Origin of the sequence: Microbacterium sp. MYb72 (assembly GCF_002979415.1) — a bacterium.
GTDB classification, from domain to species: domain Bacteria; phylum Actinomycetota; class Actinomycetes; order Actinomycetales; family Microbacteriaceae; genus Microbacterium; species Microbacterium natoriense.
The window spans coordinates 1-44,572 of sequence record NZ_PCOT01000033.1; the positions used below are offsets into that span (position 1 = coordinate 1).

47 protein-coding genes are annotated in these 44,572 nt (G+C 69.4%); 36 read left to right on the top strand and 11 right to left on the bottom strand.

Annotated elements, in window-relative coordinates; translation table 11 throughout:
- The first annotated feature begins 115 nt into the window (after nucleotides 1–115).
- The 3 genes from CQ047_RS15665 (at nucleotide 116) to CQ047_RS15675 (ending at nucleotide 3,544) form a co-directional block, all read left to right on the top strand.
- Nucleotides 116–1,447 (top strand): GAF domain-containing protein, encoded by a 1,332-nt coding sequence (locus tag CQ047_RS15665; RefSeq protein WP_105676737.1) that lies wholly within the window; start codon nucleotides 116–118, stop codon nucleotides 1,445–1,447.
- Nucleotides 1,448–1,595: 148 nt separating this feature from the next.
- Nucleotides 1,596–3,146 carry an aldehyde dehydrogenase family protein gene (locus tag CQ047_RS15670; RefSeq protein WP_105676738.1) on the top strand — a complete coding sequence of 517 codons (1,551 nt, stop codon included), beginning with the start codon at nucleotides 1,596–1,598 and terminating at the stop codon, nucleotides 3,144–3,146.
- Between the two features lie 5 nt (nucleotides 3,147–3,151).
- Entirely contained in the window at nucleotides 3,152–3,544 is a 393-nt protein-coding gene (locus tag CQ047_RS15675) for a DUF779 domain-containing protein (protein WP_219844635.1), read from the top strand.
- Nucleotides 3,545–3,750: 206 nt separating this feature from the next.
- Here the strand turns inward: CQ047_RS15675 and CQ047_RS15680 are convergent, their stop codons facing one another.
- Entirely contained in the window at nucleotides 3,751–4,863 is a 1,113-nt protein-coding gene (locus CQ047_RS15680) for a hypothetical protein (protein WP_105676741.1), read from the bottom strand.
- On the bottom strand, nucleotides 4,860–5,828 hold the full coding sequence (locus CQ047_RS15685) for a hypothetical protein (RefSeq protein WP_105676742.1): 969 nt from the start codon (nucleotides 5,826–5,828) through the stop codon (nucleotides 4,860–4,862). Before CQ047_RS15685 ends, CQ047_RS15680 begins: the two co-directional genes overlap by 4 nt.
- 64 nt (nucleotides 5,829–5,892) lie before the next feature.
- Between CQ047_RS15685 and CQ047_RS15690 the strand changes: the two genes are divergently transcribed.
- The 3 genes from CQ047_RS15690 to CQ047_RS15700 are packed head-to-tail and all read left to right on the top strand — an operon-like array spanning nucleotide 5,893 to nucleotide 7,831.
- The gene (locus CQ047_RS15690) at nucleotides 5,893–6,903 is read left to right on the top strand and encodes a hypothetical protein (protein WP_105676743.1); all 1,011 of its coding nucleotides are present in this window, start codon (nucleotides 5,893–5,895) and stop codon (nucleotides 6,901–6,903) included.
- A gap of 2 nt (nucleotides 6,904–6,905) precedes the next feature.
- Nucleotides 6,906–7,475, top strand: coding sequence for a GNAT family N-acetyltransferase (locus CQ047_RS15695; protein WP_105676745.1), 570 nt, complete (start codon nucleotides 6,906–6,908; stop codon nucleotides 7,473–7,475).
- Between the two features lie 8 nt (nucleotides 7,476–7,483).
- The gene (locus tag CQ047_RS15700; RefSeq protein WP_223585500.1) at nucleotides 7,484–7,831 is read left to right on the top strand and encodes a hypothetical protein; all 348 of its coding nucleotides are present in this window, start codon (nucleotides 7,484–7,486) and stop codon (nucleotides 7,829–7,831) included.
- Between the two features lie 122 nt (nucleotides 7,832–7,953).
- Here CQ047_RS15700 and CQ047_RS15705 read toward each other — a convergent pair whose 3' ends face one another.
- Nucleotides 7,954–8,493 (bottom strand): Lrp/AsnC family transcriptional regulator, encoded by a 540-nt coding sequence (locus tag CQ047_RS15705; RefSeq protein ID WP_105676746.1) that lies wholly within the window; start codon nucleotides 8,491–8,493, stop codon nucleotides 7,954–7,956.
- Between the two features lie 196 nt (nucleotides 8,494–8,689).
- On the opposite strand from CQ047_RS15705, the gene CQ047_RS15710 reads away from it, so the two are divergent.
- From CQ047_RS15710 to CQ047_RS15750, 8 genes are all read left to right on the top strand, one after another.
- Nucleotides 8,690–10,276, top strand: a complete 1,587-nt coding sequence (locus CQ047_RS15710) for an ABC transporter substrate-binding protein (protein WP_105676747.1) — start codon at nucleotides 8,690–8,692, stop codon at nucleotides 10,274–10,276.
- Nucleotides 10,277–10,283: 7 nt separating this feature from the next.
- A complete protein-coding gene (locus tag CQ047_RS15715; protein WP_105676749.1) occupies nucleotides 10,284–11,345 on the top strand; it encodes an ABC transporter permease in 1,062 nt (353 codons plus the stop codon).
- Entirely contained in the window at nucleotides 11,342–12,253 is a 912-nt protein-coding gene (locus tag CQ047_RS15720) for an ABC transporter permease (RefSeq protein ID WP_105676750.1), read from the top strand. The genes CQ047_RS15715 and CQ047_RS15720 overlap by 4 nt, the downstream gene beginning before the upstream one ends.
- Complete coding sequence (locus CQ047_RS15725; protein ID WP_105676751.1) at nucleotides 12,250–13,089, top strand: ABC transporter ATP-binding protein; 840 nt, start codon at nucleotides 12,250–12,252, stop codon at nucleotides 13,087–13,089. Before CQ047_RS15720 ends, CQ047_RS15725 begins: the two co-directional genes overlap by 4 nt.
- On the top strand, nucleotides 13,082–13,921 hold the full coding sequence (locus CQ047_RS15730) for an ABC transporter ATP-binding protein (protein ID WP_105676752.1): 840 nt from the start codon (nucleotides 13,082–13,084) through the stop codon (nucleotides 13,919–13,921). Before CQ047_RS15725 ends, CQ047_RS15730 begins: the two co-directional genes overlap by 8 nt.
- A 313-nt stretch (nucleotides 13,922–14,234) precedes the next feature.
- Nucleotides 14,235–15,275, top strand: coding sequence for an iron-siderophore ABC transporter substrate-binding protein (locus CQ047_RS15740; protein ID WP_105676755.1), 1,041 nt, complete (start codon nucleotides 14,235–14,237; stop codon nucleotides 15,273–15,275).
- Nucleotides 15,272–16,306: an iron ABC transporter permease gene (locus CQ047_RS15745; protein WP_219844633.1), complete on the top strand. Its 1,035-nt coding sequence runs from the start codon at nucleotides 15,272–15,274 to the stop codon at nucleotides 16,304–16,306. Before CQ047_RS15740 ends, CQ047_RS15745 begins: the two co-directional genes overlap by 4 nt.
- Nucleotides 16,303–17,316 carry an iron chelate uptake ABC transporter family permease subunit gene (locus CQ047_RS15750; protein ID WP_181155970.1) on the top strand — a complete coding sequence of 338 codons (1,014 nt, stop codon included), beginning with the start codon at nucleotides 16,303–16,305 and terminating at the stop codon, nucleotides 17,314–17,316. Before CQ047_RS15745 ends, CQ047_RS15750 begins: the two co-directional genes overlap by 4 nt.
- A 63-nt stretch (nucleotides 17,317–17,379) precedes the next feature.
- On the opposite strand, the gene CQ047_RS15755 is transcribed toward CQ047_RS15750, so the two are convergent.
- Together CQ047_RS15755 and CQ047_RS15760 are read right to left on the bottom strand one after the other, a co-directional pair.
- The gene (locus CQ047_RS15755; protein ID WP_105676757.1) at nucleotides 17,380–17,997 is read right to left on the bottom strand and encodes a hypothetical protein; all 618 of its coding nucleotides are present in this window, start codon (nucleotides 17,995–17,997) and stop codon (nucleotides 17,380–17,382) included.
- Nucleotides 17,991–18,464 (bottom strand): hypothetical protein, encoded by a 474-nt coding sequence (locus CQ047_RS15760; protein WP_146114362.1) that lies wholly within the window; start codon nucleotides 18,462–18,464, stop codon nucleotides 17,991–17,993. Before CQ047_RS15760 ends, CQ047_RS15755 begins: the two co-directional genes overlap by 7 nt.
- 655 nt (nucleotides 18,465–19,119) lie before the next feature.
- Between CQ047_RS15760 and CQ047_RS15765 the strand changes: the two genes are divergently transcribed.
- From CQ047_RS15765 to CQ047_RS15815, 11 genes are all read left to right on the top strand, one after another.
- Complete coding sequence (locus CQ047_RS15765) at nucleotides 19,120–20,337, top strand: CaiB/BaiF CoA-transferase family protein (protein ID WP_258132715.1); 1,218 nt, start codon at nucleotides 19,120–19,122, stop codon at nucleotides 20,335–20,337.
- Nucleotides 20,337–21,188, top strand: a complete 852-nt coding sequence (locus tag CQ047_RS15770) for a CoA ester lyase (RefSeq protein ID WP_105676762.1) — start codon at nucleotides 20,337–20,339, stop codon at nucleotides 21,186–21,188. The genes CQ047_RS15765 and CQ047_RS15770 overlap by 1 nt, the downstream gene beginning before the upstream one ends.
- 259 nt (nucleotides 21,189–21,447) lie before the next feature.
- Nucleotides 21,448–22,470, top strand: coding sequence for a LacI family DNA-binding transcriptional regulator (locus tag CQ047_RS15775; protein ID WP_219844634.1), 1,023 nt, complete (start codon nucleotides 21,448–21,450; stop codon nucleotides 22,468–22,470).
- Complete coding sequence (locus CQ047_RS15780) at nucleotides 22,467–23,408, top strand: carbohydrate ABC transporter permease (RefSeq protein ID WP_105676765.1); 942 nt, start codon at nucleotides 22,467–22,469, stop codon at nucleotides 23,406–23,408. Before CQ047_RS15775 ends, CQ047_RS15780 begins: the two co-directional genes overlap by 4 nt.
- Entirely contained in the window at nucleotides 23,405–24,313 is a 909-nt protein-coding gene (locus CQ047_RS15785; protein WP_223585508.1) for a carbohydrate ABC transporter permease, read from the top strand. Before CQ047_RS15780 ends, CQ047_RS15785 begins: the two co-directional genes overlap by 4 nt.
- 50 nt (nucleotides 24,314–24,363) lie before the next feature.
- Entirely contained in the window at nucleotides 24,364–25,659 is a 1,296-nt protein-coding gene (locus tag CQ047_RS15790; RefSeq protein ID WP_105676766.1) for an ABC transporter substrate-binding protein, read from the top strand.
- A 53-nt stretch (nucleotides 25,660–25,712) separates the two neighbouring features.
- The gene (locus tag CQ047_RS15795) at nucleotides 25,713–26,861 is read left to right on the top strand and encodes an ADP-ribosylglycohydrolase family protein (RefSeq protein WP_105676767.1); all 1,149 of its coding nucleotides are present in this window, start codon (nucleotides 25,713–25,715) and stop codon (nucleotides 26,859–26,861) included.
- Entirely contained in the window at nucleotides 26,858–28,204 is a 1,347-nt protein-coding gene (locus CQ047_RS15800; protein ID WP_258132716.1) for an ADP-ribosylglycohydrolase family protein, read from the top strand. Before CQ047_RS15795 ends, CQ047_RS15800 begins: the two co-directional genes overlap by 4 nt.
- A 26-nt stretch (nucleotides 28,205–28,230) precedes the next feature.
- On the top strand, nucleotides 28,231–29,226 hold the full coding sequence (locus CQ047_RS15805) for an ADP-ribosylglycohydrolase family protein (protein ID WP_105676770.1): 996 nt from the start codon (nucleotides 28,231–28,233) through the stop codon (nucleotides 29,224–29,226).
- Nucleotides 29,223–30,218, top strand: coding sequence for an ADP-ribosylglycohydrolase family protein (locus CQ047_RS15810; protein ID WP_105676771.1), 996 nt, complete (start codon nucleotides 29,223–29,225; stop codon nucleotides 30,216–30,218). Before CQ047_RS15805 ends, CQ047_RS15810 begins: the two co-directional genes overlap by 4 nt.
- A gap of 31 nt (nucleotides 30,219–30,249) precedes the next feature.
- A complete protein-coding gene (locus CQ047_RS15815; protein WP_105676796.1) occupies nucleotides 30,250–31,293 on the top strand; it encodes a ribokinase in 1,044 nt (347 codons plus the stop codon).
- Between the two features lie 251 nt (nucleotides 31,294–31,544).
- Here the strand turns inward: CQ047_RS15815 and CQ047_RS15820 are convergent, their stop codons facing one another.
- Nucleotides 31,545–32,249: a hypothetical protein gene (locus CQ047_RS15820; protein WP_105676798.1), complete on the bottom strand. Its 705-nt coding sequence runs from the start codon at nucleotides 32,247–32,249 to the stop codon at nucleotides 31,545–31,547.
- Between the two features lie 223 nt (nucleotides 32,250–32,472).
- On the opposite strand from CQ047_RS15820, the gene rpsF reads away from it, so the two are divergent.
- From rpsF to rplI, 4 genes are read left to right on the top strand one after another with little or no spacing between them, the layout of a single operon-like run.
- Entirely contained in the window at nucleotides 32,473–32,841 is a 369-nt protein-coding gene (rpsF, locus tag CQ047_RS15825; protein WP_105676772.1) for a 30S ribosomal protein S6, read from the top strand.
- Nucleotides 32,842–32,846: 5 nt separating this feature from the next.
- Nucleotides 32,847–33,362, top strand: a complete 516-nt coding sequence (locus tag CQ047_RS15830) for a single-stranded DNA-binding protein (RefSeq protein ID WP_105676774.1) — start codon at nucleotides 32,847–32,849, stop codon at nucleotides 33,360–33,362.
- Nucleotides 33,363–33,412: 50 nt separating this feature from the next.
- Entirely contained in the window at nucleotides 33,413–33,667 is a 255-nt protein-coding gene (rpsR, locus tag CQ047_RS15835) for a 30S ribosomal protein S18 (RefSeq protein WP_045257356.1), read from the top strand.
- An 11-nt stretch (nucleotides 33,668–33,678) separates the two neighbouring features.
- On the top strand, nucleotides 33,679–34,131 hold the full coding sequence (gene rplI, locus CQ047_RS15840) for a 50S ribosomal protein L9 (RefSeq protein ID WP_105676775.1): 453 nt from the start codon (nucleotides 33,679–33,681) through the stop codon (nucleotides 34,129–34,131).
- A gap of 283 nt (nucleotides 34,132–34,414) precedes the next feature.
- Here rplI and CQ047_RS15845 read toward each other — a convergent pair whose 3' ends face one another.
- Nucleotides 34,415–35,728 (bottom strand): chaplin family protein, encoded by a 1,314-nt coding sequence (locus tag CQ047_RS15845; RefSeq protein WP_105676776.1) that lies wholly within the window; start codon nucleotides 35,726–35,728, stop codon nucleotides 34,415–34,417.
- Between the two features lie 113 nt (nucleotides 35,729–35,841).
- A complete protein-coding gene (locus CQ047_RS15850; protein WP_105676777.1) occupies nucleotides 35,842–36,864 on the bottom strand; it encodes a hypothetical protein in 1,023 nt (340 codons plus the stop codon).
- A 530-nt stretch (nucleotides 36,865–37,394) separates the two neighbouring features.
- Between CQ047_RS15850 and dnaB the strand changes: the two genes are divergently transcribed.
- The 5 genes from dnaB to CQ047_RS15875 all read left to right on the top strand — a co-directional run bounded on the left by dnaB (nucleotide 37,395) and on the right by CQ047_RS15875 (nucleotide 41,011).
- Nucleotides 37,395–38,768 carry a replicative DNA helicase gene (gene dnaB / locus CQ047_RS15855; protein ID WP_105676779.1) on the top strand — a complete coding sequence of 458 codons (1,374 nt, stop codon included), beginning with the start codon at nucleotides 37,395–37,397 and terminating at the stop codon, nucleotides 38,766–38,768.
- Nucleotides 38,769–38,782: 14 nt separating this feature from the next.
- Entirely contained in the window at nucleotides 38,783–39,133 is a 351-nt protein-coding gene (locus CQ047_RS15860; RefSeq protein ID WP_105676780.1) for a hypothetical protein, read from the top strand.
- A gap of 118 nt (nucleotides 39,134–39,251) precedes the next feature.
- Entirely contained in the window at nucleotides 39,252–39,734 is a 483-nt protein-coding gene (locus tag CQ047_RS15865; RefSeq protein WP_105676781.1) for a hypothetical protein, read from the top strand.
- A gap of 140 nt (nucleotides 39,735–39,874) precedes the next feature.
- Nucleotides 39,875–40,354, top strand: coding sequence for a hypothetical protein (locus tag CQ047_RS15870; RefSeq protein ID WP_146114363.1), 480 nt, complete (start codon nucleotides 39,875–39,877; stop codon nucleotides 40,352–40,354).
- A gap of 120 nt (nucleotides 40,355–40,474) precedes the next feature.
- On the top strand, nucleotides 40,475–41,011 hold the full coding sequence (locus tag CQ047_RS15875; protein ID WP_105676784.1) for a putative immunity protein: 537 nt from the start codon (nucleotides 40,475–40,477) through the stop codon (nucleotides 41,009–41,011).
- 146 nt (nucleotides 41,012–41,157) lie between these two features.
- On the opposite strand, the gene CQ047_RS15880 is transcribed toward CQ047_RS15875, so the two are convergent.
- The gene (locus tag CQ047_RS15880; RefSeq protein ID WP_105676785.1) at nucleotides 41,158–41,805 is read right to left on the bottom strand and encodes a GntR family transcriptional regulator; all 648 of its coding nucleotides are present in this window, start codon (nucleotides 41,803–41,805) and stop codon (nucleotides 41,158–41,160) included.
- A gap of 133 nt (nucleotides 41,806–41,938) precedes the next feature.
- The gene (locus tag CQ047_RS15885) at nucleotides 41,939–42,988 is read right to left on the bottom strand and encodes an SDR family oxidoreductase (protein WP_105676786.1); all 1,050 of its coding nucleotides are present in this window, start codon (nucleotides 42,986–42,988) and stop codon (nucleotides 41,939–41,941) included.
- An 83-nt stretch (nucleotides 42,989–43,071) separates the two neighbouring features.
- On the opposite strand from CQ047_RS15885, the gene CQ047_RS15890 reads away from it, so the two are divergent.
- Entirely contained in the window at nucleotides 43,072–43,389 is a 318-nt protein-coding gene (locus tag CQ047_RS15890) for a helix-turn-helix transcriptional regulator (protein ID WP_105676788.1), read from the top strand.
- 88 nt (nucleotides 43,390–43,477) lie between these two features.
- A complete protein-coding gene (locus tag CQ047_RS15895) occupies nucleotides 43,478–43,936 on the top strand; it encodes a hypothetical protein (RefSeq protein ID WP_105676789.1) in 459 nt (152 codons plus the stop codon).
- Between the two features lie 13 nt (nucleotides 43,937–43,949).
- On the opposite strand, the gene CQ047_RS15900 is transcribed toward CQ047_RS15895, so the two are convergent.
- On the bottom strand, nucleotides 43,950–44,572 hold a 623-nt coding region (locus tag CQ047_RS15900), incomplete at its 5' end, for an RNA polymerase sigma factor (RefSeq protein WP_146114364.1).

Sequence of the window (44,572 nt, forward strand, 5' to 3'; positions counted from 1 at the left end):
GACGTCGGGCTCGGCGCCGGGGCGACGGGGCACGCGGGAGCGGGGATGCTGTTCCCCCGGAGGCCTCCGGCTCGTACACTGAGAATCGCCCCGTTCACGATGATCGGAGACCGCAGTGGCAGCGTCATGGAACGCGTCACGCGACGCGCTTCCAGAGGCGTCACGTCTTCTGATCGAGCGTGCCCACGAGGAGCTCATCGCGGGCAATCTCGACGACCGCCGGCTGCAGCAGGTGCGCCCGCTGGTGCGTGCGTCGTGGGAGCGGTCGTGGCGCGGCCGCGTCGGCCCCGAGGGGGCTCCGTCTCTGGAGCTCGCGGAGGAGGAGCTGGAGAGGTACCGCCTCTCGCACCCTCTCGCCTCCGCGATGGATCTGATCCGGGCGCTGCTGCTGCCCGGTGAGTCAGAGGACTCCGGCGTCATCATCGCGGTCGGCGATCAGGCCGGCCGTCTGCTCTGGGTCGAGGGCGACCGACGTCTGAGATCCCTCACCGGCGACATGGGCTTCGTCGCCGGCGCCAACTGGGCGGAGGATGCCGTCGGCACCGCGGCGCCCGGCACCGCGCTCGCACTGGGCGAGTCCGTGCAGATCCGCGGCGCGGAGCACTACAACCGCCTGGTGCATCCGTGGTCGTGCACGGCGGCGCCGGTGCGCGACCCGGAGACGCAGCGCGTGCTCGGCGTGATCGACATCACCGGCGGAGACGAGGTGGTCTCGCGTCAGGCGCGTCTGCTCGTCGACGCCACGGCCAGGGCCGTCGAGTCGGAGCTGATGGTGACACGGTTGCGCGAGCGCGCCGAGGCGCCGCGCCCTCCGGCGACGCCGACGAGGACGACCGGCTCCGAGACGGCGAGGGGCGTCCTGCACGTCCTCGGTCGGGACCGCGCACGCCTGGAGACCGAGACCGAGCTCGGCGAGCAGGTCATCGAGCTCAGTGCACGGCACGCGGCGATCATGCTCATGCTCGCAGTCCATCGGCACGGTCTCTCCGCCGAACGGCTGGCCGAGCTCGTCTACGGGGAGGGCGCGTCGCCCGACACGCTGCGGCCCGAGATGGTGCGGCTGCGCAAGGTGCTCGGCGGTGCGGCATCCGGGCTCATCCCCGAATCGCGGCCGTACCGGCTGCCGATGACGTTGGAGACGGATGCTCAGGACGTGCTGTCGCTCCTCGACCGCGGTGCTCACCGCGTCGCCCTCACGGCCTATCGAGGACCGGTGCTGCCGGAGTCGACGTCGCCGGGGGTGGAGGAGTTCCGCGACGCGGTCAGGGCGACTCTGCGCGAGGTGATGGTTTCGGAGGCCAGCCTCGACGTGCTGCTCGCGTACGCGGAGATCCCCGAGGGGCAGAACGACATCGAGGTGCTGCGTCTGGCGTTGGAGATGCTGCCCGCTCGTTCGCCGAAGCGGGCCGGTCTCGTCGCGCGCATCGAGCGGCTCGACGAGGGCTGAGGCCCCGCGCGCGGCTCTCGGGCACGGCCGCGTGGTGCCGGGTGCAACCGCACGCAACGGTGCGCAACCGGACCGCAACCCCGCGCGGCCTACCGTCGGAGCACAGCCGCCGAGCACCGACGCCGCGGCCCCGTCGAAGGAGACCACGATGACCATCGTCGAAGAAGACGTGTCCACCGCCTACGCCGCGCCCGGCCAGCCCGGAGCCGTCGCGAACTATCGTCCCCGCTACGGCCACTACATCGGCGGGGAGTTCGTGGAACCGGCCAAGGGCCAGTACTTCGAGAACGTCAGCCCCGTCAACGGCAAGCCGTTCACGGAGGTCGGGCGCGGCACCGCCGAGGACATCGACCGCGCGGTGGACGTCGCCTGGAGGGCGTTCGCCGGATGGGGGAAGACGAGCCCGACCGAGCGCTCCGTGATCCTGAACCGGATCGCCGACCGCATGGAGCAGCACCTCGAGGAGATCGCGATCGCCGAGACCTGGGAGAACGGCAAGCCCGTGCGTGAGACGCTGGCGGCCGACATCCCCCTCGCGATCGACCACTTCCGCTACTTCGCGGGCGTGCTGCGGGCGCAGGAGGGCGGCATCAGCCAGCTCGACGAGAACACCGTGGCGTACCACTTCCACGAGCCGCTGGGTGTGGTCGGCCAGATCATCCCGTGGAACTTCCCGATCCTCATGGCGGTGTGGAAGCTGGCGCCCGCGCTCGCCGCGGGCAACTGCGTCGTCATCAAGCCGGCCGAGCAGACACCGGCATCCCTCCTGTTCCTGTTCGAGATCATCGGGGACCTGCTGCCCGCGGGCGTCGTGAACATCGTGAACGGATTCGGGATCGAGGCCGGCGCCCCGCTCGCGCAGCACAAGCGCATCCGCAAGGTCGCCTTCACCGGAGAGACCACCACCGGCCGGCTGATCATGCAGTACGCCTCGCAGAACCTCATCCCCGTGACTCTCGAACTCGGAGGAAAGAGCCCGAACGTCTTCTTCGAGGATGTCGCCCGCTCCACCTCCGATCCCTTCTACGACAAGGCGCTCGAGGGCTTCACGATGTTCGCGCTGAACCAGGGCGAGGTCTGCACCTGCCCGTCGCGCGCCCTCATCCAGCGATCGATCTACGACGGCTTCCTCGCCGACGGCCTCGAGCGGGTCGGCAAGGTCGTGCAGGGCAACCCGCTCGACCCCGCCACGATGATCGGCGCGCAGGCCTCGAACGACCAGCTGGAGAAGATCCTCAGCTACATCGACATCGGGAAGCAGGGCGGGGCTCGGCTGCTCGCGGGCGGTGAGCGGGTCGACCTCGGCGGCGACCTCAGCGGAGGCTTCTACGTCGCGCCGACCGTGTTCGAGGGCACGAACGACATGCGCATCTTCCAGGAGGAGATCTTCGGGCCCGTCCTGTCGGTGACCTCCTTCGACGATTTCGCCGACGCGATCTCGATCGCCAACGACACCCTCTACGGTCTCGGAGCCGGAGTCTGGAGCCGCAGCGGAGACACCGCCTACCGTGCGGGGCGGGCGATCGAGGCCGGCCGCGTCTGGACGAACACGTATCACCAGTACCCGGCGCACGCCGCGTTCGGCGGCTACAAGCAGTCGGGCGTCGGCCGCGAGAACCACAAGATGATGCTCGACCACTACCAGCAGACCAAGAACCTCCTGGTCTCGTACGCGGAAGGCCCGATGGGATTCTTCTGATGACCATGGTCCAGCGGGTCGACGTGACGGATGCCGCGGCATCCCTCGTCCGCGACCTCACCGTGCAGCACGGACCGCTGATGTTCCATCAGTCGGGCGGATGCTGCGACGGCTCTGCACCCATGTGCTACCCGGTGGGGATGTTCATCACGGGGCCGGGGGACGTGCTGCTCGGCGCCCTCGACGTGGGGCTGGATGCTCTGGTCGAGGTGTTCATGTCGGCGTCGCAGTTCGAGTACTGGAAGTACACGCACCTGACGATCGACGTCGTGCCGGGCCGCGGCGCAGGGTTCAGCGTCGAGGGGCCGACGGGGATGCGGTTCCTCATCCGTTCGCGCATGCTCGACGCGGCGGAGCTGGAGCACTTCGGCCTCGGCGCGGCGGCAGAAGCCGGGTGACGGCCGGTGGAGAACCGCGACCGGTTGCAACGTCGAACGGTATACCGTTAATGCATTCACGTGCAGTACGTCAGTCCCCAGCTGATCGCACGTGCGGACGGTCATGCCGTCCTGCGGAGGGAGAGTCGATCTTCTTCTGATCCCGAGGGGGGATGGGGTGGGCGGCTGGTCCCCAAACAGCACCCACCCCCACACCCGATGTCCGCTCAGCCGAGCGTTCGCATCCAGATCCAGGCGATGCCGATCACCACGGCGACCACGATCGGAACCCACGAGAACCGTCGCTTCAGCCGACGCCCCTCGTGCGCGACGCCCGGCGGCGGCGTGAGCATCCCGACCGGGGGAGCGAAGGGCAGCGCGACCGGAGTCGCAGCCTGCACCGCGCCGACGTTCTCCGCCAGCAGGCGCTCGTCCCGCCAGCGCGCCCACTGATCGAGCTTCGTGATCAGTGCGCCGACCGCGCCGAACAGCCACGCCCAGGTGGCGGGGTCGAGGGTCGACGCCTTGCGCTGCGTGTACAGGAACATCCAGTCGTCGACGATCTCCACGTCGAGCTGGGCCGCGTTGTCGATGAAGCGCGCCATGATGTCGGGCGTGAACAGGTACAGCGCGTCGCGCTCGTAGCCCTCGGGGCAGTACAGCGTGAAGTAGTCATCGAAGTCACCCTCGAGCGACAGCCGCTGCCTGCGCTCGAACACCGCGGGCAGGTTCGTGCCGAAGGCGTTGTTGCCCTTCGCGTCGAGCACGATGTTGGGCAGCGGCACGTCGAGCTTCACCGCGACGTAGCCCCAGTGGTACGTGGTCGAGTTCTTCCCCGATTGCACGGTGTACTGGTAGTTCCCGAACTCGACGAAGCGGGGAACGGAGCCTCGGACCAGATCGGTGGACATCCGCGACCGGCCGAGGCTGAAGATCATCCCCGGCAACGGAGGGTCGGCCACCCTCTCCTGGTAGCTCATGCCGTTCGCCTGCGCGAAGCGGTGCAGCCGGTAGGCGGAGACGCGCCGGTTGCGCCATCCGGACCACGCCACGACCGCGATCAGGATGCCGCCGCCTCCGAAGAGCACGAGCGGGAGCGCGGCGAGCAGAGATCCGTCTCCTCCCGAGAAGGCGAGGCCCGCGAAGGCCACACCGATCATCGGGATCATGATGATGCCGGCCACCACGGCGATGACGATGCCGATGATCGCCGAGGTCGAGCCGCCGCCTGTCGTGCGGCGGGCGCGCAGCTCGGCGGCGAAGGCCCGCACCGCCTGAGGATCGACCGGCTCCCACAGGGGGCGCGCATCGAAACCCGGCTGCGGTGCGGGCGTCGTCACCGGTTCTCCTCGTCGGCGTCCTCGTGCAGGAGGGAGCCCTCGGGGATGGGGAACGCCTCGATCCGCTCGTCGGTGCAGATCGCCGCGATCAGCTCGACGGAGCCCGCGATCACGGTCGAGTCATAGTCGATCTCCGAGACCAGAACCCAGGCGCGATCATCGGGCCACAGGATCTGCGGACTGATCGCGTTCGGAGGGAAGCCGTGCTCCTCGGCGGGCAGATCCCGCCATGGCGCGTGCAGCATCCAGTCCTGCTCCGCGAACTCGCGGGCGGATGCCGAGAACTGCACGTACGCGCGCTCGGGAAGCTCGAGCCGCGGCGCCTCGGAGATCTCCCGCGACAGGATGCCCTCCTGCCAGGTGGGCTTGCGGAACACGTTGTTGAACGGGTCGTGGGTGCTGCGATCGAGCATCGCCCGATGGTTCGGATCCTCGTCGACCGTGAAGAACAGACGGGACGGACTGTGGCCGAGGAAGCCGAGGAGACCCCCGCGTCCCTCCCAGAGCGCGGCGACACCGGCATCCGGTGTCGAGGTGTGCTCGGCGAGGTGACCGGCGACGGACGAGAGGAGCTCGGAGCTCAGCTGCCCGAGCGCCGGCCCCGAGAACTCGCGTCCGTCGGGGGCGATCCTGACGTTCCCGTCCTCACCAGGAGGCGTGCGCACGAGGTGCAGCCACTGCGCGAGCGGATGCAGGATGGTGCCGAACGCGTCGGCGGCGTCGCGCCATGTGGCGAGTTCGGTGATGAGCAGCTCCGACAGGCGCAGCCGCTCGCGATCCGGCATCCGCGTCCACTCCTCGGGCGTCGGCACCGCGCGGCCGGGCAGCGACTGCACGATCGTCGGGTGCAGCACGCGGGCGTAGGCGGGGTAGCCGCGCGGGACGACTCCGTGCATGCTGTCGAACGAGGCGTCGAGGCGGTCTCTCAACCAGGCTCCCGCGGTCGGATCGGCAATCCACTCCATGCGTCCACGGTACCCGTCGTCGTCGTGCCCGCATCGGGCGACGCCGGTGCGGCAGACTGGGCGCATGAGTCAGGTCTCCGTCGCGCCCGCAGAGCGCGTCTTCCGCCGGCATCCGCTCCGCACCGCCGGGGGATCGCTGCTCCTCACCGTCGTGTTCGCGGCCGCCGTGCTCTTCCTCCTGCCGAAGTTCCTGCCGCCGAACATGACGATCTCGACGCGCGGCACGATCGTGCTCGTCGTCGTGATCGCGATCACACTGGCCGTGTGGATCGGCGCGTTCTGGTTCCGCAACATCCGGGTGATCGTGCGGGCGGACTCCGTGGAGATCGGACGTCCTGGCAGCACCGAGACCTACAGCCGTGCGACGACGGCCTTCCGCTCGAAGATCACCGAGCACCGCACGAACGGCTTCCGCACCGGCACCACCAGGGCCCTGATCGCCTGGACGGGCGGGCGCGAGACGGTGATCGAGCTGCCCGGCTTCACCCGGACCACCTTCAACGAGCTCATGGCGCAGCTCACGCCGATCAGCGCACCGCCCGCGGTCGACCCCGTCGAGGCGGCGCGCGCCAGGGCGAAGCTGCCGACGACGTTCACGGTCGACGCCTCGAAGGAGCGCAGCCTCGGCCGCGGCTTCCTCATCGCCGCGATCGTGTTCGCCGCGGCGACCATCGGGACGGTGCTGATGGCGTTCACGCCCGGCTTCCTGGAGGGTGAGCTGTCGGCGCTCATCCTGATCGCGCCGATGGCGGGTGTCGCCGCCATCGGATTCGGCATCGGCGCCGCACAGCGGTACCGCGTCGCCAGGACGACCCCGACCCAGATCTCCCTCAGCCACCACGGCATCCGGATCGGCGAGGTCGACCACCCGTACGCGCAGCTGACGCGCGTCTGGCTGACGCCGCCCGCGTACCCGATCAGGAGGATCAGGATCGAGCGCGCGGCCGGCCGCACCATCACCCACGTGCTCGGGTCCACGCGGATCACGATGACCCCCGACTATGCAGCGTTCCTGGAGGCGGTGCGCGCTGAGACCGCGCCGTGGCCTGGGCTGCTCTCGCTGGATCTGGAGTGACGATGCTCGCACCGGAGTACCCGATCCGCACCGAGCGGCTGCTGCTGCGTCCGCTCCGTCCCTCCGACGCCGAGCAGATGGTCGTCTACAAGTCGGATGCCGACGCGGTGCGCTACGTGCCGTACGACCCGCTCACCCTCGCCGAGGTCGAGGAGCGGCTCGCGACGCGGTGGGCGACGAGCCGGTTCGAGAAGGTGGGCGACGCGATCTGCCTCGGCGTGGAGGAGCAGGAGACCGGACGCCTGGTGGGCGACATCGTGCTGTTCTGGCGCAACGAGGAGGACCGCGAGGGAGAGGTCGGCTACATCCTCGATCCGGCCTTCTCGGGGCGCGGCTATGCGACGGAGGCGGTGTCCGCCCTGCTCGATCTCGGCTTCGACGGACTCGGTCTGCACCGCATCGCTGCACGCATGGACGAGCGCAACACCGCGTCGGCCAGGGTCGCTGAACGACTGGGTCTCCGCAGGGAGGCGAGGTTCGTCGAGGGCTCCTGGTTCAAGGGCGAATGGATGACCCTGCTCGTCTACGGCATCCTCGACCGCGAATGGCGCACCCGCTCCGATCGTCCATAATCAGGAGCATGAGCATTCCCTCCCTCGACGGCCGGCGCTTCCGGATGATCTCCTCCACGACCTCTGCCGTGGACCCCGAGGCTCCGAGCGAGTTCGTGTACTGGGAGCGCGACGGCGCGATCTGGGGCGACTACTCCGGCGACACCGTGACCTTCGGACGCTTCGTCGGGACCCGCACGGGCGACACGATCTGGGTGTCGTTCGTGCACGTCCTCGTCGCCGACGGCACGGTCGTGACCGGAGACGGCGAGAGCGACCTCGAGCTCACCGACGACGGACTCATCCGCCTGGTGGAGCACTACGAGATGCACGGGGCCCCGCAGCTCAGCGTGTGCGAGGAGATCGCCGCCGCCTGAGCGGCGCCCGCCCACTGCGCGGGCATCGCGCGCTCGCTTCCGCCGAGGGGTCGTGAAGTGCGGGGTGCGGGGGTGCGGATGCCGCAGCTGTCGACCCCTCGCGCCCCCGCACGCGCGGAGCGTCAGCGCGGGGGGAGCGTGTCGCGGCCGGGGGATGCGGGAGTCCAGCGGGTCATGCCCAGGGGCACCTCGACGCTGCGTTCGGGCAGGTCGGACGGCAGCAGGTACGAGCGGCGGATCACCTCGTCGAGCACGACGACGCTGACGACCGTGCGGACCTCGGGGAGCTGCGCGATGACCCCGGTGGAGAACTCGTGCACGCCGCTGACGTCGACGGCGCGGATCAGCAGCATCGCATCGTGCTCGCCGGTCGTGATGGCGCACCACTCGACGTCGGGCATCTCCATGATCCGCTCCCGGAACGACGCCCACGCCTGGGGCATCACGGTCACGAACACGAGGGCGCCGATCGAGAGTCCGGCCTTCGCGGGGTCGACCCGTGCGCTGAACCCCGTGATGACGCCGTCGTGCACGAGCGACTCGACCCGGGTGTACGCGTTCGCCCTCGAGATGCCGACCTTTTCGGCGAGGGCGGCGATCGAGACGCGCCCGTTCTCGCGGAGCACGTCGAGAATTCTGTACGCGATGTCGTCGAGTGGCATGGCACTTCGTCCAGATTGCTTCAGGACTTCTGCGTCACTGCTGGACATATTGCACCTCTCGGCTAGGGCTGGCATCAGATTGAGCCAGCGTTACGCATTCTTGATAGACAGATCGTCGCACATCATGGGAATCTGAACACGGTCGTCCATATCGGGCGTCCTACCCGAAATGTACTCCTCGCCCTTGGAGGTCACCATGGTGTCGCGTCGCAGCACCTCACTCATCGCTCTGGGAGCCGTCGCGCTCCTCGCCCTCGCCGGATGCTCCGGCGGCAACTCCGCCAACGGCGGCGGCAACTCCGCCGGTGGCGACTCGCTCGTCATCGACACCGCCTTCTCGATCGAGACGGGCGACCCCGGTCACACCTACGACCCCACCGGCAACATGATCGCGAAGGCGCTCTACGAGACGCTGGTCGACTTCAAGGGATCCGACGTCTCGACGCCGATCCCCGGTCTCGCGTCGTGGGAGCAGAACGACACCGCCACCGAGTTCACGTTCACGCTCGAGGGCGACCGCGTCTTCTCCGACGGCACGCCGATCGAGGCCAAGGACGTCGTGTTCTCGCTGCAGCGCATCCAGGGCATGGCCGACGCCAAGCCCAACTTCCTGCTCGGCGGGCTCACCATCGCGGAGGTCGACGACAAGACCGTCACGATCACCTCCGAGACCCCGCTGCTCCAGCTCCCCGCGATCCTCGCGAACCCGGCCCTGGGCATCGTGAACTCCGACGTGGTCATCGAGAACGGCGGCTCGACCGACGGCTCCGACAGCGCGCAGAAGTTCCTCGACGGCGCATCGGCGGGCTCCGGTCCCTTCGTCCTCGATACCCTCGACCTCTCCTCGCAGGTCGTGCTGAAGAAGAACGACAAGTACAACGGCGACGAGAAGGCCGGCTACGACCGCGTCGTCGTGCGCAACGTCTCCGAGAGCGCGACGCAGCTCGCGAACCTCAAGGGCGGCGACTCGATGGTCGCGATGGACCTCAACGGCGACCAGGTCGCCGGTCTCGGCGACAGCCTGAAGGTCGAGTCGGTCCCGTCGGGTCAGACGATCTTCCTGCTGCTGAACCAGTCGCAGGCCGTCGCGGGCGACCTCGCGAACGTCAAGATCGCCGAGGCGATCCGCTACTCCCTCGATTACGACGCTCTGCTGGAGCTCGCCGGCGCCGGAGCGGTGCAGGCCACCGGTGTCATCCCGCCCGGATTCGAGGGCGCGCTCAAGACGGGTGTGAAGCCCGACAAGGCGAAGGCCGACGCCGCGCTCGCCGCCGCCGGCTACACGGGCCAGACGCTCAAGCTGCAGTTCCCGAACGACTACCCGGTCGGCGGTGTGGAGTTCACCCCGCTCGCAGAGCGCATCCAGTCGCAGCTGGCGGATGCCGGCATCACCGTGGAGCTCGCCCCGCAGCCCTTCGCGACCGAGCTCGACGCGTACGTCAACGGCACCGAGGGCTTCGGCCTGTGGTTCTGGGGCCCCGACTACGCGGACTCCGCGAACTTCCTCCCCTTCGCCCCCGGTCTGAAGGTCGGCCTGCGTGCCGGCTGGGCGGCCGACGCGAACCCGGAGATCGCGGGCATCGCCGCCGGTGCGGCCAGCGCCACGGATGCCGACACCCGTTCCGCCGCGTTCACCTCGTTCGCCGAGGCGATGCAGGAGGAGGGCCCGTTCGTGCCGCTGATCGTCCCCGGTCGCAACATCGCCACGGCGGATGCCGTCACCGGCGCCGTGTACAACTCCGTGTGGGAGATGGACATCGCCGAGATCACTCCCGCGGGCTGAGGCGCTCATGACGACAGTGGCGGTGCAGAGACAGGCGCAGCGGCGCAGGTCTCCGCTGATCGGCTACCTGCTGCGCCGGATCGGGACCTCCCTGCTCCTGCTGGTGGGAGTCACGATCGTGACCTTCGCGCTCACGAACCTGGTGCCGGGCGACCCCGTGTCGGCCGCGCTGGGTGAGGGCGCGTCGCAGAACCCGGCGACGCGAGAGGCGTTCATCCAGGCGCACGGGCTCGATCAGCCGCTGATCGTGCAGTACTTCATCTACATGGGGAATCTCCTCCGCGGAGACCTCGGCACGTCGCTGGTGACCGGACGCCCGGTCACCAGCGACCTCGCCACCGCGGTGCCCGCGACCATCGAGATCGCGATCGGCGCCATCATCCTCAGCCTCGCGGTGAGCATCGTGCTCGGCACGCTCGCCGCGTACCGCCGGGGGCTCGTCACCGACCAGGTGATCCGCGTGGTCACCCTGGTGGGGCTGAGCGTTCCGACGTTCTGGCTCGCGCTGGTCAGCTTCTACGTGTTCTTCCTGCAGCTGCACATCGCTCCCGGCTCCGGGCGCATCTCGCCGTCGATCCTGCCGCCGCCGAAGATCACCGGCATGTACACGATCGACTTCCTGCTGAACGGCGACGGCGTCGGCTACTTCGACGCGCTGGCGCATCTGGCGCTTCCGATCCTCGTGCTCTCGCTCGTGACGATCGGACTGCTCACCCGGTTCATCCGCACCTCGGTGCTGGAGGTGCTGGGCAGCGACTACGTGCGCGCGGCGAGAGCCAAGGGTCTGCCCGCGATGCGCGTGATCCTCGACTACGTGCTGCGCGGAGCATCCCTCCCCATCCTCACGGTCGTCGGCGTCGCGTTCGGCTCGCTGCTGTCGGGCACCGTGCTCGTCGAGTCGGTGTTCGCATGGCCGGGCCTCGGCACCTACGCCTACAACTCGGCCGCCAACCTCGACCTCCCCGGCATCATGGGCGTCGGTCTGGTCGTCGGCCTCATCTACCTCCTCATCAACTTCGTCGTCGACCTGCTCTACGGCGTCCTGGACCCGAGAGTGAGGATCGCATGAGCCGCATCGAAGAGGCCGGCGGGCGGTGGCGGTTCCGGTTCCGCTGGCCGCGCGCCTGGCGCACGCCGCTCGGCGTGATCGGCACGGTCATCGCACTGGCCTGGGTGATCATCGCCTTCACGGCGCAGTGGTGGGTGCCGTTCGACCCGAACGCGCAGAAGCTCCCCCGACTGCAGCCGCCGGGCATCGACACGCTCCTCGGCACCGACGGCAACGGCCGTGACATCTTCTCCCGTCTGATGACGGGCGCGACCGTGAGCCTTCCGCTCGCGCTCATGCTCGTGATCGCGGCCATGATCATCGGCACCGTGATCGGCGCCGTCGCCGGCTACTTCGGCGGCTGGGTCGACGAGACGCTGATGCGCATCACCGACCTGTTCATGGCGTTCCCGACGGTGATCCTCGCGATGGTGGTCGCCGCATCCCTCGGCCCGTCCCTGTTCAACGCGGTGATAGCGGCGATCGTGGTGTCGTGGCCGCAGTACTCGCGCGTCACCCGCAGCATCGTGCTGGGTCTCCGCGGGCAGAACTACGTGATCGCCGGGCGCCTGCTCGGCCACTCGCCGCTGCGCACCCTGTTCGTCGACATCCTGCCGAACATCGCGGGCCCCATGCTCGTGCTCGCGACGCTCGACATCGGCGCGGCGATCCTGCTGCTCTCCGGGCTCTCCTTCCTCGGTCTCGGCGCTCAGCCGCCGACCCCGGAGTGGGGGTCGATGATCTCCGCGGCGATGCAGAACTTCGACGCGTGGTGGCTCGGGGTGTTCCCTGGTCTCGCGATCCTCACGGTGGTGCTGGCGTTCAACTTCCTCGGCGACGCGATGCGCGACGTGCTCGACCCGACCGCCGAGATGGCGCACGAGAAGCAGGCCGAGCACAAGGCCGACGCGAAGGTGGTGACGGCATGACCGCGCTCAGCATCCGCGACCTCACGATCGACATCGGCCGTCCGCTGGTGCGCGGCATCTCCCTCGACCTCGAGGCGGGGCGCATCCAGGGTCTGGCCGGAGAGTCCGGTTCGGGCAAGACGCTGACCTCGCTGGCCGTGCTCGGACTCCTCCCGCGGCAGGCGCGCACGGGCGGCTCGATCACTCTCTCGGGCACCGAGCTCATCGGCATGCGACGGCGCCAGCTCAACCGGGTCCGCGGCAAGAGGGTCGCGATGGTGTTCCAGGACCCTTCGGCCTCCCTGCATCCGCAGCTGCCGGTGGGTCGCCAGCTCACCGACCACATGCGCGTGCACCTGAACCTCAAGAAGGATGCCGCGAAGGCGAGGGCGATCGAGCTGCTCGAGATCGTGCAGGTGCCGAACCCGGCCGAGGCGCTGAAGCGCTACCCGCATCAGTTCTCCGGCGGACAGCGTCAGCGCATCGCGATCGCCTGCGCGCTCGCGTGCGACCCCGAGGTGCTGTTGGCCGACGAGCCGACGACCGCACTCGACGTCACGGTGCAGGCCGGCATCCTGAGGCTGCTGCGTGACCTCGCGATCGAGCGCAACCTGGCCGTGCTCCTCGTCACGCACGACCTCGGCGTGATGAGCGCCATCGCCGACGACGTCGCGGTCATGAAGAACGGCGAGATCGTGGAGCGGGCCGACCGCGAGACGCTCTTCCTCTCGCCGCAGCACGAGTACACCCGCACGCTGCTCGCCGCGCTGCCCGGTTCGAAGATCGCCGAGGCGGATGCCGAGCACCAGGAGGTCGCGGTGGAGACACCGCGCGAGGAGGAGGCGACGGATGAGTGAGGTTGCTGTCCTCGATGCCCGCGATGTGGTGGTGCGGTACCCCGGCACCCCGCCGGTGATCGCCGTCAACGGCGTCTCGCTGAGCGTCGCCCCCGGCGAGACCGTCGCGCTGGTCGGCGAGTCCGGCAGCGGAAAGTCGAGCCTGGCCCGAGCCGCCGTGGGCATCGAGAAGCTCGCCGCGGGGACCGTGCGGTTCCGTGACGCTCCGGTGACCCCGCTCGGGATTCGCCGCCGATCGACCGCGCTCACCGGCATCCAGATGGTGTTCCAGGATCCGTCCACATCGCTGAACCCGCGGCGCCGCATCGGCGATCAGATCGCCGACGGCATCGCGACCGCCAAGGCGCGGGGAGCCGAGGGGTCGAGGGTCGAGGAGTGGCTGGAGAAGGTCGGCCTCCCCACCACGGTCACCTCGCGCTTCCCGCATCAGTTCTCCGGTGGCCAGAAGCAGCGCATCGCCATCGCGCGGGCGCTCGCCGCGCGGCCGTCGCTGCTCGTGGCCGATGAGCCGATCTCGGCGCTGGACGCCTCGACGCAGACCAGCGTCGCCGGTCTCATGCGCGACCTCGTCGCCGAGGCGGGGGCCGGGATGCTGTTCATCTCGCACGACCTCGCCGTGGTGCGCCGCATCGCCGACCGGACGTTCGTGCTCTACTCGGGTCGCGTGATGGAGTCGGGCCCCACGGACCGCGTGTGGTCGGACCCGCAGCATCCGTACACCCAGGCGCTGCTCGCCGCGATCCCGGAGCCGGACGGTGCAGGGCGCATTCCTGAGGCCCCCTCGACCGACGACCGCATCCTGTGGTCCGAGGTGCCGCCGGTCCTGGGCTGAGCGCCCGGAGTCGATCGACGAAGGCCCCTGCGGATGCATCCGCAGGGGCCTTTGCGCGTTCGGGCGGAGCCCACGCGCAGCTCGCAGCCTCGGCGGCGTGCGCGTCTCGGCGGCGTGCGTATCTCGGGCGTGCGCCTCTCGGGCGTGCGCCTCTTCGGGAGGAGTTCGCAGGCTCGGGCGGAGGATCTCGTCGAGATCATCCTCCCGAGCGCGCGATGTCCTCCCGAGCGTGCGACGGATGTCGTCATCGAACTCGACTCGCCCGCGGGGACCTAGGTAAGATAAGGCAACCCTAACTCGATGAAGGACTCTCATGCCCTCCACTCGCACCCGGGCGATCACCGCCCTCCTCGCCGCCGCCCTGGCTGCTGCCGCCCTCACAGCCTGCGCCCCGGCATCCGAATCCGGGGGAGCGGCGCCCGTGGGCGACCCCGACGCCTTCCCCGTCACGGTGGAGCACGCCTACGGCGAGACGACCGTGCCCGCGCAGCCGACGCGCATCGTCTCGGTCGGCATGACCGAGCAGGACACTCTGTGGGCGCTCGGTCTCGAGCCCGTCGGCGTGACCGAATGGTACGGCGGTCACGACTTCGCGTCCTGGCCGTGGGCCGACGGCGCCAGGGGAGACTCCGAGCCCGAGGTGCTCACGACCAGCGACGGGCTCGACTTCGAGGCGATCGCCCTGCTCGACCCTGACCTCATCATCGGAACGAACGCCGGCCTCACGAAAGAGGACTACGAGCGACTGAGTGAGATCGCGCCCACCGTCGCCCACTCCGCCGACTACCCCATGTACTTCGAGCCGTGGGACGTGCAGACCCTGCAGATCGGCGAGGCCACCGGTCTGCTCGACGAGGCGCAGAAGCTCGTCGACGACATCGACCAGCAGTTCGCCGACGCGGCCGAGGCGCACCCGGAGTTCGCCGGCACGCCCGTCGTCTTCCTGCAGAACGCGATCTACGACGGAAGCGCCATCGCCTACCAGGACGGACTGAGCACCGACTTCCTCACCGGCCTCGGACTCGTCGTGCCGAGCGAGATCGACGCCTACGCCCCTGAGGACGAATCGGGCGGTCAGGCCTACATCCCCGTCGAGAACCTCGACGTGCTGAACGCCGCCGAGGTGCTCATCTGGGGCACCGAGTCCGAAGAAGACGTCTCGGCGCTGGAAGACACGGCCTTCGTGTCTGCGCTCACTCCGCAGAAGTCCGGCAAGGTCGTCTACACCGACGGGGTGACGGCCGGCGCCATCTACTTCTCGTCTCCGCTCAGCCTGCCGTACGTGCTCAAGACGCTCGTCCCCGCTCTGACGACGGCCGTCAGCGGTGGAGGCCCTGCGCGCACCGCGGAGTGACGAGCGCGACGCGGACGACGCGCGCCCCGACGGTCATCTCCGGCCGCCGGGTCGCGCTCGTCTTCGTGCTCGCGGCCGCCGGACTCCTGCTGGCCGGGGTCATCGGCCTCACCGTCGGCACGCGGCTGATCGGCCTCGGCACGGTCGTCGACGCGGTCCTGCGATTCGACGGGGATGCTCTGCAGCTCGTCGTCCGCGAGTCGCGGATCCCGCGGACGGTCATCGGCATCGTGGTCGGGCTCGCGCTCGGCGCCGCGGGAGCCGTCATGCAGGGGCTCACCCGCAACGCGCTCGCGGACCCCGGCATCCTCGGCGTGAACGCCGGCGCCTCGGTGGCCGTCGCGATCGCCGTGGCCGCGCTGGGACTGTCGTCGTTCCCCGTGCTGATGGCGTTCGCCCTCCTCGGTGCGCTCATCGCCACCGCGATCGTGGTGCTGCTCTCCGCCGCGGCCGGTGACGGCAGCCCGGTGACGCTCGTGCTCGCGGGCGTCGCCCTCGCCGCGGTGCTCGGCGGCGCGACGACCGCCCTCGTGCTCCTCAACCCGACGGCCTTCCTGCACATGCGCAGCTGGGAGTCCGGGGCCCTCGCCGGGCGCGACCTGTCGATCCTCGCGGTCGCCGGCCCGTTGATCGCCGTGGGTCTGGTGCTGGCGCTGCTCCTCACCAGAAGCCTCGACGTGCTCGCCCTCGGCGATGACACGGCGGCTTCGCTCGGCGTGCCGATGCGACTCGTGCGCGCGGGTGCGGTCGTCGTCGTCACGCTCCTCGCCGGCACCGCCACGGCTGTCGCCGGACCGATCGCGTTCCTCGGACTCGCGGTGCCGCACATCGCCCGCGGGCTGGTCGGCGCCTCGCAGAAGGCGATCGTGCCGCTCTCGGCGCTGCTCGGCGCGATCGTCATCGTGCTGGGCGACGTCGTCGGACGCCTCGTCATCGCACCGCAGGAGGTGCCGGTGGGCATCGTCATGGCCTTCGTCGCGGCACCGTTCATGGTGTGGATCGGCCGTCGCAGAAGCCTGACGCAGCTGTGAGCGTCGTGCATCGGGGGCGTCGGCGGCTGAGCGGGCACGCACGTCTGGGCATGTCCGCCCTCGTCGCGGTGGTCGTCGTCGCGTTCCTCGCGAGCCTGTGCATCGGCGACACCGCGATCGATCCCCTGCGTGTGCTGCAGTCTCTCTTCAGCGCCGACGGCGGCGTGCGCATGGTCGTCGTCGGATGGCGGATGCCGAGGGCTCTCGCCGCGATCGTGTTCGGCGCCGCCCTGGCGCTGGCCGGGGCGGTCTTCCAGGTGATCACGCGCAATCCGCTCGGCAGTCCCGACGTGATCGGCCTCACCACCGGCGCGTACACCGGCGCCCTCGTCGTGATGACGGGAGGGCTGGCCGGCTCGGGAGCGCTGGTGACGCTCGGCGCCGTCATCGGCGGATTCGCCACCGCCGCCCTGGTCGGGGTGCTCGTCGCGGGAAGGGGAGCGCTCGGGTATCGCATCGTCATCGTGGGCATCGGCGTCGGCGCCGTCCTCGCCGCCGTGAACGCGTGGATGCTGCTGAGAGCCCGTCTCGAGGTGGCGATCTCCGCCGCGATCTGGGGCGCCGGGTCGCTCGGCGGCGTCACCTGGCAGCAGATCCGACTGCCCTTCGCTGTCATCGCCGTGCTGCTCGTCGCGCTCGCCTGCGCTCGCCGCGGGCTCTGGCTCGTGCAGCTCGGGGACGACATCGGCACCGGTCTCGGCGGCCGCATGGGGTGGAGCAAGATCGGCCTCGTGGCGATCGCCGTCGGCCTCACCGGGGTGGTCACGGCGATCGCCGGCCCCATCTCGTTCGTGGCGCTCGCGGCGCCGCACCTCGCGAAGTCCATCGTGAAGTCCGGGACGGCGCACCTCGTGGCGACGGCCCTGATGGGCGCTGCGCTGCTGTGCGTCTCCGACCTCATCGGACAGAACGTCGTCCCGAAGCATGCGCTCCCCGTGGGCGTGGTCACCCTCGTGCTCGGCGGCGTGTACCTCATCTGGCTCGTGGTGCGCGGCAGCAGAAGAAGATAGTTGCGCCGCGGAGTGCCGTGAAGCGCAGCGCGGACGGGCGGGGCCGGATTCCGCGTCGACCGGTCAGGAGCTGCGCAGTGAAGGCTGCACTGCAGGTGCTCCCTCGAGTGCGTTCCCGTGCTCTCTGGCCTTCCTGTCTCGTGACGTGTACGCGAGAGACAGTCCAGCCACCGCAAGCCAGCATGCCGTCCACAACCCCTGTCCGGGGACGCCGTCGGCGCTGCCCCATTGGACCCAGGAGAACCCGGAATCTGCGATCGGGCACGCGAGGAGGACCGCAGCGATCGCTATCGCTCCCATCGGATTCAGCGGGACGACGCGTGCCACCACGAGCACGACAACGAGTGCGGCGAGGATGTACCACCACCCCAGGAGGGCCGTCATGTCGTACGACGACATCGCCTCAGAGCAGACCGCGTTCATGTTCTTCCCGGAGGCGCCGGCGCAAGGGGCCCAATACGACGAGGAATCCCATGTCACCCAGAGGGCGAACCCGATGAGGACGGCAGCGCACACCACGCGAACCGGTCCTTGGATACGTTGACGCAGCCCCATGTTCGACATGCTAGACCTGCCTGCTTCCATTGAGTAGTGATATCCATCCGCACCGAAGGTGGTGGCGGAGCCGAGCTTCTGCCAGAGCCCTGTGCGGGCCCCGGCAGAAGCGGCGAAGATCAGCACGGACGCAGCATCGTGACGTTCGCGCCGAGGTTGTTCACCTTGTACCAGACGCCGGTCGTGCCTGTGTTCCTGTAGGACGTCGGAGTTCCCAGGCCGGCGCCGACCTTCATGGCGAGACAGGACTTGGGGCCGACGTAGACGGCATCCCAGTCGTAGAAGCGGCCAGAGGAGTCCTTGAAGATGTTCGAGTTCTTGTACGAATCCAAGGTGGCGGTCACACCGGTCACGGTTCCCACGTTCGTGGTGCCCGAGAAGTTCGTACCGATCCGGATGCTCACCCCTGACGTGTTGTAGAAGATGCCACAGAGCACGCCGACCTGGTTGGCCGTGCAACGGTTGTCCGTCGCTTCTGCAGGGGCCGAGCCGAGCGCTGCGATCGTGCAGGCCACGAGCACGGCGCACACTGCGGTGAGGAGCTTCTTGACCGGTCCTCGTTGAACCCACGTGGTCGTTGTTGCATCAGACATTCCCATTCCTCCTTCTGCGCACCTCGGTGGTGCGTAGGACGAGGCAACAGCAGGGCACTTCGGTGCACCAGCGCACAGAATGCCTTGACAGGGGGCGCTCGACGCGGCATGCACATCGATCTCGAACGATGCTGTGTCGGCCCAGAATCGGCTTCGTCGAACGGACACACGGCCAGTTCACCTTGGCCACAAGTCCCTAGTGAACGGGGTGTCGTTGCGCTAACTTTTCGGGACCGCGTCAGGGGGCTGGGGCGGCTGGGGGCGACATGAGCGCAATTGATCAGGCAGTATTCGGCGTCGCGCGGCAGGTGTTCCGCGCACGCATTCTGCGTGGCTTCTCGCAAGAGCGTGTTGCATATGAGGCCGAGATCGCCGTGCACACATACCGTCGACTCGAAACGGGTGCGGGGGGCTCGTCGCTCGATTCTCTGATCCGCACAATGGTCGTGCTCGAAATGGACCGCCTCGACTTTCCTTGTGCAGATGTCCCACCAGAAGTCCCGAGAAGCAGGAACGCCGACGAGCTGACTGCGGGATGTCGGCACTGTCGGTTCTCGAAGTCATCGATGACCGCATAGTCTGCCGCGGGCGGGAACGCCACTGTCGGATGCGGCGAGGGGTCGAGGCGGACCGGGCCTGTGGCTATCATGTCTCGGTGCCGGACCAGGAAGATCTGAGAACTGTTCCACCGCCGCCGCTGCAGGGGGTGCGCGTCCTCGACGTGTCCACGCTGTTCGCGGGGCCGCTGGCGGCGACCTTCCTCGGTGACTTCGGCGCCGACGTGATCAAGGTCGAGCATCCGACGAGGCCGGACGCCTCACGCGGCCACGGGCCGCAGAAGGACGGCGTCAACCTCTGGTGGAAGACGCTCGGGCGCAACAAGCGGACGGTCACGATCGACCTGAGCACGGATGCCGGAGCCGACGTGCTCCTGCGCCTGATCGCCGACGCCGACGTGATGATCGAGAACTTCCGGCCGGGGACGCTGGAGCGCTGGGGGCTCTCGCCCGAGCGTCTGCACGAGGCGAACCCGCGCCTGGTCCTGGCGAGGGTCACGGCCTTCGGCCAGTTCGGCCCGTACTCCTCGCGGCCGGGGTTCGGGAGTCTGGCCGAGGCGATGAGCGGGTTCGCCGCCCTCACCGGAGATCCGGACGGGCCTCCCACGCTGCCGCCGTTCGGCCTCGCCGACGGCATCGCGGCCCTGGCGACGTCGTACGCGGTCATGGCCGCGCTGCGCGGCGCCGAGCGCGACGGGCGGGGGCAGGTTGTCGACATGGCGATCATCGAGCCGATCCTGATGCTGCTCGGCGGGCAGATCACGGCGTGGGACCAGCTCGGCCTCGTGCAGCCCCGCACGGGAAACCGATCGGTGAACAACGCGCCCCGCAACGTGTACCGCTCGCGCGACGACGTCTGGCTCGCGGTGTCGACCAGCTCGCAGTCGATCGCGGAGAGGGTGATGCGGATCGTCGGGCGCGCGGAGCTCATCGACGAGGACTGGTTCGCCTCAGGCCACGAGCGCGCACGGCATGCCGACGAGCTCGACGACGCGGTGCAGTCGTGGATCGGCGCGCACGACGCCGCCGAGGTGGTCGCGGCGTTCGAGGCGGCATCGGCCGCCGTCGCCCCGGTCTACGACGTCAGGGGAGTCGTCGACGATCCGCAGTACCGGGCGCTGGGGACGGTCGTGAGAGTGCCGGACGAGGAGCTCGGCGACATCGCGATGCAGAACGTGCTGTTCCGGATGTCGCGCACGCCCGGGTCGATCCGGTGGGCGGGCCGTCCGCACGGCGCCGACACCGACGAGGTGCTGGGCGAGGCCGGCTTCTCGGATGCCGACATCACGGCGCTGCGCGAGGCGGGTGCGGTGTGATGGACCTCTACCGGACGGGTCTTTACGTGCCGGGGGACCGCCCCGACCGCTTCGGCTCGGCGGAGTCCAGCGGCGCCGACCTCGTCGTCTTCGACCTCGAAGACGCTGTCGCGCCGGATCGCAAGGCTCTGGCTCGGGACGCGGTCGTCGACCATCTCGGTGGGCGGAAGACGAATGCCGGTGGCGTGCACGGCAGCAGGCCTGCGGCCGGTGCGCTCCGCGGTGATCCCGGAACGTCCATTGCTATCCAGGTGCGTGTGAATCCGCACGACGACGCCGATCTGCGTGCTGTTGCCGAGCTGCCGCGGCACGTCGGCATCCGTCTGCCCAAGGTCGAGAGTGTCGCCGAACTCGATCGCGCGGTCGCGCTCGCCCCCGGTCGTCCGGTGATCGCACTGCTGGAGTCGGCGCGAGGCGTGGTGAACGCGGCGGCTCTCGCCGAGCATCCCGCCGTCACCGCGCTGGCGCTCGGCGAGAGCGACCTGCGCAGCGAGGTCGGCGGAGAGCAGCCGGTGCTCGATCACGCCAGACTCACGGTGCTGTTCGCGGCACGTGCCGCAGGGCTGCCCGCTCCCATGGGCTCCGTCTATCCGGCGATCCGCGACCACGAGGGCTTGCGCGCCGACACCCTGCGGCTCGCGACCCTGGGTCTGTACGGGCGGATGGCGGTGCATCCGACCCAGTTGTCCGTGATCGGCGAGGTGTTCGCCCCGAGTGTTGCTGATGTCGCCTGGGCGGAGGAAGTGCTGGCCGCGCTCGCCACCGGTGGCGTGGCAACGCTGGCTTCGGGGGAGATGGTCGACCCCGCGATGCGCGTACGAGCGGAACGCATCCTGCACCTCCCGCGCTGAGGCCAGGCGGGGGTAGCGCGGCCTCCGCGCCCGCGTCGAGTGCACGTGATGTCGTCGAGTGCACGGCTTGCCGACGTCAGGATGCCGTTCACTCGTCGAGTGCACGTGATGTCGACGTCGGGTCACGCCCATGCCCCGCCGACGAACCCCTTGACACCGGCATCCGACACCCCTAGATTCCCTGGAGCCCGACCAGCGCCGATTTGGAAACGTTTCCACATCGGGATGCTGGAAACGTTTCCACTCGAAGAGGAGCATCATGGGGACGAAGCCGACTCTGCACGAGGTCGCCGCCGCGGCCGGCGTCTCGCTGGCCTCGGCGTCGCGCGCTCTCACCGGCCGCTCGGCGAGCCCCGAGATGGTCCGCAAGGTCCGCACGGCGGCGAAGCGCATCGGCTACCTGCCCGACGCCACCGCGCGATCGCTGCGCCTCGGCGGTCACCGTCAGGTCGTGTTCGCGGTGGACGACATCGGCAACCCGAACTACGTGCAGATGCTGCGGGCGATCGAGGCCGAGCTGGGGGAGACCACCCGCATCAGCGTCTCGTCCACCGGCCGGCGCCCTGATCAGACCGTCGAGCTCGTCCGGATGCTGAGCATGGGAGCGGGCGACGGACTCATCATCTCGCCGCTGCGCGTGACCCCGGCGCTGCGCCAGGCGATCGCCGACACGGTCGTGCCGGTCGTCGTGATCGGCACCCTGCACTCCGACCTCGGCATCGACAACGTCTTCGTCGACTCCTCGGTCGCCGTCGGCATGGTCGTCGACCACCTCGTCGAGATCGGCCGCACGCACATCGCCGTCATCAACGGGCCGGGCAACACGAACCCCGGTGCGGCCCGTCGCGCGGGCTTCACCGCCGCCGTCGAGCGGCACGCGCTCCACCGCGCCGACGCGCTGCAGATCACCGCCGCCGACTTCACGGTGGGGGCGGGCGTCGAGGCGGCTGAGCGGCTGCTCGCGGCGACGCTCGACGACGGCATCCCCGTCGACGCGATCGTGTGCGCGAACGACCTCATCGCGATCGGCGCCATCAGCGCCGCCCGGCGCCGCGGGCTGCGCGTCCCCGAGGATCTCGCCGTCACCGGCATCGACGACACCGAGCTCGCCGCCCTCTACAGCCCTCCGCTCACCTCCGTGTCGCTGCAGTCCGAGCGTCGAGGGAGGATCGCGGCGCGGATGCTCAGCGAGAGGTTCGCCGATCCCTCCCGCCCGCCGCGGCGGGAGACCGTCGAGGCGACGCTCGTCATCAGGGCGTCGACGATCGGAGAAGCAGCATGAGCGTCGACTCCGGCATCCGGCGGCCCGCCGCCTCGCCCGCTCCGCGCACAGGCGGACTGGCCCGCTCGCGGCGCAACGAGGCGATCGGCCTGGTCATCCCCACGCTGATCCCGATCCTCGCCCTCAGCGTCGTCCCGCTCGTCATCGGCGTCGCGACGGCCTTCACCGACTCGCGTCTCGCCCGCAACCACGAGACGCAGTTCATCGGCTTCGAGAACTTCATCAAGCTCGGGTCCGACACGCAGTTCTGGCAGTCGTTCGGCATCGGCATGATCTGGGCCGTGACGGTGACCGCGCTGCAGCTGATCGGCGGGCTGTGCCTCGCGCTGCTGCTGAACACCGACCTGCGCTTCCGCGGCATCACCCGCGTGCTGGCGCTGATCCCGTGGGCCATGCCGCCCGTGGTGGTGGCGGTGATGTGGCAGATGATCTACTCGCCGACCAACGGTCCGCTGAACTGGCTCATCGAGTCGCTCGGAGGGCCCGCGAACATCAACTGGCTCGGCGACTTCGGCCTCGCCCTCCCCGCCGTGATCCTCGTGGGAGTCTGGGTCGGGATGCCGCAGAACACGGTCGTGCTGCTCGCCGGTCTGCAGCAGGTGCCGAGCGAGTTGCTCGAGGCCGCGGCGGTGGACGGCGCCGGCACCTGGCGGCGGTTCGTCAACGTCACGCTCCCCGCTCTGCGCCCCGTGATCTTCTCGATCGCCAGCCTGAGCTTCATCTGGAACTTCAACTCCTTCGGCATCGTCTACGTGATGACCGAGGGCGGCCCCGGCGGCCGAACAATGCTGCCGATGCTGTTCACCTACCTCGAGGCGTTCAAGACCCGCAACACCGGTGGGGCCGCGGCGATGGGCGACGTGATCGTCCTCTTCCTCATCGTGATCCTGGTGATCGCCCTGTGGCGCCAGTTCCGTCCTGAGAGGAGCGCACGATGAGCGACACGACCGCGACCAGGAGCATGGTCACCCAGAACGCGACGAAGACGCAGCGTCGTCGCGCCGACCGGCGCGCGAAGAAGCCGCTCGTGCGGATCCTGCAGTACCTCGCGCTCGCCGGATTCCTCGTCTTCCTCGGCTTCCCGCTGCTGTGGCTGATCTCGACCGCGTTCAAGTCCTCGGCGGAGATCAACTCCCTCGCCGTGAACCTGTTCCCGCTGCAGCCGACGATCGACAACTTCATGGTGGCGCTCGAACGCCAGGGGCTCGTCCGTGCGGCGGGCAACAGCCTCCTGGTGGCGGTCGCGACGACGATCATCGTGACCCTGCTTTCGATACCCGGCGCCTACGTGATGGCCAGGTACCAGGGCAAGCTCCGCTCGATCGGCGTCGGATACATCCTGGTGAGCCAGATCTTCCCGGTCATCCTCATCGTCATCCCGCTGTTCTTCATCCTGCGGTCGGTCGGCCTGGTCGACTCGCTGCTCGGTCTCGTCGCGGTGTACTCCGTCTACACGCTGCCCTTCTCGCTGTGGATGCTGCAGGGCTACGTGGCGGCGATCCCCTACGACGTCGAGGAGGCTGCCGCGATCGACGGCGCCAACAAGCTCCGCACCCTCCAGCGGGTCGTCTTCCCGCTGCTCATGCCGGGGCTCGTCGCGACGGCGATGTTCAGCTTCGTGTCGGCGTACAACGAGTTCTTCTTCGCGCTGGTGCTCCTGCAGTCGCCCGAGAACTACACGCTGCCGATCGCGCTGTCCACGTTCGTCGGCGGTGAGGGCAAGGTCGCGGTCGGACCCCTCGCCGCCGGCGCCCTGCTCTCCAGCATCCCCAGCATCGTGTTCTTCACCCTGCTCCAGAAGCGCCTGGCCACCGGTCTGCTGTCCGGCGCGGTCAAGGGCTAGAACCCGCAGTCTCCACGCAGTTCCCGAACACACAGAGAAAGAGGTATGAAGTGAAGAAGCTTCATCGCGCATCCATCGCGCTCGCCGCAGCGGCCGTCACGGCCCTGACCCTGGCGTCGTGCTCCCAGGGCGGAGGGGAGACGCCCGACGACTCCGGCGACGGCAAGCCGGTCTCGATCACGTTCCAGTCGTTCTCCGACCAGCCCGCCGCGATCCAGGCGACGAAGGAGATCGTCGACGCCTGGAACGAGGACAACCCCGACATCCAGGTCGAGATCGTGCAGGCCCCGACCGACAGCCTCGACGACAAGCTGACCACGCAGTTCGCCGGCGGCGTCGCCCCCGACATCATCCACTACGAGGTCCTCGGCATCGTGCCCTTCGCCCGAGACGGCTACGTCGCCGACCTGAGCGATCTGCTGAGCAAGAAGACCATCGACGACATCGACCCCGGCGTGCTGGAGTCGGTCACGGTCGACGACCAGATCATCGGCGCCCCCACGGAGCTGCAGACCTACGTCGTGTTCGCCAACAAGAAGCTGCTCGAGGCGGCGGGCGTCGAGATCCCGACCGGCGACTCGATGTCGTGGGACGAGCTGGCCGACATCGCCGCGGCCACCACGTCGGGCGACGTGCACGGCATCACGTGGGGTCTGAAGAGCCCGACGGCCGCGTTCATGAGCCTCGGCATGGGCTTCGGCTCGGAGTACTTCACCGGCAAGGGGGAGGACATGAAGGTCGCCGTCAAGGACGCCGACCTCGAGGTCCCGAACCGCGTGCGCGACATGATCGAGGCCGGCTCCGTCGACCCGATCGGCGTCACCCAGTCGGGCTCCGACGTGCTCGCGACGTTCTACGCCGGCAAGGCGGCGATGACCGTGCAGGGGTCGTACCAGGTCGCCAACATCGCCACGGATGCTCCGGCCGACATGGACTGGATCGTGCTGCCCCCGCTCGCCGGGTCCGAGGGGGCCGTCCAGGCGGCCAACCCGCAGACGCTCTCGATCAACATCGACTCGCCGCACCAGAAGCAGGCAGCGAAGTTCCTCGACTACTTCATGGAGACCGACAACCTCGTGAAGATGAACGTCGCCGACGGACTCATCCCGACCACGGTGTCGGCGCGCGAGGCGCTCGCGACGCAGACGGCCGATCAGAACGGCTGGCCCGAGATCGTGAAGTCCGCGGAGGGTCTGCAGGGGCCGGTGTTCCTGCAGGCGAACGGCTTCGTCCGCTGGAAGGACACGGTCGCGACCCCCGCGTTCCAGAAGTTCCTCGGCGGCGAGATCGACGACAAGGGCCTGGCGTCCGAGCTCGACGCCGGCTGGGCACAGGTCAACGGTTGACGACGAGCGGGGCGGATGCCGGGCATCCGCCCCGCTCCTATGAGAGGAATGGCATGAGCTGGATTCAGGAACGCACGGCGGCGGTTCTCGCAGGGTCGGCGATCGGAGACGCGCTGGGAGGAGCAGCCGAGGGCTTCAGCCCCGAGAAGATCAAGGAGCGCTACGGAGGGCGGATCGACGGGATCGTCCCGCCGTACCACCTGGACTGGCAGACCGCCCGGCCGGTGAGCCCGTACCACAAGGGCGACGGGCACATCACGGACGACACCCTCATGACGCAGGCGCTGATCCGCGTGTACGCGGAGCGCCGCGACCACATCGACGCGTTCGCCGTGGCGGAGCTGCTGGTGCCGCTGCTGCAGACCGAGATCCGCTGGATCCCCGAGCTGGAGCGGGAGTCGATCCTGCTGCAGCGCATCTTCCTCGCCGAGAAGTGGCTCGTCACCCGTCTGCAGTACGGCCACGTGGATCCGCGCGAGGCCGGCGTCGGCAACGTCGTCAACTGCGGGGCCGCGATGTACATGGCTCCGGTCGGCGTCGTCAACGCCGGCAACCCGCGGGCCGCGTACGCCGAGGCGATCGACATCGCCGGCGCCCACCAGTCCAGCTACGGCCGCGAGGCCGCGGGGGTCTTCGCGGCGGCGGTCGCGGCATCCGTCGCGGTGGGAGCGACCGTCGAGTCGGTGATCGACGCCGCACTCGACGTGGCGCACGACGGCACGGCGGCGGCGATCCGCGCCGTGGTGGATGCTGCGCGCTCCCTCTCCGCCGGCGCCACGGATGACGAGATCGGCGCCGCGCTCCGCGACGCGATCCGCCCCTTCGACACGGTGGGCGACGCGTACCGTGAACCGCTCATGGACGCCAGAGTGCCCTCCCGCACGAAGTCGATCGAGGAGCTTCCCGTCGCCCTGGGCTTCCTCGTCGCCTACGACGGGGACTTCCTCCCCACGGTGCTCGGGGCGGTCAACTACGGTCGCGACTCCGACTCGATCGCCTCGATGGCGGGGAGCGTCGCGGCCGGCATCGGAGGGAACGCCGTCATCCCGGCCGACATGCTCGACACGATCGCGACGGCCAGCCGGGTCGACTTCGACGAGTACGCGACGCTGCTGTCGGACGTCGCGGTGGAGATCATGGAGAGGGACGTCGCTCGCGCCGAGGCCGACGTCCGCCGCGTCGCGGCACTGCGGGCGGCATGATGCGCCTGACCTGGGCTCAGCCCGAAGACCTCGTGCCGCACGAGCTGGTGCAGGCGCGCGCCGAGGGCTCGGCGATCGACGCGATCGCCGAGCGCTGGCGTGCGGCGGGCGGCGCGCTCGACCCGGTCAGGGGAGGAGCGACCCCCGACGCAGCATCCGATGAGCTGCGCGCGCTCGCCCGCGAGCTGCTCGTGGAGCTCGACGCCCTCGTGGCGCCGGAGCCGAGCGCCTGGCCGGAGCTGCGTGCGCAGCTCGACGGCATCCCCGCGCCCATCCCGGCGCCCGACGCCGCCGTGCTGCTCGACAGGATCCACGGCGCGTGGGCGGGCAGATCGGCGGGGTGCCTGTGGGGCAAGCCCGTCGAGAAGATCCCGCGCCAGGGCATCGAGGAGATCCTGCGCTCCACCGGGCGGTGGCCCCTCGTCGACTACTTCACCGCACAGGGCCTGCCGGACGAGGTCGCGGCCCGCTGGCCGTGGAACCGCCGCTCCGCCGTCAACTCCCTGGTCGAGAACATCGACGGGATGCCGGAGGACGACGACCTCAACTACCCGCTCCTCAACCTCCGGGTTCTGGAGACCGCCGGCCGGGGGTTCACGACAGACGACACCGCGCAGGCGTGGCTGGCCGACCTCCCCGCCGGACGCACCTTCACCGCCGAGCGGATCGCGTACCGCAACCTGCTCGACGGCTACCGCCCCGACGAGGCCGCGCGCGTGCGCAACCCGTTCCGCGAGTGGATCGGCGCGCTCATCCGCACCGACGTGTACGGCTGGATCAACCCCGGCGACCTCGCCGAGGCGGCGCGCATGGCCTGGACCGACGCCCGGGTCAGCCACACGCGCAACGGTCTGTGGGGAGCGATGTGGGCGGCGGCGCTCACGTCGGCATCCCTCGTCGCCTCCTCGGTCGACGAGGTCCTCGACCTGGCGGCGACCGTCGTGCCTGCAGGCTCCGAGCTCGCCGGGGCCATCGCGCACGGTGCCGACCTCGGGCGGTCGGAGCTCGACGACGCCGCCGCGATCGACGCCCTGCACGCCGCCTACGGACACCTGCACTGGGTGCACACGATCAACAACGCCGCCACGATCGCCTTCGCCCTCGCCCGCAGCGGCGGCGACATCGCACGGGGCGTGCCGCTCGCGGTCGTCACCGGATGGGACACCGACTCGGCGGGGGCCACCGTCGGATCGGTCCTTGGCGGTCTCGCCGGATCCGCCCGCCTTCCGGGCCGCCTCATCGATCCCCTCCGCAACCGCATCGCGACGAGCCTCCCCGGGCTCGACGGGGTCGCGATCGACGACCTCGCCCGCCGCACCGCAGCGCTGATCCCCGCGCGCTGAGCACCCCCCAAGAGACAAGGACAGTCATGACCCCTCCCACGCCCACCCTGCAGGACCGCGCGCGCGGTTCGCTCGCCGGGCTCGCCATCGGCGATGCGATCGGGCGACCGGTCGAAGGCTTCTCCGCTGCGGAGATCCAGGCCGCCCACGGACGTGTGACCGGCTACCTCGACCCGGAGCCCGCCGGCAGCGACGACACCGAGTACGCCCTCCTCACGGCCAAGACCATCCAGCGCGTGGGCGTCACGGCGACAGCCGACGACTTCGCGCAGACCTGGATCGACGACGTGCTCCCGCAGGCCGACGACTTCAAGGGCGGCGGGTTCAGCGAGATGGCGGCGATCGACAACCTGCGCCGCGGCATCCGTCCTCCGCTCAGCGGCGACACCATGCACGGCTGGAGCGACGGCCTCGCGATGCGGGTCAGCCCGCTCGGCATCGTCGCCGACGGGGATGCCGCGCTCGCGCAGCGCCTCGCCGAAGCGGACGGCGCCGTGAGCCACACCACCGAGGGCATCTGGGCGGGAGTGGTCGTCGCCGTCGCCGTGACCACCGCGCTCACGGGGGCCGACGCGGCCGCCTGCTACGAGGCCGGCCTCGCCGCGATCCCCGCCGACAGCTGGACGGCCCGCAACCTCCGCGACGCGCGTGACCTCGTGAACTCCGGTCTCGACGACGACGCGCTGGCCCTCGCCCTCCACGACCGCCTCGCCGTGGTCGACTACTTCTGGGCCGACCTCGCCCCGGAGGCCGTCGGCCTGGCGATGGCGTCGGTCCTGCACACCAGGGGGCGCGCAGCCGACAGCATCCTCTTCGCGGTCAACATGGGCCGCGACGCCGACACGACCGCGGCCATCGCCGGCTGCATCGGCGGGGCGATCTCCGGGATCGGCGATCTGCCCGACGAGTGGGTGGCGGGGCTCCGCCCTGTCGCCGGTTCGTGCATCCGCTCGATGGCGGGGATCCATCCGCTGGATGCCGCCGACACCCTGACCCGCATCGTCGAGGAGGCGCGCGCATGACCACTCCCCTGATCGACCTGTTCACCCGGGGCATCGTCGCCGGGGAGTCGGCGTCCTCCATGAACGCGGACTTCCGCGTCTACGCCCTTCCCCCCAAGCGCGTGAACCGCGTGCGGATCCTGGCGAAGCTCGGCGACGAGGACCGCACCACCACCGTGCCCCGGCCCTTCACCCACGCCGCCCCTCCGACCACCCTGCACCCCGGCGCGGGTGAGAACATCGAGTGGTTCGCGTTCTCCGCTCGTCAGCACGCCAGGGGTCTCGGCCTCACCGAGTGGCGGCATCTCGCCGAGATCGAGGAGGACCCCGCCTCCGGGTTCCGCGCTCGCATCGGCACGAAGCTCGCGCTGCAGAACCTCCGCCACGGAGCCGTTCCTCCGCAGTCCGGGCACGACAACGCGCACTACTTCGACGACATCGCCACCGTGCGCGCGCTCGCCGCGGTCGCCGTGCACCGCGGGAACGGTGCGGTCGACGCGGCGGAGGCGGATGCCGCCATCACGCACTCGCTCGACGGCGTCTGGTGCGCCCGCGCCTCCGCCGTCCTGTTCGAGTCGCTGCTCGACGGGGCCACGGCAGCGGATGCCGTCGCCCTCGCGGTCGACGAGCTGCCCGCGGACACCTGGAGCCGGCGCATGGCCGAGACGTCGCTGCGCGTCGCGGGGGAGGCGAACGGTCCCCTCGATCGGGCGCGACGCCTGAGCACCGGGGTCGGCGACTGGGTCTACAGCTACCCGATCGCAGCGCCCGAGACCTTCGGCTTCCTGCTCGCCCACGTCGCGACCGCGACCGACGCCGACGATCTCCTGCTCGGCGCGCTCGCACAGCCGCGCAACGCCGCATCGCTACCCGCACTGGCGGGAGCGGCGGCGGCCGTGCTGTTCGGCGAGGAGTGGATCCCCGCGGGGCTCGATGCCGACGGCATCCGGCTCACGGGTCTGGGGATCCCCGCCCTGGCGGGGCTCACCGTCGCGGAGGCCATCGCGCGATGACCCTGTGCTCGGGAGGATCGGGGGCGCCGACGTGGGAGTGATCGTGCTCGGCAGCGCCAACCACGACACCTCGGTGTCGATGCCGCGGATCCCCGCCCCTGGGGAGACGATCCTCGCCACCGGGGCGGCGAGCGGCCCCGGCGGCAAGGGGCTGAACCAGGCGGTCGCCGCCGCCCGCTCTGGAGCGTCGACCACGTTCGTCGGAGCCGTGGGCGACGACGAGGCCGGTGAGCGTCTCCGCGGAGTGCTCATCGACGAGGGGGTGCGCGCGGGACTCGGCGTCTCCGAGCGACCAACGGGCACGGCGTTCGTCATGGTGGCCGACGACGGCGAGAACGCGATCGTGGTCGTCGCCGGGGCCAACGGCGACGGCGCTGCGATCACCGGAGAGGCGGCATCCGCTCTCGCGTCGGCGGGCTCGGGCGACCTCGTCCTCGCGCAGCTGGAGGTGCCGCTCGACGCCGTGCTGTCGGCGTTCCGCTCGGCGAAGGAGCGCGGGGCGACGACCGTTCTCAACGCCGCGCCCAGCAGGCCGCTCTCAGAAGATCAGCTGGCGCTCGTGGATGTGCTGATCGTGAACCAGCACGAGTGCCTCGATCTCGCGGGCGCGCCGGTCGGCGGGGCCGCGGATGCCGCGGGGGCGCCGGTCGTAGGGGTGACTGATGACGCGGGGGCGCCGGTCGAGGGGGCCGCGGTCGAGGGGGTCGCGGATCACGCGGTCGCCGATGCTGCGCCGGTCGAGGGGGTCGCGGATGACGCGGTCGCCGATGCCGCGCGCTTCCTCGCCGCACGCGTCGGGACCGTCGTCGTGACGCTCGGAGCGGCTGGCGCGCTCGTCCTCTCCGCAGGCGAGGAGACGCGGATCCCCGCGTTCCCGGTCACCGCCGTCGACACGACCGCCGCGGGCGACACGTTCTGCGGGGCGCTCGCCTCCCGCCTCGCGGCAGGAGACGCCCTCGCAGCGGCTGTGCCGTTCGCCTCGGCCGCCGCGGCCCTGTGCGTGCAGCGACCGGGGGCCGCGGCATCCGCTCCCCGCCTCGACGAGATCACGGAACTGCTCGCGACCCGCGCCTGATGCGCCCGGCGCGGCGTTCACAACTCCTCAAGAATCGCGCGATTCCTGCTCGCTCGGGCCCGGATCGGCCCGGACGACCCCGTTCTTGAGGAGTTGTGAACCGACGGTGCCGCCGCACGCGGCCCCGGACGATACTGCCGTCGCACGCGGCCCGAGACGCCGCCGCCGTCGCCCCAGGCCCGAGCCGCACCCGGCCCGAGACGCACGAAGGGCCGGAGCGTGCGCCCCGGCCCTTCGCTGTCGGCATCCGCTCAGAGCGGCGCGACGATGTCCTGCTTCACGTCCCACTCGGTGACGACGGTGACCGACTCGATCGACTGGCCGCTGACGTCGGCGGTGCCGGTGGTCGCCAGCGGGGCGAAGTCCTTCGTGAGCTCCAGCACGATCGACGAGGCGACGCCCTGCGTCTCGATCGTCCCGGAGACGAGGAACACCTTCTGACCCAGGCGCTCGCCCGTGCCCGTGACGGTGAAGTCGCCCGCGAGGAGCGTGGCGATGGCGGTGGGGCTCGATGCGGCGGCGGCCGTCGCGCCCATGCTGAGTCCGGCGATGATCGGGTCGCTGGACGTGGAGTCCGCGACCTGCCAGGCGCCGGTCGCCGACTTCACCCAGGCGTCGGAGCCGATCACGATGACCGAACCCATCGGCGTGGTCGACTCGAGCGCCTTTTCCGAGGGGTTGTACCTGCCGGTGGTCTCCATGCCCATGACCGTCGAGGTGGCGGCGTACCCCGCGATGGACGAGGTGGCGTCGGCGATGCAGCCGCCGAGCGCGGCGCCGTCGATCTTCGCGCCCTCCGTGAGCTCGGGGCAGCCGGTCGTCGGCGCCTCAGCCTCCTGCGAGGCGCTCGCAGACGGCTTCGCGTCGGCGGGCTTGTCCGTGGCCCCTGCGGAGCATCCGGTGAGCATGACGGCGGCGGCGAGAACCACGCCGACCCCCCACTTGTTGACGCGCATGGCGTCCCCCCTCTGGTCGCGGCCGGTGGCGTTCACCGGCACGCATCCAGCATGCCAAGTCGCCCGGAAGGGCTGTGGACGCGACTCCGAGCCGCATCAGGTAGACTGTGCAGGTTGTCTGCCCTCAGGCATCCATTCGGATGCACGGGCGGTCGACGTGCTACACACCCTCCTGCTTCCGGGAAAGTCCCGGAAGCCGTTCTAGTCCGAAGGAGGTGGGTAAGTGACGCACCAGTACGAACTCATGGTCATTCTGACCCCCGAGATCGATGAGCGCACGGTCGCCCCGACGCTCGACAAGTTCCTGAAGGTCATCACCAACGATGGTGGCTCGATTGAAAAGGTCGACATCTGGGGCAAGCGCCGTCTCGCTTACGAGATCCAGAAGAAGAACGAAGGCATCTACGCCGTCGTCAACTTCACCGCTACCAGCGAGGCCACGCAGGAGCTCGACCGTCAGCTCAAGCTGAACGAGTCGATCATGCGCACCAAGGTGCTGCGTGCCGAGGAAGCTCAGGCGATGATCGCTTCCGAGGCGAAGCTCACCGAGGAGAAGGCTGCTCGCAAGGCGGCCAAGGCTGCGAAGGCCTAAGTCTCATGGCCGGCGAAACAGTCATCACCGTGGTGGGCAACCTCACGGCCGACCCCGAGCTGCGGTACACGCAGAACGGACTGCCGGTGGCGAACTTCACCATCGCATCGACGCCTCGGAACTTCGACCGCGCCGCGAACGAGTGGAAGGACGGCGAAGCGCTGTTCCTCCGCGCGTCCGTGTGGCGTGAGTTCGCCGAGCACGTGGCGGGTTCTCTGACCAAGGGCATGCGGGTCATCGCGACCGGCCGTCTGCGTCAGCGCTCCTACCAGGACCGCGAGGGCAACCAGCGCACCGCGATCGAGCTGGAGGTCGACGAGATCGGCCCCTCGCTCCGTTACGCGACTGCTCAGGTCACCCGTGCGGCGTCGAACGGCGGCGGCCAGGGTGGCGGTCAGGGTGGCGGGCAGTCCCGCCCCGCGCAGCAGGTGTCGGAGGAGCCGTGGTCCACGCCCGGCTCGTCGACCAGCGCAGATGCGTGGAGCACCCCGGGCAGCTTCGGCGACGACACCCCGTTCTGATCAAGGATCTCCGGATGCTTCGGCATCCGTCTCATAACTAAGGAAAAACTATGGCTGGAAAGTCGAGCGGCGACCGCCGCAAGCCGCGGAAGGGTGGCAAGCCCACCGCTCCCGCGAAGTCGATCCGGGTCGGCGTCATTGACTACAAGGACGTCGCCACGCTTCGCAAGTTCATCTCGGAGCGTGGAAAGATCCGCGCCCGTCGTATCACCGGTGTCTCCGTGCAGGAGCAGCGTCTGATCGCTCGCGCGATCAAGAACGCTCGCGAGATGGCTCTCCTGCCCTACGCCGGCGCTGGCCGCTAAGGGGTACGGATATGGCAAAGCTGATTCTCACGAACGAGGTCGCCGGGCTCGGAAGCGCCGGTGACGTGGTCGAGGTCAAGAACGGGTACGCCCGCAACTACCTCATCCCCCAGGGCTTCGCTACGGCGTGGACCCGCGGTGGCGAAAAGCAGGTCGCTTCGATCCAGGCTGCTCGTCAGGCTCGCGCGATCCACGACCGCGACGAGGCCGTGGCCCTGAAGAACTCCCTCGAGGGCACCAAGGTCCGTCTCGCCGTCAAGGCGGGCGCCGAGGGTCGCCTCTTCGGTTCGGTCAAGACCGCCGATGTCGCAGACGCTGTCGCGGCTGCCGGTCTCGGTTCGATCGACAAGCGCAAGGTGCACATCACGTCGACCATCAAGTCGACCGGTGAGCACGAGGCCACGGTTCGTCTGCACGACGACGTGACCGCTGTCATCACGCTGCAGGTCGTCGCCGCCAAGTAAGGCGCGACGTCTGTCGAACGCCCCCTGTCCTCCGGGACAGGGGGCGTTCTGCGTACCAGGGAAGCCGCACGACGGCGGCTGACGGATGCCGTCGGCATCCGTCCTGAGGGCATGGCGGATGCCCCGTGGTGAGGGCCACGGGGCATCCGCTGTATCGCGTGGGGCGCCGCAGACTGCGGGCGAGTGAGGGGTTCCTCTCCCGAAGGCTCTCGTCGGCGCACCCACGCTCCCGACGCGAGCGGCATCTCCTCCCCCGAGGATGACCGCTCCGCCGGGGGTATGGTCACGCCGTCGCGAGACGACGGCGTGAGAGTCCAGCGCCGAGGAGGAGCAGGAGAGCGGCGACCGCGGCGAGCCCGAGCGCTGGGGACCCTCCGGTGGTGGCGAGCGCGTCAGCGCCCGTCGCGGTCGCGGCGGCTCCGTGCCCGCTCGTCGCGGGGCTCGTGGCCGGAGTGGTGCCGGGGTTGGTGCCCGGGTTCGTTCCGGGGTTGGTGCCGGGGTTCGTCCCGGGGTTCGTTCCCGGGTTGGTGCCCGGGTTCGTTCCGGGGGTCGTGCCCGGGGTGGTCACCGTGCTCTCGCCGATCACGGCGATGGCGTTGCCGCCGATCGTGATCGGGAGACTGATCGGCAGCAGCGCGAGCTGTGTCCCGCCGAGGATCGACCCCGCTCCGGTGGTCAGAACCCCGCCGAGGGCCGGTGAGGTGGCGGGTGCGGGAGCGCCGGGGGTCCCGGTGACTCGGCTGGTGCCGAGGGCCGAGATGGCGTTGCCGAGCACCGACACGGGTGCGGTCACGGGGGCGACGACCTGGGTGCCGCCGGCGATCGACTCGCTGCCTGAGGTGCCGGCAGCGACGGCGGGTGCGGATGCCGCCGGCGCGGACGCCGGTGCGCCCGTGACCGAGCTCGTGCCGAGCACGGACACCGCGTTGCCGAGCACCGACACGGGAGCGGTGACGGGTGCCACTGCCTGTGTGCCGCTGCCGAGCCCGTCGGAGCCGTCGGTGAATGCCGTGGCCGGTGCTGCGGGGGCCGGCGCCGGTGCTGCGGCGGAGGGACCCGTGACGCCGCTGGTGCCGAGCACCGAGATGGCGTTGCCCGACACGGTGATCGGGGCGTTGACCTGGAGCAGCGCCTGCGTGCCCGAGAGCACGCCGTCGTCGCCACTGGTCTGGACGGACGGCACCCCGGCCGTCGGCGGGGCCTGGGGAGCCCCTGTCTGGGGAACTGCGGCCGGGGTGCTGGTCGAGGACGTGCCGAGAACGCTGACGGCGTTGTTCTGCACGGTGACAGGGAGGTTCACGGTGACCACTGCCTGGCTGCCTGAGGCTGCGCCGGATGCGCCGCTCGTCTCCGCCGCAGGGGCGGGGGCTGGCGCAGGGGCCGCAGGGGCGGGTGCCTGGGTGGAGGAGGAACCGAGGAGGGAGATCGCGTTGCCCGCGACCGTGATCGGGGCCGAGATCGGCGCGACCACCTGGGTGCCGGAGAGGATGCCGTCGTCTCCGTCTGTCTCGGCCGCATTGGCGACCGAGGCGCCGAGCAGGGTGATCCCGCCGGCGATCAGCGTGCCCCAGAGGGCGCGCTTCATGAATGTGCGCATGATTGAGCTCCTGACTGAGCTGGGTGTCGAAAGATGGGATGCGCGCGGGATTTGGGGTGCGCGCGCAGCACGTCATCTGCCGTCCTCACCGGGGAGGGCGGCTCGACACGGCGTCAGTCAGGGGAGACGTCGGTGTCGGCGACCGGAGACGCCGGCAGAGCGTCGTCGGGTGCGCCGGAATCCTGCTCCACAGCACGGAGCAGGGGGATGCCGTCGTCGCTGATGCGAGCGGCGGCAGCCGCTGAGCCTCCGCCGGAGCCGGCGGAGGAAGACGGGGAGACCGGCGCGCCGGGCGGCGCGGATGCCGGGTCGTTCGACGGAGACGGGGCGCCGTTCTGCGGGCCTGCGGGGGCGCCGGCCGACGACGGGTCGCCAGGGATGCCGCGGAGGCCTCCGCGGTCCTGTGCGGACGCGGGGGCGATGCCGGTCGCCGTGGCGAGGGCGGCGTCGACGGATGCCGCGGACTCACCGGGCTGGGCGAACGAGCCGGAGTCCGTGCCGCCGGGGGTTCCCGGGGTGCCGGGTTCGCCGGGGACCACGGGGGTCTGCGGCTCGAGAGCCTCGAGGACCGGCGGGATCGTCCCCTCGACGATCCCGCCGACGAGTCCGGTCGTGTCGTCGACGACACCCGCGACGTCATCCACGACCTGGGGCACGCCGAGGTCGTCGACCAGGTCGCCGACGATCGGAAGGCCGGTCACGGCATCCACGATCGGCTTCGTGATCGTGGAGACCGGAGCGCCCGTGAGAACGCCGGTGACGGGGGCGACGACCGCCTGTGCGGTATCGGTGACCGTTTTGACGACCGGTGCGGCGGCGGGGCCGACGACCGGGACCTGAGCGACGGTCTGCGTCACGGTGCTGACCACCGCGGGGACCGCCTGCTGCACGGGGGCGACGACGGCGGTGACGACGGGGGCCACGACCTGCGTGACGACGGGAGCGACCGGGGCGGTCACGGTGCTCACCGTGTTGCTGACGAGTCCGGTGAGTCCGTCGAGCGGACCCCCGTCCTGCTCGTCGGCGTGGGCTGCGCTGCCACCGGTGAGGATCGTGAGGGCGGCCCATGCGAGCACACCGAATCCAGCCCAGATGACGCCGGCTGGTATGCCGCGTCGGGTGGCCCGAGCGTCCACGTTCCACCTCCCCCTCTGAAGGCAAACGCACCGTCGACGCGGTTGCGTCGATGCGCTGACGATACACCCGCTCCGCCCACGTGTCCACCGGCATTCCGGTGCACTGCCGGGGTCCGGCATCCTGCGACGCGCCCGAACCGCGGTCTGGCTTGACTTTCCCCAGGTTCTGCACATGTGAAGCTCTGTGACCACAACCTTCAATCCCCGCTTGAACCCGATTCTCATCCACAGGGTGGGGAAACTGGGAATCCCAGGTCAAGGTCAAAAACTAGAGAGGGAATCTCGGTACTCCACCGGGTTATCCACATGCGTTCTGCACAGACACTCCGAGTTTCTCCGCATCCTTTCCACATAGTTATCCACAGGCTGTGTTGCACCCTGTTTCGGGCGTGAATAGCGTGGACGAGCGACCCGATGTCAGAGGGTCCTGGTTTGCTGTGCACCTGGCCCCACGGAGCCGGATCACACGTGGCACCGCCTGTCGAGACGGAGCAGCCGCACGCACGTTTCGTCGCATCGAAGGGAGCACTGTGTCGATCGCCGACATCTCGGAGGAGCGCCTCGGCGGAGGGCGTCCGCACGAACGCACGCCCCCGCACGACCTCCTCGCCGAGCAGAGCGCGCTGGGCGGCATGCTGCTCTCGAAAGACGCCGTCGCCGATGTGATCGAGACGCTCAAGGGCGCCGACTTCTACGTGCCGAAGCACGAGCTGATCTTCGAGGCGATCCTCTCGCTGTACTCGCACGGCGAGCCGACCGACGTCGTCGCCGTCACCGACGAGCTCATCAAGACCGGTGAGCTCGGCCGCGCCGGCGGCGCTGACTACCTGCACACGCTCACCTCGATCGTGCCGACCGCGGCCAACGCCGGCTACTACGCCGGCATCGTCTCGGAGCGTGCGATCCTCCGCCGCCTCGTCGACGCGGGCACGCGCATCGTGCAGCTCGGCTACGCCGGAGAGGGCGATGCGACCGACATCGTCAACAATGCCCAGGCCGAGATCTACTCGATCACGGGTTCGGAGACGGCCGAAGACTATGTGCCGCTGCAGATCGCGGTCGACGCGGCGCTCGAGGAGATCGAGGCCGCGAGCGGTCGAGACGGATCGATGACCGGTGTGCCGACCGGGTTCAGGGAGCTCGACGAGCTCACGAACGGCCTGCACGGCGGCCAGATGATCGTCGTCGCGGCCCGACCCGCGATGGGTAAGTCGACGCTCGCGCTCGACTTCGCGCGCTCAGCATCCATCGGCCACAACCTGCCCTCCGTCTTCTTCTCCCTCGAGATGGGCAAGAGCGAGATCGCCATGCGTCTGCTCAGCGCCGAGGGGGCCATCCCGCTGCAGAATATGCGCAAGGGAAACCTCGACCCGCGCGACTGGACGACGGTCGCCGCGACCCGCGGTCGCATCAACGACGCGCCGCTCTACATCGACGACAGCCCCAACATGACCCTGGTCGAGATTCGAGCCAAGTGTCGTCGGCTCAAGCAGCGCGAGGGTCTGCGCATGGTCATCATCGACTACCTGCAGCTGATGACCTCGGGCAAGCGCGTCGAATCGCGCCAGCAGGAGGTCTCGGAGTTCTCCCGAAGCCTCAAGCTCATCGCCAAGGAGCTCCAGGTTCCCGTCATCGCCCTGTCGCAACTGAACCGTGGTCCCGAGCAGCGGCAGGACAAGAAGCCCGCCATCAGCGACCTGCGCGAGTCGGGATCGATCGAGCAGGATGCCGACATGGTGATCCTGCTGCACCGCGACTCCGTCTACGACAAGGACGTGCGCCCCGGCGAGGCCGACCTCATCGTCGCCAAGCACCGCAACGGCCCGACCGCGACGATCACCGTCGCCTTCCAGGGCCACTACTCGCGATTCGCCGACATGGCCCCCGGCGGGGACTTCAACTAGGAGATCGACGACCTATGGATCTCGCCGTCTGGGTCGTGCTCTTCGTCGTCGCCGCTGCGGCGCTGTTCGCCGTCGGGACGGTGGCGGCGCGACGAAACGAGCTCATCAGCACGGTGGCGATGCGGTGGACTCTCGGGTTCCTCATCGCCGGACCCGTTTCGGCCACCGTGGTCATCATGATCGGACTGGCCGTGGAGCAGAACGGATCGACGGTCGCCTTCGGCTTCGCCAGCCTCGGCGCTGCCGTCTCCTCGATCGTGGTGTGCGGGATCGCATCGGCGGTCATCATGCTCGTCGGACTCATCACTCAGAACGCCCGGCGACGTCGCGCGAGAAGGTCCCCTTTCAGCCTTCCGAATCGATGACTCGGGAGTGCGGACTGTGCCGGTGAGTCGGGTCGCATGCTGAGCACCTCACGCCTAGGGCGTGTCTGACGATTGGATCGGTTGGTGCGCTGAGGCCGCGCTCAGCTACTGTGCTGCCATGAGCGATGCCGTGCTTCTGCATGTCGATGACGACGGATTCTTCTGCCTCGTCGCGCCCGATACGTATCGCGGCTTCGTCGATGAGGATTGGCAGCTTGAGCAGCTCCTGACCCACTTCGTCGGGCAGATGCGCGAGGGCTCCCTGTTCGTCGCCTATCCCGGCCCGGACGATGCTGACGAGGCGGTGAAGGTGGCCGACGATCGCCGTGACGCTCCGGTGTTGCGTGAAGCGGTGAGCACTGTCGATGTTGGAGCTGGCGGACTGTGGCTCACGGACTACACGCAGCTGACGATGGCCGCTCAGTTCGACGACGAAGGGCCGATAGCCTCGGGTGCGATCCGGCTTCCCGTGCAAGAAGGCACGCAACAAGTCATCCTCAGGCAGTTTGCTGACAGCCCGGGATACGTCCTCACCATCAGCCCGGTTGCGGACGACAACCACGAGCCGCTGAGCGCAGTTCCTTGGTTCTCTCTGGATTGAGCCAGCTACATGCCGTGTCCAGACGATGACCGAGGTCAACGCTGGAGACAGGCCGCGACAAGTGTCGGTTGGTTACGGTGGATATCGGGGCTTGGACCGCGGCTTCCGCGAGATGCTCCGACGAACTGATGGAGGTCATCGTGCCTGAGCCCACCGAACAGACCCGGACCACATCGATTCGGCGCCGTCGCCGGATCATCGGCGTATCGGTTGGTGCTGCGGTGCTCTTGGTCCTCCTCTTGGGCTGGCTCAGACTGACTCTCGGGCCGCCGCCCGGGTACTCCACCAACGTGTCGATCGCCCTGCGATACGTCGCGGACGACGGCCGTACCTACTCCTGCACGTACGACTACAGCACGCCTGACGACATCCCCATGCCCGCATCCGTCGCCCGGCAGATGAACGAGAAGGACTGGTCAGAGACCGGCCAACTCATGTACGAGTGGACCAGGGCCCATCCCACTGATTCCGCACAGCGTGAACTCGCGCCCGATGACCCTCGCGCGGATCCAGTGGCGTCATGGTCGGCCGCCATGGACACATTCATCGTGTTCCCTCCCTTGCCAGTGCTCAGATCCGAAGCGCGCGACGGCAGCAACTGCGAAGAAGGACTGCGGTAAGCCGTCCCTTCGGATCTCGTGCGTGGAAGCGTTCTGGAGAGCGACGTTCGGCGTGTCAGAGGAGCTCGCCGTCCTTCGCTCCACCCGCTCATCTGCCGCATCCGGTGCGAACATGGGAGCGTGCTCTCACCACAATCGCTCAGCGAGACCGACCGGCGGCTGGTTGCGGCGTGGGCCGCGGACTGCGCAGAGCGGGTTCTCTCCTCCTTCGAGAACGAAGCGCCGGGGGATGATCGCCCTCGCGATGCGATCGCGAGAGCGCGAGCGTACGCGCGAGGAGAGCTCGACTCTGCGGGCGAGATCCGCCGCCGCTTCGTTGCGGGTCGTGCGGCGGCGTCGGCGTCGGCACCCGGAGCGGTCGCCGCCGCGCGTGCAGCGGCACAGGCCTCGGGCGTTGCCCACATGGGCGCTCACGCGCTGGGGGCGGCCGCGTACGCGGTGAAGGCGGTGAGCATCGACCGCCCCGATGGCGTCGCCGCGGAGATCGACTGGCAGGTGGCGCACATGAGCGCCGACGTTCGAGCGGCACTGCTCCTCCTGCCACCGGTCGGTGAGGACTCCGCCGGTCCCCTGGTCGCCGGGGGGCTCTTGGCCCGAGGCATCCTCGGGACGACGATCCGAGCGCTGCAAGACCGGATCGCCGCGGGCCCGCCCTGAGGCGAAGCGTCTGATTGGTATACGCGAGCAGACGAGGAAGGCTGGGGACGCCGACGCGGAAGATCGGGGGTCCCCGTGTCGGCTGAGTGGGTGTCGTCTCGTTGCCTGGGGCGACGTCGCGAGTCGAACGGTCGGCACCCACCGCCCTACGGGTTGACCTGCAGAATCGCGTGCTGCTCTCTCACGAGCGACTCCGCGGTGTCGGTGCGCCGGCTGAGGATCGCCTCCCTGAGCGAGGCGCAGTTGGCGCGCAGCAGCGGCACGGCCGAGGCGTCGATCCTGGTCCGCTGAAGGTTCCTGCGGAGCGCGAATGACGTCTCGCGCATCATCGCGTGCTGCAGCGGGTTGTCGGCCTTCAGCGAGAGGAACGAATAGAGCTCTTCACGGGCCCCGGAGGACGCGATCGGATCGGGGAGGGCGGGCGGCAGACGGTCGACCAGTGCCGCGGCGAGGAGCAGGTCGTCGGCGCTCATCCGATCCACGGCGATGCGGGTCACGAGACCGGCCTGGAGTCCTGCGAACAGCAGCGACTGCTCCACGAGATCGTCGGTCACCTCGGTGACCCTGGTGAAGCGGCCCGCAGACATCTCGACCATCCCGATCCGCTCCAGGCGCTGCAGAGCCTCACGCACGGGCACGCGCGAGACGTACATGCGCGCGGCGAGTTCCATGTCGCGCAGTCGGGTGCCGGCCGCGAGCTCGCCGCTGATGATCTCCTCGGCCAGAGTGACGAAGATCGTCTCCGCGAGCAGCGGCTTCGGCGGGGGGATGCGAGGACGGGACTGGCTGATCATGCGACTACTGACGCTCTCTCATGCGGGGGTGGACGGGGAGGGCCTGTGGAACAGTGTCTCCCAGTTCTCTGACCCCCATCGCGGCGGCGTGGACGGGCGATCGACGCAGGGGCACCCGCCGGCGACCGACCCCTCACGGGATGATGCGCCGATCGCGCAGGTCCTGGAAGATGCGCAGGAACATGGCCTCGGTCTCGACGTACTCGTGGAAACCGGCACGGCGTGACTTGGAGGTGTCGGCGATCACGTCGTAGTCCCAGCCGAAGACGAAGTCGCCGAACTGCCAGGACGACACGTCGCCGTACGGGGTGGGAAGCAACCCGTGGCGCTCGACCATCGAGTCCCAGAGGTCCGACTTGTCGGCCATGATCTCGCTCAGGCTCATCGGAAGAGGCGGCGCCGTGTCCAGGTCGAAGAACGCCGCGATCTTCGGCCACATGGTCGACCAGCGGTAGATGTCGCCGTTCGTGATGTTGTACGCCTGGTTCCGGCTCTCGGGGTTCGTGGCCGCCCACGTGGTCGCCTTGGCCAGAAGGTCGGCATCCGTCATCTCGATCAGGCTGGTGTACGCGCCGGGCTTGCCGGGGAACCGCAGAGGGACGCCGAGCTCCTTGCTGATCGAGGCGTAGACCGCGATCACCATCGCGAGGTTCATCGGGTTCCCGAGGCCCACTCCCGCGACGACCGAGGGGCGCAGCGCCGACCACGACCACGAGGCGCCCTCCTGTCGGCGCTCGAGGAACTGCTGCTGATCGACGTTGAACTCCGGCGGCATGTGGGGAGGGTCGTCTTCCTTGGCGGGGGTCGCGAAGGGCCCGAGATGAGCGCCGTAGACCTTGTAGCCCTGCATGAGGCTGATGTGCTCGAGTCGAGGGGCTGCGGGTTCGATGGCGTCGACGACGTTCGTCAGCATCGCGAGGTTGGGCGGGACGAGCCCGGCCCAGGTCGGGCGATCCTGATACGCGGCGTAGAACACGTGCGTGACATCGGTCAGCGTCGAGAGTTTCGAGACGGTGTCTTCGGGGTCGAGCAGGTCCACGGCGATGTGCTGCACCGCCCCGGCATCCGCACCTCCTCTTCGTGACAGACCGATGACCCGCCACCCTCCCTCGCGTTCCAGGTGCGAGATCAGGTTCCCTCCGATCACTCCCCGCGCACCCACAACCATCGCGACCCTGTCCATGACGCTCCCATCGTTAAATCGTATTTTTACGATCTATGTCTAGCATGCATCGGTAAATCGCGATACTGCAATATGCTTGGAGGGTGGATGACGGAGATGCGAGCGGCGAACTGATCGTGGCCTTCAAGGCGCTCGGGCATCCGACACGTCTGGCGATCCTCGGTTGGCTGAAGGACCCGGGTTCGTTCCCTCCGCAGGATCAACCCGCCGAAGACGTCGGCGTGTGCCTGAAGCACATCCAGGCGCGTGCGAACGTCTCCCAGTCGACGGCCTCGCAGTTCATGGCCACCCTGCAGCGCGCGAACCTCGTCACGTGCACCAGGGTCGGCCAGTGGTCGCACTATCGGCGCAACGAGGAGCAGATCGCCCGTCTCGGCGCACTCGTGGGCACCGCGGTCTGACTATCGGCCCGCATCCGAGCGGCCTGCTATCGTGCGGATGGCCGCTCGGCGAGAGACCGCGGTGCCGTGAGCCCTGAGGAGGACTTCCGTGAGCCCTGATCTGTTCCAGATCGTCCTGTGGGGAACGACCGGACTTCTGCTGGCGGGTCTGTGCACGTTCTGGTGGCGGCAGGACGTCCGCGAGCGCCGAGACGCAGAACTGGTGAAGCGCTGGCGGAAGGGCACGGTGTGGAGCGCCGACACCTCTGCCAGGGTCGTCCGCGTTGCTCGGGTGGAGCCCGGGCGCGCGTGGCTCGACGGAGATCATGAGATCGAAGTGATCCTGCCCGATCACGTGACGGACCTCGACGCCGGGTGGTATCTCCACGTCACGGGATGGGTCCCCGCGGCGCGCGCGGTATCGAAGGGCGAATCGGTCACCCTCGATGCAGACCACGTGCTCGACGCGTTCCCTCCCCACACTCCCGCGCTCGACGACAAGCTGGCGGGCAGAGGAGAGCGCAGGCCGAGATTCTTCAGCCGGCTGCTCGGATTGCGCGGGATGTAGGCGGCATCCGCGCTCAGGCGCAGATGGCGTGCCGTGCCGCAATGGCGGATTCGCGCTCCTCCAGAAGACGGCGGAAGTTCGCCTTGGCGCGCTGCGCGAGCGACGAGATCGCGGATGCCGGTCGGTCGAGCCGCACTTCGAGATCTCTCGGCTTCGCCCCCTCGATGTGCATGGCGGTCAGGACGATGCGCTGATCGTCGGGAAGCAGGCTCAGGATCTCGTGGACGGCCGCGACGTCGCGCTCCAGATCGATCTCGGTCAGGCGGGGGTCGTTGTCGGCGGCACGCTCCCACGACGAATCCAGGTTCCAGGTGCGCGAGCGGGGGGAGCGGAGCTCATCCGTCACGCGGTTCCGCATCGCACGTGCGAGATAGGCGGCCAGATGGGTGCGCGGGCCGGTGCCGCGAACCCAGAGCGCCAGCACGGAGACGATGGCTTCCGACAGGAGGTCGTCGGCATCCATCACGTTCCCGGCGATGCGGCGCGCCATGGCGGTGAGCATCCGCAGGTTCTGGGCGAAGTACTCGCCGGCGGCGGCGCGATCTCCGTCGGCGGCCGCCGCGATGAGCGCGGCGTTGGCGTCGGTTTCGGCGGACAGGGTGGGCGCGGGCAGCGTCAGGGCGACGAGAGTCGACG

Coding starts and splice junctions, on each gene's coding strand:
- CQ047_RS15670 (WP_105676738.1), top strand. CDS start 1,596: ATGACCATCGTCGAAGAAGACGTGTCCACCGCCTACGCCGCGCCCGGC.
- CQ047_RS15675 (WP_219844635.1), top strand. CDS start 3,152: ATGGTCCAGCGGGTCGACGTGACGGATGCCGCGGCATCCCTCGTCCGC.
- CQ047_RS15685 (WP_105676742.1), bottom strand. CDS start 5,828: ATGGAGTGGATTGCCGATCCGACCGCGGGAGCCTGGTTGAGAGACCGC.
- CQ047_RS15690 (WP_105676743.1), top strand. CDS start 5,893: ATGAGTCAGGTCTCCGTCGCGCCCGCAGAGCGCGTCTTCCGCCGGCAT.
- CQ047_RS15695 (WP_105676745.1), top strand. CDS start 6,906: ATGCTCGCACCGGAGTACCCGATCCGCACCGAGCGGCTGCTGCTGCGT.
- CQ047_RS15700 (WP_223585500.1), top strand. CDS start 7,484: ATGAGCATTCCCTCCCTCGACGGCCGGCGCTTCCGGATGATCTCCTCC.
- CQ047_RS15705 (WP_105676746.1), bottom strand. CDS start 8,493: ATGCCACTCGACGACATCGCGTACAGAATTCTCGACGTGCTCCGCGAG.
- CQ047_RS15710 (WP_105676747.1), top strand. CDS start 8,690: ATGGTGTCGCGTCGCAGCACCTCACTCATCGCTCTGGGAGCCGTCGCG.
- CQ047_RS15715 (WP_105676749.1), top strand. CDS start 10,284: ATGACGACAGTGGCGGTGCAGAGACAGGCGCAGCGGCGCAGGTCTCCG.
- CQ047_RS15720 (WP_105676750.1), top strand. CDS start 11,342: ATGAGCCGCATCGAAGAGGCCGGCGGGCGGTGGCGGTTCCGGTTCCGC.
- CQ047_RS15725 (WP_105676751.1), top strand. CDS start 12,250: ATGACCGCGCTCAGCATCCGCGACCTCACGATCGACATCGGCCGTCCG.
- CQ047_RS15730 (WP_105676752.1), top strand. CDS start 13,082: ATGAGTGAGGTTGCTGTCCTCGATGCCCGCGATGTGGTGGTGCGGTAC.
- CQ047_RS15740 (WP_105676755.1), top strand. CDS start 14,235: ATGCCCTCCACTCGCACCCGGGCGATCACCGCCCTCCTCGCCGCCGCC.
- CQ047_RS15760 (WP_146114362.1), bottom strand. CDS start 18,464: ATGTCTGATGCAACAACGACCACGTGGGTTCAACGAGGACCGGTCAAG.
- CQ047_RS15770 (WP_105676762.1), top strand. CDS start 20,337: ATGGACCTCTACCGGACGGGTCTTTACGTGCCGGGGGACCGCCCCGAC.
- CQ047_RS15775 (WP_219844634.1), top strand. CDS start 21,448: ATGGGGACGAAGCCGACTCTGCACGAGGTCGCCGCCGCGGCCGGCGTC.
- CQ047_RS15780 (WP_105676765.1), top strand. CDS start 22,467: ATGAGCGTCGACTCCGGCATCCGGCGGCCCGCCGCCTCGCCCGCTCCG.
- CQ047_RS15785 (WP_223585508.1), top strand. CDS start 23,405: ATGAGCGACACGACCGCGACCAGGAGCATGGTCACCCAGAACGCGACG.
- CQ047_RS15795 (WP_105676767.1), top strand. CDS start 25,713: ATGAGCTGGATTCAGGAACGCACGGCGGCGGTTCTCGCAGGGTCGGCG.
- CQ047_RS15800 (WP_258132716.1), top strand. CDS start 26,858: ATGATGCGCCTGACCTGGGCTCAGCCCGAAGACCTCGTGCCGCACGAG.
- CQ047_RS15805 (WP_105676770.1), top strand. CDS start 28,231: ATGACCCCTCCCACGCCCACCCTGCAGGACCGCGCGCGCGGTTCGCTC.
- CQ047_RS15810 (WP_105676771.1), top strand. CDS start 29,223: ATGACCACTCCCCTGATCGACCTGTTCACCCGGGGCATCGTCGCCGGG.
- CQ047_RS15820 (WP_105676798.1), bottom strand. CDS start 32,249: ATGCGCGTCAACAAGTGGGGGGTCGGCGTGGTTCTCGCCGCCGCCGTC.
- CQ047_RS15830 (WP_105676774.1), top strand. CDS start 32,847: ATGGCCGGCGAAACAGTCATCACCGTGGTGGGCAACCTCACGGCCGAC.
- rpsR (WP_045257356.1), top strand. CDS start 33,413: ATGGCTGGAAAGTCGAGCGGCGACCGCCGCAAGCCGCGGAAGGGTGGC.
- rplI (WP_105676775.1), top strand. CDS start 33,679: ATGGCAAAGCTGATTCTCACGAACGAGGTCGCCGGGCTCGGAAGCGCC.
- CQ047_RS15845 (WP_105676776.1), bottom strand. CDS start 35,728: ATGCGCACATTCATGAAGCGCGCCCTCTGGGGCACGCTGATCGCCGGC.
- CQ047_RS15860 (WP_105676780.1), top strand. CDS start 38,783: ATGGATCTCGCCGTCTGGGTCGTGCTCTTCGTCGTCGCCGCTGCGGCG.
- CQ047_RS15865 (WP_105676781.1), top strand. CDS start 39,252: ATGAGCGATGCCGTGCTTCTGCATGTCGATGACGACGGATTCTTCTGC.
- CQ047_RS15880 (WP_105676785.1), bottom strand. CDS start 41,805: ATGATCAGCCAGTCCCGTCCTCGCATCCCCCCGCCGAAGCCGCTGCTC.
- CQ047_RS15885 (WP_105676786.1), bottom strand. CDS start 42,988: ATGGACAGGGTCGCGATGGTTGTGGGTGCGCGGGGAGTGATCGGAGGG.